Below are 57,671 nucleotides of genomic sequence, written 5' to 3' on the forward strand. Positions count from 1 at the left end.
TGAATCGCCCCGGCTTCTCTAGACACTTTTGAGCCGTTCGAAATATTGCTTTTCACACTCTACTGGCGATAGCCCATTGTTGAAACTGTGCCGACGCTTGGGGTTGTAAAACATTTCAATGTAATCGAACACATCCTGCCGGGCCTCCTCCCGATCTGCATAGGTTTTACGTCGGATCCGCTCGCGTTTGAGGAGTTGGAAGAAACTCTCCGCCACCGCGTTATCATGGCAATTGCCACGTCTGCTCATGCTGGCCTTGAGCCGGTGCTCCCGCAAAAAATCCTGCCAGTCATAGCTGCTAAACTGGCTCCCTTGGTCAGAATGAACCAGCACTTCCTGCTCGGGTCGCCGTCGCCACACTGCCATCAGTAACGCGCTGATGGCCAACTCTCGGTCGATCCGTGGCCCCATTGACCAACCAATGACTTGTCGTGAAAACAAATCCAATACCGCGGCCAGATAGAGCCAGCCTTCATGGGTTCGAATATAAGTGATGTCCGTTACCCAGACCTTATTTGGCTCAGTCACATCGAACTGGCGTTCAAGATGATTCGGTGCAACCACCGTTGGCCGGCCACCATAATGACCGGGACGGCGACGATAACCGGTTTGTGAACGCAAACCTTCATGACGCATTAATCGCGCCACCCGGTGTTTCCCACAGGTCTCGCCCATCTCTCGCAGGTCATCCCGGATCTTGCGATAGCCATAGACGCCCCCGCTTTCTAGCCAACATTGCTTGATCTGGCCCAGGAGGCGTTGGTCTTCAAGTGCGCGGGCAGATAAAGGCTGGTGCTGCCAGGCGTAATAACCGCTCGGGTGGACATTCATCATCCGACACAGTCGGCGGATGGGATGTGTGGACGCGTGCACCCGGATGAAGGCGTACCTTACCCTGACAGCTTGGCAAAGTACGCGGCGGCCTTTTTTAAGATATCTCGCTCATCGGTGACGCGGCGCAGTTCAGCCTTGAGGCGCCGAATTTCGGCTTGCTGGCTGGAGTCATGCTGTTGCTGCACGGCGGGCTGGCTGTAGCGCCTGATCCAGGCGTAAAGACTGTGGCTGGAAACACCAAGTCGCTCAGCGACCTCTGCCACTGGGTAATGGCGCTCAGTCACCTGCTTGACGGCGGCCAGTTTGAATTCTTCCGTGTAACGTTGCTGCTTGCTCATAACACCTCCTGATTGACCTCAGTTTGAGGCTCTTGAGGTGTCTAGGAAAGTAGGGGCGATTCATGGAGATCCGAAAGATGAGACTCATGCTGTTGTTGTCCGCCCTGCTCTTTTGCGGCAGCGCCCTCGCCTTCCACTGCCCCATGGACATGAAGAAGATAGACGACGCCCTGGCCGCAGGCCCCGCCCTCAGTGCCGAGCAACTGGCCGAGGTAAAACAGTTGAGAGCGGACGGAGAGACCCTGCACAACGCGGGCAAGCATCAGGAATCGGTCGATACACTGGCCAAGGCCATGGCCATTCTCGGCATCGATCAGGGCTGATACCGCCCCTTCGCCGCGCGACGGTCTCTTTCGCATCGCCCGGATACAGACCGCCAAAATGAAACAAGGCCCTCACCATCACTGGCGGGGGCCTTTTCACTGCGGATGTCAGCGCTGAACGGGGCTACACCCGGCCACTGTAGACCAGGGTGCAATAGTTGAAGGCTATCTTGCCGTCAACGGCATGGCGAGCAAACTCGCGGCGAACGAGCGCCGTCATCTGATCGTGGGCCGGCGTGCCCGCCACAGGCGCATAGGAGGAGGAGTTGAGCCGTCCAAGCACCCCGTCAAGATCGAACAGCTGGCTGTTCTCGAAGCGATCGAGCCGGTACTCCCCGGTGAAGAAGGCGCGAAAATCCGCCTCGCCGAGGTTGCGATGATTGACCTCCTCGTAATCCCCCGAGTAGGCGTGCAGCCCCTCTTCATAGGCCTTGAGAAACGGGGTGTTCGTCAGCCTGTCATTCCAGATGAGGGCGACCTGGCCACCGGGCTTGAGCAGCCGCTGGCACTCCTGCCGAAAAGCCGCGCGATCGAACCAGTGAAACGCCTGGGCGACCGTCACCAGATCCATCGCCCCCGTGGGCAGGCCCGTGGCTTCCGCACTGCCGTGCAGCCAGCCGATGTTCCCCACCTGAGCGAGCAGCCGTTTGGCGGCAGCCCGCATATCGTCATTGGGCTCCACCGCCCAGACCCGCGCGACCCGGGGGGCCAGCAGGGCGGTCAGGATGCCGGTGCCCGCGCCGATGTCCGCCACCTGGGCCTCTGGCCCCATGGCCAGCTCCCTTGCCAGAAAATCCAGCATGGCGGCGGGATAACCGGGTCGATATTTCACATAGGCCTCGACCCGGGTCGAGAATCGCTGGGTACTGTCCATGGCAGACTCCTCTCTTGCTGCGGCCTTCATGCCGGCTCCCGGCCTGGTGACCAGGATCCCCATGCCACTACACTTGACCCCATCATGCAAGCCCCAAGCGGGTGGCAAACGGCGTACAGGCTGGCTTGTCACCCAGCGAAGCCGCAGGCGCTGCGGGCGGCAGGATACCCATCGGGGCGCCCGCTCACGGGCGTCGAAGGACAAACACCAGGATGGAGCTGCGACACAATGAGACCAGTCAAGAACAGGATTTGCCTCTGGTATGACGGGGATGCCGAGGAGGCGGCACGGTTTTACGCCAGCCTCTTCCCCGACTCCGCCATCGGTGCCGTACACCGGGCCCCGGCCGACTATCCCGCCGGCAAGGAAGGAGACGTGCTGACGGTCGAGTTCAGGGTGATGGGGATCCCCTGCCTCGGCCTCAACGGCGGGCCCGGGGTCAGCCACAACTGGGCGTTCTCGTTTCAGGTGGCCACCCAGGACCAGGCCGAGACGGATCGCTACTGGCACGCCATCATCGACCATGGCGGTCAGGCGAGCGAGTGCGGCTGGTGTCAGGACAAGTGGGGCATCTCCTGGCAGATCACCCCTCAGGTCCTCACCGAGGCGATAAGCGATCCCGACCCCGAGGCAGCGAGACGCGCCTTTGAGGCCATGATGCAGATGGGCAAGATTGACATTGCCACCATCGAGGCGGCGCGCCGGGGCTGAGACGACTATAACCCCGACATCTCGCTAATTGATCAAAAGCTAGCACCGTGGGGGCTTGTACTGAAAAGACCCAACCAAAGGTACTGGCTGGAAGCTATTCCTCTCTGCAACCTGAAATAAGTCCTGTTCGAAACACTGGTAGCTTTACGCAGGATTTACCCTGTTCTTCATCGCCCTAGACCGAGACTGCTTTTCTGTCAGCAGCCTCGGCCTGAGATCCAGCACATGTATGGTCAATGAAACTGCACCTCCCATCTCCCGCTCTACACGTCTGGCTTCATTATCCAACAGCTCCTTGAGCTCTTCTAAGCCGATTCTTTTCCCGCTATCAGGATGATCCCAATCCCGTACCTTGGACAAGGTGATCAGTAATGCACCGGTTCGGCGAGTTTCAAGTGACAGATATTTTCTTACCAATTGAGATTCGATAGTGTCACGCAGGTCACGAGCCGGACGATTATCGCCAAGTTTCAACTCAATTACTGCTTCATATTCAGAAGCCGTCGAACGGAGGCGAATATCAGTCTCCTTTTCATCAGCGGTCACTGACTCTTGATCCACCTTATAGATGCCATTGGCTGCATGCTGTAACTCGCGCGCGATCACACGGCGCATGATTCGTTCTTGATCAATTTTCGCCCATGCCTCTTGTGGCGAAACATCACTTTTTAGCAGTTCATCAAGGTCAACCAAACGGTCACGTAGCAAAGCAAACATGGCTGAGTTTGTTGTGAGTGGTGCTTCACCTTTTTTGTCAAGCTCAACACATTCCTGCTCATTTAATAATACTGAGTCAGCTTCCTGAGCTAATGCCTCTTGAGCCACAGCCAAAATACGATCCTTGATATGGCTGAAGAGCGGGTCGCTTGCCATTGCCAACTTTGCTCTCCACCCCTCCTCGCCTTTTGCATCGAACAGAGCGCCCACGATAGCATTACGGGTATATTCAGCATCATCCCGTACATCTGGTGTAAAACTGCCTTCATGTTCGGCATCATCTTCTGGCCTGACATGCTGATAAGCCAAACGTAAAAGCCGGAGCAATTGTTGTGACGTGAAGGATTCATTTCTTAGACTCAATCCATCACGGCGCTCATTAAAAAGAGCACTAAACCATGTAACAGCCTTGCTTTTAGCTGATGGCTCAACGTCCTTTATTTTATTTTCAAATGCATCAAGGCCTAACTCAGGATTTAGTTGGATTAAGCTCGGTAACCAAACCAGCATCAGTGGTTCAACAACCTCTTTATTTAACATTTCCTGGGCTACTGCACGTAACTGTGTTCTCTGTTCATCATTTCCAAATTTCAAAATCAGTTCAATTACCTGAGATAGACGCCGTATTAATCCTAGTAGACCTGATTCATCTCCCGCCTTGACATCAGTCTCAATCAGCCAGGTGGAAAGACGCGGAATAAATAATATAGCCACAGATTCAGACGTATTGCGGATTCGCTGCAATATCATTGAATGAGCACTTTCATCTGGTGTTGTATCGAGTACCCAAGCAAGCTCTTTGCCTAATACTCCCTCAACAGCTAATGGGTGATACGCAGCCAACTCCTCTATCCATTTTGGCAATCCATTAAGCTCAACCAGAGAATATCGAGCAGCCAGCATGGCCTCTTCAGGTGTCAGCCTATTCACCCAGTTGGGATCTTCTGCCTCAGCATACACGCCAGCCAAACCTAGCCGCCATATATCCAGATATGTATTTCGCTGGTCGTCAGACCTTTCACAGGTCAGTGTGGGGTAATGTTTACGCCAACATGTCATCAATACACTACGCAAGCGATCTGCTGCCGCTTTACCAAAATTGGACTCAATGAATTGACGATTCCAACCAGAAAAGTCAGTATCCTCGTAGGTATTACACATCACTCTGTATAGATTCCATGCCGTATTTTCACAGCGTTCTGCTGAAAATACGATATCTGGATGATCTATAATCTCACGCCATAACTTTTTCCAACCAGCTCGATTCTCAGCCTCTTTCCTCTCTCTTTTTTGACGCTGCTCGGCCTCTTGGGCTGCCCACTTTTTACGCTCTTTTACAAAGTCAGAAGGTTTCATTTTATCTTTAATTAAAGCAAGCAGGCTCGGTTGATCTTTGATCAGTGGTTTCAGGCTCACTACTGGCACTTGCAAGTAATAAAGTGCGACTTGCAGTAGCATTTCGCGTTCAATTAAAGATTTATGTTTATCCTCTACACCACTAATAACCCAAGCGCGATCCCGCTCAACCGTGAGCTTAATGGGGGAATCATATGGGATAGTTTCGACCAATCGTTTCCATGAGTCTTCGAAAAAATGAAGGGATTGTACCAAGGCATCCATTGCCCAAAAAACGAGCTCATTACTCTGAGCATCAAGCCCACTTAATTTCTCAGTCAAGGCGTTATGATTCTTACCATCATCGTATTCCTGCTGATGCAAGCGTAAAGCAAGCACACTGGCATGAAGCCATTTATTATCGCAGTTGATATCGAGTCCACGAACACAGGCTGCTGCAAGAGCACTGCTCAGATGTGGGTGAGAAGAGACAATATGTGGCCATTGATCTTGTCGCCATTTCAATCCATTTGAGATGAGCACAACCAGTCCATCTCGCAATGCCTCCAACTGTGACAATTCAAGCGTCTCATTCTTGATAAGTGACGGTAATCGCCAGCTAAGGCTACTGACTGTCCGTTTTTTCCACTGCAACCAACCAAGTATCTGACAAAGTTGTGATGCGGATAGATGGCCTGGAAATAGATCTATGACAACTTCACGTACAACTTTGTCAGGCCACTGTGGATACTGGGAAATCATGGCACTCGCAATGTCTGGCAATCTGGGATCATTAATCGCAACCAGTGCTTGAACAGCAACAATTCGCTCAATATCCAGAGCTGTGGGTTTACAGGCAATATCATATACAATATCAGCACATCCACTGATAGAGCCTTGTTCAATTAAATTCAGTAGAGTACGGCGAACCTCTGGGTTTTCGACTCCTTGCTCCCAAATCTGACTGATTTCATCAGCCAATTCCGGGTCGGCGAAACGCTCAATTTGAATATAAGGGGTCTGCAAACCGCGCCAGCCACCTTTCCCATAACGCTCAACATAAGCCCTGAGCGCCTGTTTGCGCTGATTGAGGGTAAGTGATGCAGGATCGCCTTCAGTAAGCAGAAGTGCTGGCTCATTTTCACGAACTGCCTGAAAAATATCGTCATTAAACAGAGCGAGCCAACCAGAAATAGCCCTCTTCGAGGGAAAGACGATAGTGCTCCCCTTAGTTTCAGTAAATAGCAGTCGCTTGAGAGCCCGCAATGACATGCCACGATCTCTCATAGCTTGCAACCTCTTGGCAGCAAGAAACTCTGAAACCGATCGATGATGGAAACGCACACGACCATATGAGGCAAAACCAAATAGCGGTCGCTCCAGCAGTGTTTTCCGCTCATCTTGCGTCCAATCTGACAAGATTATTGCTGGATCCAGCGCTGCTTCATCCTGCTGAACATTATCCGCTTTGGCATTGTGGCGAATTGTCAAACGGCGGGTCAGCCACATCGACAATGCAAGCCTGCTCGCCCCCTCGATTGCCTTATCTATTGAGAGTTCGGTAAGCTCACTTCTATCTTCCCTATCCCGAGGTTTGAGCTTGATGCGGATATTGGCTGTAACTTGTTCGCAGTGGGTTCGAATATGCTGTTGTGCATGCCAGTCGGCACAAAGCTCGATGAGATCCTGAGGACGTCTAGCAAACTCATGAGCGTGGCGTCTTTTTATATCCCTCAACAACTCATCAGCATTTTTGACCCCTTGCATGCCTGCAAACTCGACAATCTGCAGATCAGATAGTGGCATCAGTGCAACGGTTCGCCAATCAGGAGCAATATCCTTTTCCGATTTACTGGCTGGCGTTGTGAGATGTTCACGCAATGCCACTCTGGCGAACTCTTCTTCCTGTTCTTCTTTCGATTGAGACTTGGTCTGTAGTGGAATGGACAGCTTGCTGTGAACGAGCTGTGCATCAAATGGGATGGGACGAGTAGTGACTACCACTCGCACTCTCCCCAACTGATTGTGAATACCTTTTACAAAACGATTTAGAGCTTGCTCGAAAGAACCTCGGGTAAGCTGAAGCTCATCATAAGAATCCAAAAAGAAAGTGGCGACTCCAGACTGCGATGCTAACCACATATCCAGGCGTATTTCATCCTCATAGCCCAGCAGATCCCGAAGATCATTTGATGCCAAACTGGCTAACTCAACAAAAAATGCGGCTTCACCAGCGGCAGCTAGGCGGTAAGCCTGATCACGGCATTCATAGGTCTTACCTGCCCCCGCTTCTGAAATAAGCAGAATACGTTTTGAGAGCAACAACTCTTCCCAAGTTACGCCGTTAGACCAACCCAGACGCATAAGGAAATGCTGCTTGTCGGCATCAACTAGGTGTTCTTCATCAATGTCTTGGAAAGTGCGTTTTATCATGGCGATGGAATAGATCTTGTTTGATTAAGGGATAAATGGCCGATAGAAGTATGCGACCAATACCTAGTTCTATCAGAAGGTATCTTACGAGACTCCTATGCGATAAATCGCCCTCTTTCTAACCTCTGCAGATACAAAGCTTCGATTACTTGTGCCAGCGCACTCCTCTACAAACAACAAGGCCACCCCTGGGGGTGGCCTTGTGCATATTGGCTGTCAGCCCTTCACGGCACGCCGCTTAGTTGGCATAGTCTTCGGTCGGTACGCAGGAGCAGAACAGGTTGCGATCGCCATACACGTCGTCGATGCGGTTGACCGACGGCCACAGCTTGCTGGCGCGCACGGCGTCGGACGGGAAGACCGCCTCGGCGCGGCTGTAGCCACGGTTCCACTCTGCATCCATCACGTCGTCCTGGGTGTGCGGCGCATGGACCAGGGGGTTGTCGGCGAGGCTCCAGTGACCGTCCTGCACCCGGGCAATCTCGGCGCGGATGGCGGTCATGGCTTCCACGAAGCGATCCAGCTCGCGCTTGGATTCGGATTCGGTCGGCTCGACCATCAGGGTACCCGCTACCGGGAAACTCATGGTCGGCGCGTGGAAGCCGTAGTCCATCAGGCGCTTGGCCACGTCCATCTCGCTGATGCCACTGGCTTCTTTGAGCGGGCGGATGTCCAGGATGCACTCGTGGGCCACCCGGCCGTTGCGACCTGTATAGAGCACGGGGAAGGACTCGCCGAGCTTCTTGGCCAGGTAGTTGGCGTTGAGGATGGCGACCTGGGTGGATTTCTTGAGCCCCTCGTCACCCAGCATGGCGATGTACATCCAGCTGATGGGCAGGATGCTGGCCGAGCCGAACGGGGCGGCAGACACGGCGCCGTTGTCACGGCTCTCCTTCTCGGTCTTGACCACGGCGTGACCGGCCACAAACGGTGCCAGGTGTTTCTTCACGCCGATGGGGCCCATGCCCGGACCGCCACCGCCATGAGGAATGGCGAAGGTCTTGTGCAGGTTGAGGTGAGAGACGTCCGCGCCGATAAAGCCTGGCGCCGTCAGTCCGACCTGCGCGTTCATGTTGGCGCCGTCGAGGTACACCTGACCACCATACTGGTGAACGATGTCGCACACCTCCTTGATGGTCTCCTCGTACACCCCGTGGGTGGAGGGGTAGGTCACCATCAGGCAGGAGAGCTGGTCTCCGACCTCGGCGGCCTTGGCGCGCAGGTCGTCCAGATCCACGTTGCCGGCCTTGTCACAGGCGGTGACGATGACCTTGAGGCCCGCCATCTGGGCGGAGGCCGGGTTGGTGCCGTGGGCAGAGGCCGGGATGAGACAGACATCGCGATGCCCCTCGCCGCGGGACTCGTGGTACTTCTTGATGGCCAAGAGGCCCGCGTATTCGCCCTGAGCGCCGGAGTTGGGCTGCATGCAAACCGCATCGTAGCCGGTCACCTTCACCAGCCAGTCTTCCAGATCTGCCAGCAGCAGCTGGTAACCTTGAGTCTGCTTGAGCGGCGCGAAGGGGTGCAGCTTGCCGAATTCGGGCCAGGTCACCGGGATCATCTCGGCGGTGGCGTTGAGTTTCATGGTGCAGGAGCCCAAGGAGATCATGGCGTAGTTCAGGGCCAGATCTTTCGCTTCGAGACGGTGGATGTAGCGCAGCATCTCGGTCTCGGAGTGGTACTTGTTGAATACCTCGTGGGTCAGCACGGCGTCGGTGCGCAGCAGATCCTGCGGAATGGAGTGATGAGTCTGGGCGGCCTGGTCGAGGGCCTCCACATCGAGGCCGTGACCCGCCCCAAGGAACAGGTCGAACAGCTCGGCCACATCGCCTCGGGTGGTGGTTTCAGAGAGGGACACACCGACCGCACCATCGAGATCCGCGCGCAGGTTGATGCCGAGCCCTTCGGCCTTGGCAATGAGTGCAGCCTTGTCCGACGTCAGTACTGTGAGGGTATCGAACCAGCTTCCGTGCTTGAGGGCCACGCCCTTGGCGGTGAGGCCGAGCGCCAGGATGGTGGTCAGACGGTGCACGCGGGAGGCGATGGTTTTCAGCCCCACCGGGCCGTGGTAAACGGCGTAGAAGCTCGCCATGTTGGCCAGCAGCACCTGGGCGGTACAGATGTTGGAGTTGGCCTTCTCGCGGCGGATATGCTGCTCGCGGGTCTGCATGGCCATGCGCAGGGCGCTCTTGCCACGGGCATCCTTGGAGACGCCGATGATGCGACCCGGCATGGAGCGCTTGTAGGCATCGCGGGTGGCGAAGAAGGCTGCGTGGGGGCCACCGTAACCCATGGGCACACCGAAGCGCTGGGCACTGCCGAACACCACGTCGGCACCCAGTTCACCCGGGGATTTGAGCAGCAGCAGGGAGAGCATGTCGGTCCCGACGCAGGCCAGCCCCTTCTGGGCCTGGACGGCGGCAATGAGGGAACGCAGATCGGTCACATTGCCAGTGGTGCCCGGGTACTGGAACATGGCACCGAACACCTCTTCGCTCACGGCCTCGCCCGCAGGGCCGACCACCACATCGAAACCGAAGTGGACCGCGCGCTCCTTGACCACGTCGATCACCTGGGGGTGAACGTCGTCGGCCACGAAGAAGAGGTTGGATTTGGATTTGGCCATGCGCTTGGCCAGCGCCATGGCTTCAGCGGCGGCGGTGGCTTCATCGAGCAGGGAGGCACTCGCCAGATCCATGCCGGTGAGATCCAGGGTGAGCTGCTGGAAGTTGAGCAGGGCTTCGAGACGGCCCTGGGCCAGCTCGGGCTGATAGGGGGTGTAGGCGGTGTACCAGCCCGGGTTTTCCAGCACGTTGCGCAGGATGACGTGGGGCACGTGGGTGTCGTGGTAGCCCATGCCGATGTAGCTCTTGGCGATCTGGTTTTTGGCCGCATAGCCCTTGAGCTTGGCCAGGGCCTCCACTTCGGTCATGGGGGCGCCGATACCAAGCGGCCCCGGACGACGGATGGCGGCGGGGACCGTCTGCTCAATCAGATCGTCCAGGCTCTCGGCACCCACGGTGGCGAGCAGGGCCCGCAGTTCTTCCTCACCCGGGCCGATGTGACGGCGGATGAAATCGGTTTTTTGCTCGAGTTCAAACAGTGACTGGGTCATTTCCCTATTTCCTGGTAATAGGTCCTGGCATGACATCCTGATAACCAAGACCTGATGTTCCTGTAGCCGGTCGATACCGGCTCCACTCATGTTCTGTGTCCGCCGCGGGCAGACGGGGAATGCGGCAAGGGCATCCCGAAGGCGCAAAGGCTGCGCCCATCCTGCAACCGCCATGGCCGCAGGATGGCAGTCATACAAGTGGGCCCTGCTGTGTTGGCAGGGCCCGGGGGCATTACTCTTCGTCCACCACGTTCTGGTAGCCTTCGGCATCCAGCAGGTTGGCGAGCTCGCCCGCGTCGTCCAGCTTGATGCGGAACAGCCAGCCGGCGCCGTAGGGGTCGGAGTTGACCAGCTCGGGGCTGCCTTCCAGCTCTTCGTTGACGGCCAGGATCTCGCCGCTCACCGGGCTGTAGATGTCGGAGGCGGCCTTGACGGACTCCGCCACGGCGCAATCTTCACCGGCGCTCACCTGCTTGCCCACTTCCGGCAGATCGACGAACACCATGTCCCCCAGCAGATCCTGGGCGTGCTCGGTGATGCCGACCACGGCTTCGCCGTTGGCTTCAACACGGACCCACTCGTGGGAGGTGGCATATTTCAGTTCGCTCGGGATATGGCTCATTTGTGCTTCCTTTATGCTCTTGGATCGCTTCAACAAAAATGGGGCGGCGAAGGTCAACCCTCGCCGCAATCAATGATTACACCAGCGGCTGGCCGTTGCGCACGAAGGCCGGCTTGGTGACTTTCACGGTGACCTGCTTCTTGCGGATCTCCACCTGGGCCTGTTCGCCGATATCGCGGGGCACCCGCGCCAGGGCGATGCTGTAACCCAGGGTGGGCGAGAAGGAGCCAGAGGTGATCACCCCTTCCCGTGTCTCGCCGCTCTCGCTGGTGAAGGTGACCGGCATGCCGGCACGCAGCACGCCCTTTTCTTCCATCACCAGACCCACCAGCTTGGGCTGGTTGCCGGCGGCCTTCTGGGCTTCCAGGACTGCGCGGCCGATGAATTGGCGGGAGGCAGGCTCCCAGGCCAGGGTCCAGGCCATGTTGGCGGCGAGCGGAGAGCTTGACTCGTCCATGTCCTGACCGTAGAGGTTCATGCCCGCTTCCAGGCGCAGGGTATCACGGGCACCCAGGCCACAAGGGGCCACGCCGTTGTCCAGCAGGGCCTGCCACAGATCGCACGCCTTCTCTTGGGGGACCACGATCTCGTAGCCATCTTCGCCGGTGTAGCCGGTGGTGGCGATGAAGAGATCCCCGGCCTGCACACCGAAGAAGGGCTTCATCCCTTCGACCGCCGCATTCTGCTCGGGGGTGAACACCTTGGCCACCTTGGCCTTGGCGTGGGGGCCCTGCACCGCGATCATGGCAAGCTCGGGGCGCTCGGTCACGCTCACGGCAAAGTCGATGGCGTGATGGCGGATCCAGGCCAGATCCTTCTCGCGGGTGGCGGAGTTCACCACCAAGCGGTAGAAGGTATCGGTCAGGAAGTAGGTGATGAGGTCATCGATGACGCCGCCTTCCGGATTGAGCATGCCGCTGTAAAGGGCCTTGCCGGGGACGGTGAGTTTGGCCACGTCGTTGGCCAGCAGGTGTTGCAGGAAGGCTTTGACCCGCTCGCCGGTCAAATCGACGATGGTCATGTGGGAGACATCGAACATGCCTGCATCGGTGCGCACCACATGGTGCTCTTCCAACTGGGAACCGTAGTTGATGGGCATCTCCCAACCGTGGAAGTCCACCATCTTGGCACCCGCTTCCAGGTGTTTCGGATGCAATACAGTAGTCTGGATCATCGCTGTGTTTCCTTAAGCGTTCGCGACAACACTCGCAATCCGCCCCGGCTCGTCGGGAACTACGGACCACAAGCTCTGTGCTCGTTCCCGCCCGGGCGGGCAGGAGTGATTCCTTGAACGGAGCGGATTATATGACAAGCGTGCCTGGGCACCGCTCAAAAAAAACTAATCCTCACCCAACTCACTGACACCAGACACTAAGGCAAATACAGTGATAAAAACAGCCAAAACCGCGCCACTGCGGGATTTAATGTTGATTTTTACCGTCCCGTCACAATTTACAGAAAAACGTTTCGCTTCTCGCCAACATTAAAGGCTGACACCCCGAAGGGGCATCTCGCCCTGTCAGATTAGTTTTTTTGTTAAAACCCCGGGGTAATATTAGATTTTTTCACCTTTGGCCAGGGTGGGCAGCTCCCCATCCAGCCCCATGGCGGCCCGGATCATGCCCTGCTTGAGGGGACCAAGACCGTCGACGGCGCGAAGCCCCACCCCGCGCACCAGCTTCTTGAAGGGGTTGCTGCCCGCAAACAGTCGCTTGAGCCCCTCCATGGCCGCCAGCATGCGCGCCGCCTCGCTCTTGCGCCAGCGCTCGTAGCCCCGCAGGTTGGCGAGCAGGCCGATGTCCGCGCCCTTGCCGTGATGAATGAGGATCTGCTCCGCCAGGGCGGCGGCATCCAGCAAGCCCAGATTCACGCCCTGCCCCGCCAGCGGGTGGATGGTGTGGGCCGCATCACCCACCAGCACCAGGCGCTCGCGGGCAAAGTCGCGGGCGTAGCGGGCGGTCAGCGGAATGGCGCTGCGAGCCCCCTCCACCTTGCACAGCCCGAGGCGCCCATCAAAGGCGGCGGTGAGCTGGCGGTTGAAGCCGTCATCATCCAGGGCGCAGAGCGCCTCGGCGCGGGCCGCGGGCACAGACCACACGATGGAGCAGAGGTCGGGCTGCCACAAGGGCAGGAAGGCGAGCGGCCCCTGGGGGGTGAAGATCTGGCGCGCCACCGCCTCATGGGGCTCGGCACAACGCACCGTCGCCACCAGGGCGTGATGACCGTAATCCCAGCTGGTGAGCGGGATATCGGCCTGACGACGCACCCAGGAGTGGGCGCCGTCGGCGGCCACCACCAGCTTGGCCGAGAGGGCCTGGCCATCTTCCAGCAGCAGCAGGGCGCCCGCTGGCCCGCACTGCAGGCTGGTGGCCCGGGCCGGGGTCAGCATCTGGATATTGCTGGCCCCCGCGATGGCGTCCAGCAGCGCAAGCTGGATCACCCGGTTCTCGACGATGTGGCCAAGGGCCCCCTGACGCAGGCTGGCAGCATCGAAATCGATGTGGCCGAAACTGTCCTGCTCCCACACCTGCATCTTCTCGTAGGGCTGCAGGCGGCGCGCCACTATGCCGTCCCAGGCGCCGACCCCTTGCAGGATGTGCTGACTCGCGAGGCTCAGGGCACTGACCCTGTTGTCCGGCGTCTCACCGAGCGTTCCATCGGGCAGCCGGCCTTCCACGATGGCCACCTTGATCGCCCGGTTCTTGAGGGCGGCAGCGAGCCCCAGGCCCACCATGCCCCCCCCCACGATCACCACATCCACATCTTGCATCTGCATTCTCTTGTGTCCTTTCCGGGCGAGTCGCCAGGATCTGCGAGGCGACGCCCACAGGCGTGCCTCTTGCTCGAAATCGTCTTTGCCGCCCAGGGCGACAGCGCTTATTGGCCGCACACCTCGCCCACGAATCCCAGGGTGCGGGAGGCGAGCGGTGCCTTGAGCGAGGGCACTCTGCCCATCAGGGAGAGCGCCAGATTGCGGCCCACCACCAGGGGAGCGTGATGGTTTGAGAAGAGCTGGGCCAGGGAGGACGTGAGCCAGACGGTCTGGGCCTGATCGTCACGCCGCTGCTGCCAGTAGCCGCTTAGCACCTCAAAGCCGCCGATGTCTTCCCCCGCCGCGAGCGCACGGGCCAGGGTCCGGGTCAGCACGTCCAGATCCCGCATGCCGAGGTTGAACCCCTGACCGGCGATGGGGTGCAGCAGGTGGGCGGCGTTGCCCACCAGCACGGTGCGCTGGGCCAGGGGGTAGTCGGCCACCGTCAGCACCAGCGGATAGAGGTGGCGCACGCCGGTACGCTCGATGCGCCCGAGGCGCCAGCCAAAGGCCTGCTGCAGACGAGCGAGAAAGGCGGCATCATCCAGTGCAAGCAGCCCCGGTGCCTCGTCCCGCGGGACGCTCCACACCAGGGAGGAGAGGCCGTCCTGCATGGGCAGCAGGGCCAGCGGCCCTCCGTCGGTGAAGCGCTCGAAGGCCCGTCCGGCGGGATCCTCGGCGGTCTTGACGGTGGCGATGATGGCGCTCTGGCCATAATCGTGGCGACTGACCGGCATCTTGAAATGCTGGCGCACGAAGGAGTGGCCCCCGTCGGCCGCCACCAGCAGCCGGGTGCGGTAGCGCGCGCCGCCCTCCAGGGCGAGCGTCACTCCCGCCTCGTCGGGGTCGATGGCCTCAAGCCTGGCCGGGCACAACATACGGATCTGCGGGCAGGCGGCGATCGCCTCTTGCAGCACGATGCCCGCCGCCGACAGCTCGATCACCTGACCGAGGGCGGGCAGGCCATACTCCGCCGCCGACAGCCGGGTCTGGCCGCAGTGGCCCCGATCCGACACATGGATATGGGTGATGGGGGAGCAGTGGGGCGCCAGGTGCGGCCAGAGGTCGTGACGGGCCAGCGCCTCGCAGGTACCGGCGGAAAGCGCGATGGCACGGGCATCGAAACCGGGATGAGCATTGAGCTCGGGCGCACTCGCCTCCAGCAGCAGGATCTGCAGGGGGGCACCATCCTGTCCTTTCAGGGCGGCAAGGGAGAGGGCCAGCACGGCACCGCTCATACCACCGCCGACGATAGCCACGTCGACGTGAACCAGATCAGATTGAGACATGAGAAGAGGGCATAGGCGAAAAAACGTGGGCCAATCCTACCACAAAGGTGGCGGACGGGATGCGAAGCCACGGGCAAAAAACCGCTTTGGCACCATGGGTTAGCAGAGTACCTCCCCTGCTCTCACCCCTTGTAAAACAGAAAGAGCGCCGTGATGCGCTCTTTCATTGACCCGCTGGGCGGGCAGATCAGTGCAGGGTCGGCGGCGTGCTCGGCGCGGCAGGGCGCTTGCCAAACTCCTCGAACGCCATCATGACTCCGAGGCGCACGTGTTCATAGAGCACCAGGAAGGAGGCTTCGTTCTCTTCATCTTCCTGATCGAACTCGGCAGAGACCTGGGTGATGCTGGCGATGTCCTGAATCATCTCCTGCAGCTCTTCGGATGCCTTGGAGAGCTCCTGTTGGACCACGCCAAAGCCGGCTAGGAAGGCCTGGGACCAGTCCACCAGCGAGTCGATGCGCTCATCGAGCGGCGCCTCGTCGCTTGGCAGCAGCAGCTCGACGCCCTTTTGTGCCATCAGACTCTCGATCACCTCGTGATAGAGGTCGGTCATCACCTGGCGCACCGGTGCCGGCAGACCGAAACCGTCGTTGATCAGATCATTGAAATGGGGCTGCCAGCTTTTGTCGTCCAGGGCCACGCCACCGCACACCAGGCCGCAGATCACGCCATGGGCCTCGACGGCCGTCGCCATGAGGTCGTGCTGTGCCATCAGGTCCGCCACGGCGGCGTATTTCAGGGGGTTTGTTTTGCTCATCTAGGATCCGCTCAAAGTTCAGGCAAATATGCAGAATTTATGGCCGAGATCCTAGCATTCTCCCCCTGCCAGAGCCAGCAAGGCCTTGAAACTTCTGCATCTGCGCTATATAGTCCCGCCCAGTTGTCCACGTGGATAAAGGCGGAAATCAGCCCCGCCGTATTGAGGAAGGCATGAGCATAGAGGCCGTAGAAATCGTCATTCTGGGACGTCCCTACAAGGTGTCCTGTCCCCTGGGACAACAAGATGCCCTGCGCCAGGCCGCCGACCAGCTGACCGACAAGCTCATCGAGCTTCGTCAACGTTCCAAGGTCTCCAGCAACGAACAGCTGGCCGTCATGGCAGCGCTCAATTTCTGTCATGAGCTCTGCCTTGAAAAAGAGAAAAACCACCAATACTCTGAGACCATGGACAAGCGGATCAAGATGCTGCAACGCACCATCGAAGCCGCATTGATCGAGCACGGACAATACGGTGAATCCAGCGAAGAGGCGCAACAGCCCTAATCGCACCGAGTTTTGAAATTCCCTGGAGTGTTTGTCAGCCGGTTCAAGTCCCCGAGCCGATATTCATACCAAACAGGGGGTCTGCCTTCTGGCTATTGAGCATGCTCGGCCCGACCGAGAAGCCTGCGGCCAGATTAGATCTCCGCCTTGAACCGACGGTTCAAGGGCCCAAACCGGCAACGGCATCTCCGGGGTACCTACCCAAAAAAGCCCGTCATCACGACGGGCTTTTTCTTTGCCTGCGCGGCAACCCCCTTCCACTCGCCTGCGGCATCTCGCCACCCGGCAGGAGGCAGTAAAAAGCCCGCCAACGGGGCGGGCTCTTGGCCGTGTCAGACGGCCATCTGCTCGTGGGGCGCGCCGTGGTGGCGCAGCCACACAAAGCTCAAGGCCACGATCAGCACCATCACCGTCATGATGGCCCCCAGGGTCACCTGCCCCGTCATCGGGAAGCTGGCGGCCAGCAGGGTTACCACGCCAGCCCCCAGATTCTGCATGCCCCCGAGCACGGCTCCCGCGGTGCCGGCCTGGCCCGGGAAGGGCTCGATGGCACAGGAGGTGGCGGTCGGATAGAGGATGCCGCTGCCAATGAAGTAGACCGCAGCCCCGCCCACGAGGGAGGCAGCGCTCACCATACCGAGCAGCCCGGGTACCAGGATGATGAGCGACCCCAGGGCCAGAAAGGCAATGCCAAGGCGCATCAGCTTGCCCTGGCTCAGGCGAAAACTCAGTCTGGCGGAGAGCCAGGCGCCGAACAGATAACCGGGCAGCGGCAGCACGAACAGCACGCTGACGGTGCGGGCACTCAGCTTGAGCACGTCCCCCAGCAACACCCCGGCCGCCGCCTCGAATACCGCGAGGCCGGCAAAGGTGGCCATCAGACAGAGCAGGTTGCCCTGAAAGCGCGGGTTGCCGAGCACATGACGATAGGCGGCGCCCACCCGCAGCGAATGCTGGCGGGCGGATGCTGGCAGCGTCTCCCCAAACCAGGCCAGCAGCGCCAGGGTGGTCAGGGCACCAAAACCGAACAGGAACCAGTAGCCGGCACGCCAGTTGAACAGCTCGGTGAGCCAGCCGCCCAGCACAGGTGCCAGCAGAGGGGAGAAGATGACCCCCATGCTTACCAGGCTGTTGGCACGGTTGAGCTCGGCGCCACTGTAACGGTCGCGCATCACGGTCCGGCTCATGGCGCCCCCTGCCCCGGTGCCCAGCCCCTGGATCAGGCTGCCCGCCAGCAAGGCGGTGAAGCTCGGGATCAGCTGGATGGTGAGGGTGCCGACCAGGAAGATCATCATGCCGATGATGAGCACAGGGCGACGACCGATGCGATCCGACAAGGGGCCATAAACGAACTGGGAGAGGCCGTAGGGAATGAGGTAGCAGGCCATCACCGCCTGCAGCTGGCCGGAGGCCACATGGAAGTCCCCCGCCATCATGGGAATGGAGGGCACATAGAGGGTCTGGGTCATCTGGCCCACGGCGACCATCAGAATGGTCAGGAAAAACAGGGGATAGAAGCTGTGCCGATACATATCTCGTCCGAAAAAGATCAAAAAGCCGCCACCCTCCGGGCAGGGGTCTGCAGGAGGTGTCTGACAAAGGTCGTTGAAGAGGAACAAGGCGGAGGACCCGCACCCGCCAGCAGCAGGACGCTCTCTGGCTTGCGACAATCTTAGTGATTCATATCACAAAAAACGAACGAAACTTTATAATCTGCTTACCCAAGTTTTTCTAATGCGACGGGGCCCAAGGCCCCGTCACTGTCATCTCATCATGGGAGAAGGATTCATTCTGCCCCCTCTTTACCCCACTCTTCTCACCTCGGCCGACGCGCCTTCGAACATGGGGGAACCTACCTCCCCCAGTCTCAGACAACGAGGGGCAACCTTGCCGGCCAGCCCCTCGTCATGGGTCACCAGCAGCAGGGCGCAGCCTATCTCTCCCAGTTCCTCCAGCAGACAGGCGATGGTCTGTTGCTGGCTCAGGGGATCGAGCCGGGACGTGGGCTCATCGGCGAACAGCAGCACGGGGCGCAGCAGCAGGGTCCGGATAAGCGACAGCCGCTGCAGCTCCCCTCCCGAGACCTGGTTTGGCAGGCGCGTCAGCAGCCGTTCATCCAGCCCCAACCGGGCCAGATAGTCGACAAGCCGATGGCGAGGCAGCCTGTGCAGACGCAGCACATCATCGAACTGGGTGGCGAGGCGCACCCGACTTGCAAAGGCCTGCACCGGATCCTGATAGAGCTTCTGCCAGCGGCAGGGGGCTATCCCTTCCCGGCGCAGCACCTCCCCTTGCAGGGGGCGTTGCAGCCCCAGCAGCACGTTGCCGAGGGTGCTCTTGCCCGCGCCGCTCGGCGCCATGATGGCCATTCGCTCCCCTTGCGCCAGGGCAAGGTCGAGCCCCGTGAACAGGGGTTGATCCCCATATCCCATGGCAAGCCCCTTCCCGCGGATGAGCCAGTCACCGGTGGGAGGGACGGTCGCCTCGGGCCAGGCGGAGGGCTCCGCCGCCAGCAGGGCCCGGGTATAGGCATGGGATGGCGTGTGCAGCACACGCTCGGCGGGCCCCTGCTCCACGATCTCTCCTCCCTTGACCACCAGCACCCAGCCCCCCAATGCGCGAGCCAGGGAGAGATCATGGGTGATGGTCAGCAGATGGCGTCCACGGGCCAGGTAGCCCAGCAACAAGGCACCCAGCCTGGCTGCGGCCCGGCTGTCGAGCCCCTTGGTGGGCTCGTCGGCCACCAGCAGACGGGCCTCCCCCAGGGTGGCGGCGGCAAAGGCCGCGCGCTGGGCCATGCCTCCCGAGAGCTGGTGTACAAAGGCGCCCTCCCGCCCGGCCAGTCCAAGCCGCTCGAGGGCGGCGCGGGCCCGCGATCGGGCCTCCTTGCCCCCTGGCAGCCACCCCTCCTCCACCTGGGCAAGCAACCCCATGGTGGGATCCAGCGCCAGCACCGGCTCCTGGGGCAGCATCGCCAGCTCCCGCCCCCAGAGAGTGCGCAGACGAGGCGTGTCGGCCAGGTTGTGATGGCGGCCACCCGACACCATCTCGCCCCGGCCTGTCAGGGGGGCTGGCAAGGTCCCCATCAGGGCATGAGCCAACAGGGATTTGCCCGAACCGCTCTCCCCGATCAGGGTCAGGGCGGTGCCGGGATGAATGGTGAAATCCAGCGCCTGCAACAGGGTTTTCTGGCCATCATCGACCTGCAACCCCTTGATATGAATGGCCGTCATGAGGTGGCTCCTTGTGAAGATGGCATGTCAAGGCCGCGCGTCTGATGAAGCAGCACCAGGGCCAGCAACATCAGCCCCATGACAAGAATGGGGGCCAGTAGCAGACGGGGAGCCTCCTGATAGTGGGGCAGCGCCTCCGTCATCATCAGCCCCAGCTCGGGCGTTGGCGGCTGAATGCCCACTCCGACAAAGCCCAGGGTAGAGAGGGTTAGAATGGCACCCGCTAGGCCGAAGGCCATCATGGTGAGCAACTGGGGGGCGAGCTCGGGCCAGAGATGGCGCCGCACCACATGGGCATGGCCGAATCCCAGCAGACGGGACGCCTCCACCTGGGGCGAGGCGAGCAGCCCCCGGCTGCGGGCACGCACCACCCGGTAATACTCCACCCACTGGGCCATGGCCAACCCGAGATAGAGGATGGCAAAGCCACCCTGGGCCATGGCGGAGAAGAGCAGCACCAGCAACAGGCCTGGCAGGGCCAGCACGCCGTCGGCCAGGCTGCGCAGCAGACCGTCGACCCAGCCGCCGCGCCAGGCCGAGAGCCAGCCCAGCAATGACCCCAACAGCGCCGCCGTGATGACGCACAGCAGTCCCAGCAGCAGGGAGAGCCGGGTCGCCGCCGCGAGGCGCGCCATCAGGCTGCGCCCCATCTGATCCCGCCCGAGGGGCTCCTGCCAGGAGGGATCAGCCAGAAACTGTGCCAGATCCTGAGCCGCCGGATCGGGCCAGAGCACGGGGCCCAGCAGGGCAAACAGCACCACCAGCAGGAGCAGGCCCAGCCCCGTTTTGACAGACAACGACATGATCAGGACTCCTTGGGACCACGGGGGTCAATGGCAAGACAAAGCAGGTCGGTGAGGGTATTGAGCAGCACGAAGAGCACCGCCAGCACCAGCACGGTCCCCTGAACCATGGGGATGTCGCGCCAGAAGATGGCGTGCACCAGCGCATGGCCGATCCCGGGCCAGGCAAACAGGCTCTCGACCACCACGACCCCCTCGATGAGCAGCACCAGCTGCACGCTGGTGTAGGCGATGATGCTGACCCCGGTGTTGCGCAGACCGTGGCGCCAGAAAACCCGGGCCGGCGAAAGCCCCTTGGTGAGGGCAAATCGGTAATAACCGGACTGCACCACGGTGAGCACGCTTTCACGCACCACCCGGGAGAGCACGCCGGAGAGCCCCAATCCCAGGGTCAGGGCGGGCAGCAGCAGGTTGCTCCCCTCCCCGTGCCCTGCCGCACTGACCCAGCCCAGCTCCACCGAGAGCATCACCATGAGCACCAGGCCGAGCAAGAAGGGGGGCAACGCACGCATCAGCACGCTCCAGCCCAGGGTCAGGCGATCACACCATCCCCCCGGACGCAGCGCACTCAAGCTGCCAAGCGGCAGCGCCACCACCAGCGCCAGCACCACGGAGGCGCTCGCGAGCGTCAGGGTGGCGCCCAGGTGATGACCCACGTCGGTGGCGACCGGTGCGCCCGTCACCAGGGAGCTGCCGAGATCCCCTTGCAGCAAGGCCCACAGCCAGTCGCCAAAACGGGCAAGGGCCGAGCCGGCCAGCCCCAGCTCGCTGCGCACCGCGTTGGCCGTCTCGGCGGTGACATAGTCATAGCCATAACGACCCGCCGCGATACGAAAGGCGATGTCTCCGGGCAGGGACTGCACCATCAGAAAACAGAGTCCGGCCACCAGCAGGGCAACCACCAGCGCCTGCACCAGACGCTGACCCAGTATCCCCATGACGCGAGACAAGGGTGTCGCTGTCATCGTGCGCTCCATGTCAACCTGTCCAGGCCATAGCTGCGCTCCTGGGGATCGAGTTCAAACCCCTCCAGCCCCCGACTGACCGCCGCGCTCTGGCGGTACCAGGCGATGGGCAGAAGCGGCAACTCCTGTTGCAGTGTCGTGGCTATCTCCCGGCGAGCCGCAGCGGCGTCTGTGGGCGACAAGGCTTGCGTGGCAAGGCGGGTCAGCGTTTGCGTCATGGCCGGGGAGTGCCAGTTCATCACCCCCCAGTCCGCACCGGCAGGGGCCAAATCCCCCAGCAAAGTGACCAAGGGATCCGGTACCAGGGCATAATTGCGGGCGTAGAGACCAAGCTGGAGGGAGCCGTCCTGATGGCCCGCCGGTATCTCGCTCGAGTTGCCCACCGCCACCTTGAGATCCACCCCCACCGCCTTCCACTGCGCCTGCAGTGCCGTGGCGAGGAGCGGCAGCTCCGGACGATCAGGGAAGGTACGCAGGGTCAGGGCGAAGCGCTCTTCCCCCTTGCGCAGCACACCGTCCTCCCCCGGCTGCCAGCCTGCCGCCGCGAAGGCCGCCCGGGCCGCCTTGACGTCATAGGCAAGCGGCGTCAACCCGAGCTGGTGCCACTCCCCCAGAGTGGGAGGAAAGAGCTGGGTTGCCGCCATCTCGGGATCCCGCAGCAGGGCGGCTGCCATACCACGACGATCGATGGCAAGACTCAGGGCACGGCGCACCACCGGATCGCTCAGACGGGGATCGGCGCCATTGAGCTTGAGCTGGATGGTCCGTGGCAGGGTAACCGAGGCGATGGAGACCCGTGACGCCTGCTGCAAGCGGCGGATGCTGACCGGATCCAGCCCCCAGGCGATGTCGGCCTGACCGCTCTCGGCCATCAGGGTGCGGCTCTCTGCACGCCCCACCGTCAGGTAGCTGACCTCCTCGATTGCAGGCCTGGCCCCCTGCCAGCCGTCGAAACGCACAGTCTCTATCCGCTGGGGTTGTTGCAGGCGGGTGATGCGGTAGGGGCCAGAGCCTATCACCTGGGTTACCTCCCCCTTGGTATCGTAGGCGGCCTTCGCCAGGATCTGGGTGCTGGGGTGGGCCAGCACGGCGGGCAGGGAGGCAAAGGGTTCGCTCAGGGTGACCTTCAAGACGCCATCGCCAGCCTCGATGGACGCAATGGGAGCGCTGGTCATCACGCCGGGCTTGCGCCAGGCCTGTTGCAGGGCAAAAGCGGCCTGCTCGGCGCTCACCTCGCTGCCATCGTGAAAACGGGCCCCGGGGCGCAACGTGAATCGCCACTGCAGACCGTCATCGCTACGCGACCACTCACTGGCAAGCCCGGGTTGCAGATTGCCTTTCCCATCGACATCCACCAGGGTCTCCGCCACCTGCATGCGAGTAAAGAAGACCCCGTTGCTGGCGGGGTCGACACTGTGGATCTCCCAAGGCCCCGCCATGGAAAGCGGTTTGCCGTCGGCTGCAGTCGTTCCTGCCATCAGAGCCAGGGCGAACCACCCGGCTGCGGTGCATTTTTTTGTCATCCTTTCCATCCAAGCTTCATGTTCATCAACCAAAGAGATGGCGTTATAACATAACAATTAATCAGGGAGAATGACTTTTGATTTTTGATAAATGGCTTATTTGAAAGACAAAAAGCGACTGCGATGCAGATCGTCAAACAACGGGGAGTCAAAGGGGAATAAAAAAGATGGCCCGTCAGGGCCATCATGATGGTGTCAGCGAGTCACCATCTGCTGCGCCCGCTTGACCTGATCCTCGGGGCTCTCATTGCGCGGTGGAATGGTGATGCCCTTCTGGCAGGCGGGCCTGGCTTCCATGCGTGCCATCCAGGCCTGCAAATGCACCAACCCCTCGATGGAGATACCACTCCAGTCGTGGATGCGCACCCAGGGCCAGGTAGCGATGTCGGCGATGCTGTACTCGTCCGCCAGATACTCATGGTGTGCCAGATGACCGTCGAGCACCTCGAACAGGCGTCGCCCCTCCTTCTGGTAACGCTCGATGGCGGCCGGGATCTTCTCGGGGAAATAGCGATAGAAGACGTTGGCCTGCCCCATCATGGGACCGACGCCCCCCATCTGGAACATCAGCCACTGGATGGCCTGGGAGCGGCGCTTGGGATCCTGCGGCAGCAACTTGCCGGTTTTTTCCGCCAGATAGATAAGGATGGCGCCGGACTCGAACACCGCAAAGTCACCATTGTCCCGATCGACGATGGCCGGGATGCGGCCATTGGGGTTGATGGCCAGGAACTCGGGCTTCTTCTGCTCCATGGTCGCGAAATCAAGGGGAATGACCTTGTAGGGCAGCCCCAGCTCTTCGAGGGCGATCGACACCTTGAACCCGTTGGGCGTGGCGGCAGTGTACAACTCTATCATCTTGGACTCCTTGAACGTTCAGGGGAAAGGATCAGGCCTGGGCGCTGGACCGGGCACTCACCCGTTCATGCCAGTCCTGCAAATGGGGCAGTTCGGGGGTGATACGCAGGCCGACCACCTTGCCAAAATCAATGGTACAGAGGGCAAGAATGTCGGCGATGGTGAAGCGTTCCCCCGCAATATAGGGCACCTCGGCAAGACGGGCATCCAGCTTGTCAAACCAGATCTGAGCCTGTTGCTTGCACTCCTCCCCCCATTCGGGGAAGACCCGTTCCCGGTCTTTGTAAAAACCGGTGATATGACGAAACGCCATACCGGTCGGCAGCCAGAGGTTGAACTCGATGAAGCGACTCCACATCTCTATGGTGGCGCGCTCCAGCGCGGTGCTGCCAAACAGGTTCGGCTCTGGGTGGAGCTCTTCAAAATAGCGGCAGATGGCCAGGGTTTCACTCAGACAGGTTCCGTCATCGAGTTCCAGCACAGGAATGCGCCCGGCCGGGTTCTTGGTCAAAAAAGCGGGCGCCAGGTTTTCCCCCGCCCCCAGATCAACCTGTTGATATTCCATCTCGACCCCCTTCTCCGCCAGAAACATTCTGACCCGACGGGCATTGGGGGCTCGTCTCAGCTCATAAACCTTCATGTCACCTCCGTCGACGAACACACGGTGAGCCGCTGCACAGGCCATAGCAAAGCGGCACAATGTCGGTCAGTTATGACAAATATTGTGCCGCTTGAACAGCCCGCATCGAGGGGGAGATGATTAGCTGCTCAGTACCCCTGGTTGGCGCTGGCGCAGCAAAATAAGACGGGAAAGCAGCGGGAAATAGGATTCAAACTTGCTTTGCAGCACCAGGCTGCAGGCAGGATCCGCCAGTTCGGCCTCATCCAGCAGAATACCGTTGGAGACGAAATAAAAATGCGGATCCCGAACATCCGGCCCCTGTGGAGCATGTTCATACTGTCGATGCACCAACAGGGGAAGCACCGGCAATCCCAGTGCACTGCCTCCTGCTGGCCAGAGCGGAACAGGCCAAGCAGCCCCCTCTTCTTCCAGCAGCAGTATCGCCGCTTCGTCCTTCGACGGTTGCCACTGCTGGGGCTGCGCCACCCGGACCTCGGTGACATAATCGCTCTCTTCGCTGGCGGCACGCAGTGCGGCCAACACACCCAGAGTCGTCCGCGACGACGGTTTCTGACTGACTAATGACAGATTCATGGCTCATATCCCTATGCTCACCACAGCCTGTTATCCGGCTGTCGCGATAAGACTAGTTGATTACAGGTCTTTATTGGAGCCGTCAGATCTGTCAGTCACCACCCTGACCGAATGAGGGCATAGCAGTTGCTATTCCCGAATATCTTGGTAAGATGTCGCGTCCTTTTATCCCCCGTTCTTTAACATCCAGTGGTGAACCTATGCATCCGATGCTGAATATCGCCGTGCGCGCTGCGCGCAACGCCGGTCAAGTAGTAGTAAAAGCCTTTTCTCAACCCGAGAACATCGAGGTTATCCAGAAAGGCAGCAATGACTTCGTGACCAACGTTGACCGTGACGCCGAAGCGGCCATCATTCACACCATCAAAAAATCTTACCCGGAACACAGCATCGTTGCTGAAGAGTCTGGTGAGATTGCCGGTACCAATCCGGACTACCAATGGATCATCGACCCACTGGATGGCACGACCAACCTGGTCAAGGGCATTCCGCACTTTGCCGTTTCCATCGCTCTGCGCGTCAAGGGCAAGACCGAACAAGCCGTTGTCTACGATCCCATCCGTGACGAGCTGTTCACTGCCACCCGTGGCAGCGGCGCCCAGCTGAACGGCTACCGTATTCGTGTCGGCAAGGCCAAAGAGCTCTCCGGCACTATCCTGGCCACCGGGTTCCCGTTCAAGCAGAAGCACCACATCGAACCCTACCTGAAGATGTTCCAGAGCATGTTCATCGAGTGTGCCGATATCCGTCGTGCTGGCTCCGCCGCGCTGGATCTCGCCTATGTGGCCGCTGGCCGCGTCGACGGTTTCTGGGAAATCGGCCTGAAACCCTGGGACACCGCCGCCGGTGAGCTGCTGGCCAAAGAAGCCGGCGCCATCGTCACCGACTTCGTCGGTGGTCACAACTACGAAAACTCCGGCAACATCGTGGTGGCCAACCCCCGCGTGCTGAAAGAGATGCTCGGCAAGATCCGCGAAAACCTGCCGGAATCCCTGGCCAAGTAATCCCGGATACCCGCGAAAAAAATGCCAGTCGGTTCGCCGACTGGCATTTTTTATTCCTGACTACAGCGAAAATCCCGCCCCTCTCGATGACTCAACGGGATCAGATAGTGCCGTTGCGTCCCATGTTGATCACCACCCGGCGGTTCTTGGCTCGGCCAGCTTCCGTTTCGTTGGAGGCCACGTGCTGTTTCTCACCGTGCCCTTCCACCGAGATCTTGCCCTCCTCGATGCCGAGATCCACAAACACCTGCTTGATGGCATCCGCCCGCTTCTCGGAGAGCTTCTGGTTTGGCCAGCGGCCGCCATAGCTGTCGCTGTAGGCGTCGATCACCACCACATCGATGCTCTTGTCTGCCTTCACATAGTCACCGATCATCGCCAGCCGCCGCTTGGAGGCCGGTGACAACTGATCGCTGTTCTTGTCATAGGAGAGTACGCTGAAGGCGATGTCGTTGAAGCTGTAGGGCAGCAAGCCACTCAGGCAGTCCATGAACGCCTGGTACTTGACCCTGAAATTGACCGACGAGAGCGATACCCGCACCGGCCTGTCCTGACGATACCAGTCGCGATACTGGAAAGTCGGCATACGCCCTCCCTCCAGCTCGTCCAGCATGGTCCAGGCGGTCTGCCCCGCCACCAGGCCGTCAAACTGCTGATAGAACTGCAACTGGCTGATCTGTCGCCCGGCCACCCCGGGACGCCAGCTGGGGGGCATGATCCCGAGGCTCACTGTCTGGGTACGCGCCTGGGGTCGCTGCCCCTTGAGCTCGAAATCCAGATTGATCTTGCGCCCGGCCCGGCTGACAAAGGCCCCGGTTCCCCAGCGGGGAATAGGATGCTCCAGCCTGCACTCCACCTGGGTATCAGAGGTCAGGCGCCAGACGGATTGATCCAGACCGGCGCCAAATTCGGTCACGCCCGCCTGCAGCTGCATACTCACTGATATGCTGATCAACCCCAACACCCAAGCATTCAACGGCTTGTCCTCCACACTATCTCGAATTATCTATCGGCAGCGGCAGGACAAGCTTTAGGTCAAAACGCTCAGTGGGGGGAAGAAGGGGCCATCAGCTTGAAGCTGGCGATGCGTCCCGCCAGATCCCGGGCCAGGGCATCCAGTTCGGCACTGTGTTGTTGCAGGGTATGGGAGTGCTGGCGATGGGCTTCATACACATCGCGGATGGTCATCACGTTTTGCTGGATGTCGTCGGTCACGTAACGCTGCTCCTCGGTGGCGGTGGCCACCTGGGCCGTCATGTCGCTCACCTTGCGCACCTCGTTGACGATGTCGGTCAGCTCGCTCCCCGCCCGTTTGGCCTCCGTCACGCTCAGACCTGCCTGTTCGGTGCCCGTGTGCATGGCAGCCACCGCCTCGTTGGCCCCCTGGCGCAAGCGGCCCAGCATCCGCTCTATGTCGTCCGCCGCCTGCTGGGTACGGGAGGCAAGCGCTCTCACCTCGTCGGCCACCACCGCAAAGCCGCGCCCGGATTCACCGGCACGGGCCGCCTCGATGGCGGCATTGAGGGCCAGCAGGTTGGTTCTGTCCGAGATCTGCTTGATGAGGTTGAGCGCTTCGCCCACCGACTCGGTATCCTGATGCAGGCTGTCCACCAGTTGCTGGGTATCACTCAGGGTACCCGCCACCTGCTGGATAGTGTGGATGGTCTGATCCACCTCCTTGTCACCCTGCTTCGCCCGGCCGATGGCCTGCTGGGTCGCCTGGGAGGTCTGGGTGGCGTTACGGGCAATCTCCGCGACAGTCGATGCCATCTCGGTGGCGGCAGTCGCCACCAGCTCCACCTGCCCGCATCCCCTGACTACGCCGGCATTCACCTCGGCAATGACCTCGGCCGAGCTGGCGGCGCTGCGTATCAGCACGTCACAGGAGTGGCGCACAGCCAGCAGCAAACTCTCCAGGTGCCCGAGGAAATGGTTCAGATCCCGCGCCAGGGCCCCCAGCTCATCCCCGGATCGCCAGTCGACCCGCACGGTCAGGTCGTTCTCCTGTACCAGGCGCTTGAAGGTCTGGTGCAGGGCCATGAAGCCCAGATGCAGATCCCGCACCACCCGCCAGCAGACGAAGGTGGTCAGGACGATGCACAGCAACACGCCAGCCGCCCCCCACCAGAAGTCACTGGCACTCCCGACCCGCATCTGTTCAACCCGCTCGAAGAGCTGTTGATAAAGGCTGTCTTCTATCTCCTTGAGCAGGCCTATCTTGTCGGTACTCAAGGCAAACCAGGCCTCTGCATCGACACCAAAACCGCCGCTTGCCGCCTTGTCCAGGGCCAGTTTCTCCATGGCGGCCACCTTGGCCACCACGGGTGAGGCGAGGCTGTCGTTCAGCAACTGACGCTGGGCGGGACTCGCCACCGCCTGGAAACGTTCGAGATAGGTGTTCTGGGCCGCCAGCAGGGAGATGAACTGCTGCAACAGCGCAGGCGTGAAGCTGTCACGGCCAAAGACGTTGCTGAGCGTCGCCCGCTCCAGTCCCGCACGCTCCTTGCTCTGCAGGAAGGCGGCGTAGGCATTCGTCTGCAAGGCGATGGTGGCATCCATGCTGTCGACGCTTATCTTGTCCACCACCGCCAGCAGGGCGGTCACGAGGCGGGTATAGAAGCCGACCTGTTCCGCCACCTCGACCCCCAGGGCGCTGACCCGCTCACGCATGGCGGTGAGTCCCGCCACTCCCTGCTGCACCTCGGTCAGCGCCAGCAAGGCAGGATCCTGATGAAAACGCTGCAACAGGCTGTCCACCACCTTGCGCTGGGCAGGCAGCGCATCGCGAAACTTGTTGCCGCCAGAGCCGAGGAAGCCGGCCGACATGCCGCGCTCCCGTTGCAGCTCATGGGCCAGCTGCGCCGCCTCCTTCACCACCGCCAGCGCGACCAGGGCGCCGCTCATCTCCTGTTCGACCCGATAACGTTCATAGACGTACCGGCCGGAGAAAAACAGCAGGGCCAACAGCGGCAGACAGACCACCAACATCATCTTGTGTGCCAATCCCAGCTTCTTCATCGTCCTCTCCCTCCATGGTTGACGTCGCCCATTATAAGCACAGGTGTTTCAAAATGGTCCTCTTGCCGTCCCATGGCGGCAGATAAGGGACAAGGGCCCGCTTTTTTGCCATAATGCCGCCTCCTTTCACGCCGACCGAGATACCATGACCGACGCCGTTCACACCCTCAAGGGCCGTTTTCGCGGCTTTTACCCCGTCGTCATCGATGTTGAAACCGCCGGATTCAATGCCAAGACCGATGCCCTGCTGGAAATAGCCGCCCACACCCTCAAGATGGATGAGCAGGGCTGGCTCGTCCCTGACCAGATCTTCCATTTTCATGTCCAGCCCTTTGAGGGCGCCAATCTGGAGAAAGCGGCGCTGGAGTTCACCGGCATCGACCCCTTCAACCCGCTGCGGGGCGCGGTGGACGAGAAGGAAGCACTCACCGAGATCTTCAAGGGGGTGCGCAAGGGCATGAAGGAGCAGGATTGTGGTCGCGCCATCATAGTGGCCCACAACGCCACCTTCGACCACGGCTTCGTGATGGCCGCCGCCGAGCGGGCCGGCCTCAAGCGCAATCCGTTCCACCCCTTCGCCACCTTCGACACCGCCGCCCTCTCGGGTCTTGCCCTGGGGCAGACGGTGCTGGCCAAGGCCTGTCAGAGCGCCAATATTCCCTTTGACAACAAAGAGGCCCACTCGGCCCTCTACGACACCGAGCGCACCACAGAGCTCTTCTGCCACATCGTCAATCGCTGGAAGAGCCTGGGAGGCTGGCCTCTGGCCAACCCGGATGAAACGACGGACACCGAAGACGAGGGCTGAACACTCCCAGCCCCTGCCCAGACAGGCTGCCCATGGCAGCCTGTCTGCATGAGGGGACCTGTCTGGGCAAGGAAGAAAGGCCATTTTCCCGGTTCCCGTTCACCGCCAGCAGAAGATGCGTCCCTTGGCCGGGATCTGCCGATTTTTTTCTCGACATTTAGCCTGTTTTTCGCAAACTAGCTGGCTTTCACACGACTGACAGCAACACAATCCATAAGGAAATCAAATGAATCCTGTTGTTATCGCGGTGGCGCTGATGCTGGTGCTCAGCCTGCTGCGGATCAATGTGGTGGTCTCCCTCGCCATCGGTGCCATCGTGGGTGGCCTGCTCGGCGGACTCTCCCTCGAGCAGACCCTCAGCACCTTCACCGGCGGCCTGGGCGGCGGTGCAGAAATCGCCCTCTCCTACGCTATGCTGGGGGCTTTCGCGGTAGCCATCTCCCGCTCCGGCATCACCGATCTGCTGGCCCGCAAGGTCATCAACCAGCTCGGCAAGGATGCCAGCAGCACCCGCATTCTCTGGGTCAAGAGCCTGCTGCTCACCTCGGTGCTCGCGGTCTCCATCTCCTCCCAGAACCTGATCCCGGTGCACATCGCCTTCATTCCCATCCTGATCCCGCCGCTGCTGCATGTCATGGCCCAGATGCAGATAGACCGCCGTCAGGTGGCCTGCGTCATCACCTTCGGCCTGACCGCTACCTACATGCTGCTGCCGGTGGGCTTTGGCGGCATCTTCCTGAACAACATCCTGGCCAAGAATCTCGTCGACAACGGCGTACCGGTGGAATTCAGCCAGTTGCCCCTGGCGATGGCCATCCCGGTATTCGGTATGTTCCTCGGCCTGCTCATCGCCGTCTTCTTCAGCTACCGCAAGCCGCGTCAGTATGATCTGGAGAAGATCCTGGCCGCCGAACCCGAGACGGTCGAGCTCAATCTCAACCACATCTGGGTCGCCCTGCTGGCCATCGCCGTGGCACTCGGCCTGCAACTGATGACCAACAGCATCGTGCTGGGGGCGCTCGCAGGCTTCATCATCTTCACCTGCGGCGGCGTCATCAAATTCCGCGAGAGCCAGGATGCCTTCACCCAGGGTGTGCGCATGATGTCCCTCATCGGCTTTATCATGATCTCGGCCGCAGGCTTCGCCGCCGTCATGAAGGAGACCCACGGGGTGGAGAGTCTGGTGCAGTCCGTCTCCAGCATGATGGCAGGTCACAAGGGACTGGCGGCCTTCCTGATGCTGCTGGTGGGCCTGCTCATCACCATGGGGATCGGCTCCTCCTTCTCCACCGTGCCCATCATCGCCACCATCTATGTGCCCCTGTGCATCCACCTCGGCTTCTCGCCCATGGCGACCATCGCCCTGGTGGGCACCGCGGGCGCGCTGGGGGACGCGGGTTCCCCCGCCTCCGACTCGACGCTCGGCCCCACATCGGGCCTCAATGCCGACGGTCAGCACGACCACATCTGGGACAGCGTGGTGCCAACCTTCATCCACTACAACATCTCCCTGGTGATCTTCGGCTGGATTGCCGCCATGGTGCTCTGAGACCATCCCGAGCAGACAGACAAAAGGCGACCCCGGGGTCGCCTTTCTTGTCTTGCACATGCCTCAGATGGTCGGTTGCAGACCCCGCCTGCCGACCAGGGCGCAGAGACAGGCAACAAGGGCCAACCCCATGCCGGCTGCTCCCACCCCGAGCCAGTGTCCCTGTTGCCAGACCAGCATCCCCAGGCTGGAGCCGAGGGTTCCCCCCAGGAACATGCCGGTCATGAAGAGGGTATTGATACGCCCCCTGGCCTCAGGTCTCAGACCATAGATGCGCTGCTGATGGGCGATGAGTGCGCTCTGCACGCCGAGATCCAGCAAGATGACCCCGCACGCCAGCCCGGCCAGAGAGAGCCACAGCTCGAAGCAGATCCAGGCAAGCACCACCAGCACGGCACCGGCCAATACCACTGGTCTGGCCCCCAACCGATCCGCCATCCGGCCTGCCAAAGGGGCCGCAACCACCCCAGCCACCCCGATAACCCCGAACAGACCCGCCATGTCGGCCCCCAACCCATAGGCAGGTTCGGCCAGGTAGAACGCCAGCACGGTCCAGAAGGCGCTGAAGGAGGCAAACAGCAAGGCCTGGGTCAGGGTCGCGCGGCGTAGGGCGGGCTCCTCGCGCCACAGACCGACCAGAGAGTGAAGCAGACGGCCATAACCGAGGGGAGAGCGCGGCAATCCGGACGGTATCATCCTGGCCATCAGCAGAGCCCCCGACAGGGCCAGGGGAATGGCCAGCCAGAACATGGCGCGCCAACTGCCATAGGCGGTGACCAGGCCAGCGACGGTGCGGCTGAGCAGTATTCCGGCCAGCAGGCCGCTCATCACGCTGCCGACCACGGCACCCCGGCGGGCGGGATCTGCCAGGGTCGCCGCCACCGGAACTATCTGCTGGGCCGCCGTGGCCCCGATGCCGAGCAGGACGGAGGCCAGCATCAAGGTGGTGGCACTCGCGGCCGTGGCCGCCAGCAGGGAAGCCAGCGCGATCAGTGCAAACTGCCCCGGAATAAGCCAGCGGCGCTCGACTACATCGCCAAGCGGCACCAGCAAAAGCAGACCCATGGCATAGCCGAGCTGGGTCAGCATAGCGATCAATGGCATGCCCGAGTGCCCGGGAAAGTCCTGCGCCATCACAGCCAGCATGGGCTGGTTGTAGTAGATGTTGGCAACTGCCAGGCCGCATGACAGGGCCATGGCGAAGAGCAGGGAGGTGCCGGGGGTTGCGGCCCCTCCGGCAGAAGGCGATGTACTCATGATCTTCTCCTCGTGGTAGAAGGGCTCCCGCCAGGACACGGGCCCCATGCGCACAGCCTACCCGGGGAGCGTCGCCACCAGTAGAGCGGTGGGGACCATAACAGTTATTCCGCTGGCGTATGCCCCACCCCGGGCAGGCCGGTCACGAATGCCAGAAAGGCGCTCGCCTTGGCACCGGGCTGGCGACCTGCCGGGAGCAGGGTCCAGAGCTCCTGCATGGGCAGTTGCCACTCGGGCAGCACCGCCACCACCTCGCCGCGGGCAAGCTCGGGGGCAAACATCCACTCCGAGGCGATACCGAGCCCCAGTCCTGCCAGCACGGCGGCGCGCATGCCTTCGGCCGCCGAGACCGTCAGCCTGCCTTCTCCGGAAACCACCCTCTCCTCGACGCCACGGCGAAATCGCCACTGCTGCCCCATTCCGGGCCGTGGACTGTAAAGCACCAGATCATGCTGTTGCAGGGCCTGAGGGGTCTCAGGCTCTCCTTTGGCGGCCAGATAGGCCGGCGTCGCCAGCACCCGCATGTCGCTTCGGGCGAGGCAGCGGGCGACCAGCGACGAGTCGGCCTGTTTGCCGATCCGCAGAGCCACCTCGATGCCCGCCGAAATGAGATCCACATTGCCGTCATCCAGCAGGATCTCCAGATCCAGTCCCGGGTGAGCCGCCAGAAAACCGGCAAGATGGGGAATGATATGCAGGCGGGCGAAGGTGACGGGAGCGCTCACCCGCAGGCGTCCGCTCAGCCCGGCCCGGCATTGCTGCACCATGGCATCGGCCTCGTTGACCTGGGCCAGGATCTCTCTCGCCCGCAGATAGTAGGCCTCTCCGGCCTCGGTGGGCGCCAGCCCCCGGGTCGAACGCAGCAACAGGCGGCTGCCAAGGTGCGCCTCAAGCTGGGCAATCAATCTGGAAACCGTGGGTTGCCCCATCCCCAGTCGGCGGGCCACCGCCGAAAACGAGCCGGTCTCCACCGCCAGCACGAACACCTCCATCACCCCCAAGCGATCCATCTTTGGCTCCTCTGCCCTGTGGCACTGTTCGTGGCACAAGGTAGCACCGGGCCTGTCCTCTCGCACCCTCGTTCTGGCAGGAGGCACAAGAAAACCGCGTAATGGGAGGTACTGCCATGGGAGAAAGGTGTCGGGATGAAATATCAACCAGGAACAATCGAACAGAGGGACTCGAAGACAAGGCTACAGGAGCTCGATTGCCCCAAGGCTAGCCCAGTGCCACTTCCTGAATGGCGGCGCTGTGGGCGAAATAGCGGTGACAGAACTGCATGAACTCCGGCAGCGGCAAGGGACGCGAGTAGAAATAACCCTGGATCTCATCCACCCCTATGGTGAGCACCGCCTTGAGCTCATCGCTGTTTTCCACCCCTTCCGCCACGACGCGCACCCCCAACTGATGAGAGAGGGTGGTGATGGTTTCGACGAAGAGCGCCTGCCGGGTGTCACTGTCGATCGCGGTGATAAAGGATCTGTCTATCTTGAGCTTGTCGAAATAGAGTTCACGCAGGTAAGAGAACGAGGACCAGCCGGTCCCGAAGTCATCGAGGGCCACCCGCACCCCAATCTGGCGCAGGGAGTGAATGATCTGCTTGCTGAGGGCGATGTCATCGAGGGCGATGGTTTCGGTCAGCTCCACTATCAACTGGTGCAATCCCAACGGACCATCACCCATCTTCTCTTCAATCTCCCTGGCCAACCCCATGTTGAACATGGAGTTGGAGAGGTTGATGGAGATCTCGAGCGGTGCTAGTACCTCTTTCGGGAAGCCGGACAGATCGAGCTGCATGCGCCGGATGATCCAGCCCCCGAGCGCCTCGCCCAACCCGTTCTCTTCTGCCAGCGAGATGATGTCGAGGGGGGCAATAAAGCCATATTCCGGATGATGCCAGCGGATCAGCGCCTCGGCCCCCAGCCTCACCACACTCTGGCCGCGCACGATGGGCTGATAGTAAAGGGCCAGTTGCGGGCATTGCGGGCAGTGGATAAGCTCCCGCAGCTCGGTCGACAGCCGGCGTTTGCGCTGATAGTGCTGATACATGCTGCTGGAGAAGAGCACATTGCGATTCAGCCGTTTGCGCTTGGCGCTGTCGAGTGCGATATCGGCAAACAGCAGCATCTCTTCCGGTGAATGATCCGGTTTCACGTACTGGCTGGTGCCCATGAAGACCCGCACCCGGTGCGCCGGATCGGCGGCAAACACCAGATCCGCCAGCTCGCTGCGCAGTTGCTCCAGAAACGGGAAGCGCAGATAGGTGGGCATGGTGCCGGTGATGATGAGGGTGAACTCGTCACTGCCGGTACGGGCAACGAAGATCCCCTGGCCAGAGGCGGCCTTGATCCGCGCCGCAAGCCGTTTGAGCAAGGCGTCCCCCACTTCGTAACCCAGACTGTCATTGACCTCCCTGAAATGCCCCAGATCCATGAGACAGACGGTGATGCTGCTGCGCCGACCGGGATGGCTGGTCCACTGCTGTAGGTGCTTGATGAGCGCCGCCCGGTTGGGGAGACGGGTGAGAGGGTCGTTCCACGCCAGAAAATGCTGGCGACGCACTTCGCGAAACAGCACCATCAACATCACCATGGTCGCCAACATCAGAAATCCCAGGATGAAGAAGTTCTGGGTTTTCGACTCGTTGAGCAGCTCGCGCTGGGCGATGGCAGAAGGCCCGGTGAAGTTTTTCACCATCACGTCCCGCACCCCGCGCATCTCGTCATCGAGCGCGGCCGTGAACATCTTGAGTGCGGGGGAATTCGGCTCCCCTTGCACCACATCCTGCTCATAGCGTTCGAAGAGAGCGAGGATCTTGCCGACCGCCTTGTCCGCACCGAATCGGGCCCTGACCGACTTTGCCTCCTCCCCGTGCAGGAAGACATCGAGCCGGTTCCAGGCAATGTCAAAGCGCTTGTTCATCTCCTCCCGGCTGGCGGCACCGGCACGATAGAGCTGCAAGCCCTCCTCGAAGGCGTGGATCTCCAGCTCGAGCTGAGCCAGTGCCCAGGCGGAGAGCTGGGTGTAGCGCGTCACCGCATTGAAAGCGCGGTCATAGTTCCAGACCGACCAGAGGGTCACCCCCAAAAAGGTGGTCACCATCAGGATCAGGCTCAAGAACTTGCCGCGCAGCATCTTATTTGCTCTCCAGCGCCGTCAGCTGCCACACCATCCGGCTGTGATAGAGCTCCTTGTTGAGTTCGGGATGGTCGGTGAGGGGATAAATGACCCAGAGCGGCCCCTTGTTGCGCAGAGTCAGCGCCTTGCCATCCTGCTTCTCGGCCACCAGCACCGGGTACTTCTCCCCGTCTTCCAGCGGCAGTGCGGCCCAGTATTCATTGACCGCGAGTGCCTTGACCTCCTGGCTCTTGAGACCGTAGATCCTGACCAGGTCCCGCAGCAACACCCCGCGATAGAGGTGCTCCCCCTCGGTCCAGGGCGTCCCCGTCTTAACCTCCGTCTGCGGCAAGGCCTCAAACTCGGCACGGGTCAGCACCACCTCCCCCTTGCCATTGCAGCACCCCGCCCCCGCAATTCTGAAGAAGGGCTCCTCCGCCAACACCATACCCGACACGAGCCATCCAGATATCAGCAACACCTTGCCAAGCCACTTGCCCATCACGCACCTCCCTGTCATACGGTTTATTTATTCATCTCACTCTGCTGACTCATATGCAAACAACAGAATGTACCTTCAGACCAAAGTCGCAGTCGTTTGCAACCAGCAACGATTCTGCGTCTTCCAAAAGTATCCAATCGCTTCCCAAAGAATGACACCAGGCGCCACCCCCAGGCAAATGGATTGCACCATTTTTCTTTCACTGGCTCCTCATCAAACCGGGTGCCCACCACGGCCGGAAAAAGGTGACAATCTTCGCTACGCATCTGAAAAACAGACACAAAAAAGGCCGCTCCATGGAGCGGCCTTCTCATCAGTGCAGTCAGGGTTTAGCTGTCGCGGCGCTTGTTGCCACCGAATTTGCGACCCTTGTCGAAACCGCCTTCACGGCGATCCTTGTTGAAGGGACGGTCACCCTGGGGACGGCGATCCTTGTTGAAAGGACGGTCGCCACGGAACGGACGATCACCGCGGGGCGGACGGGGAGCAGTGTTGCCGCCGGCCGGCACTTCGGTGTAACGGGTGATCTGCAGCGGACGCTGGCAGACACGGGCCTTCTTGATCACTTCCAGCACCTCGGCGCTCATGCCCTTGGGCAGATCGACGGTGGAGAAGTCATCGGCGATGTCGATGTTGCCGATGAAGCGGCTCTCGATGTTCGCTTCGTTGGCGATGGCACCCACGATCTGGCCCGGCTTGACGCCGTGATGGGCGCCCACGTCGACACGGTAACGCTCCATCTCCACGTCCGGGTTGTCTTTCAGCGGACGCGGCTCCAGGGACGGCATGCGACGGGCCGGACGATCGCCACGGTCACCGAAGTCACGACCGCCACGGTCGTTGAACTCACGACGCTCGAAGCCACCGCGATCGTTACCAGCGTTGAACACCGGATCCGGAATGGAGTCATCCAGCAGCAGCGGTTGATCGCCCTGTACCAGCTTGGCCAGTGCGGCAGCCAGCTCCAGCGGATCGGCAGAATCTTCTTCGATCAGCTCGTTCACCAGGTTGTGGTAGATCTCGAGCTCTTCACCCATCATGGTTTCGCGGATGCGCTCCTTGAACTTGGCCAGACGGTGCTGGTTGATGTCCTCGGTGCTCGGCATCTTCATCGGCTCGATGGCTTGACGAGTGGCGTGCTCGATGGCACGCAGCATGCGACGCTCGCGCGGTGCCACGAACAGGATGGCTTCACCCTTGCGACCGGCACGGCCGGTACGGCCGATACGGTGAACGTAGGATTCGGTGTCGTAGGGAATGTCGTAGTTCACTACGTGGGTGATGCGCTCAACGTCCAGACCGCGGGCGACCACGTCGGTGGCGATCAGAATGTCCAGCTGGCCCTGACGCAGCTTGTCAACGGTACGCTCACGCAGCTTCTGCGGGATGTCACCGTGCAGCGCTTCACAGGCGTGACCACGGGCAGCCAGCTTGCCTGCCAGCTCTTCGGCGGCGTTCTTGGTACGCACGAACACCAGCAGGGCTTCGTAGGATTCCACTTCCAGCAGACGGGTCATGGCGTCCAGCTTGTGCAGACCGGTCACCTGCCAGTAACGCTGACGAATGGTGGTGGCGGTCGCGGTCTTGGAGGCGATCTTGATCTCTTTGGGCTGCTTCAGGTGCTTCTGGGCAACACGACGGATCTGCTCCGGCATGGTGGCAGAGAACAGGGCAACCTGACGACCGGCCGGGCACTGATCCATGATCCAGTCCACGTCGTCGATGAAGCCCATGCGCAGCATTTCATCCGCTTCGTCCAGCACCAGGGCTTTCAGACCGGAGAGGTCCAGGTTCTTGCGACGGATCAGGTCCATCACGCGGCCCGGGGTACCCACGACAACCTGGGCACCGCGACGCAGGGCGCGGGTCTGGGTTTCGTAGGAAGCGCCGCCGTAGATGGGCAGCACGTGGAAATCGGGCATGTGGTGGGCATAGCGTTGGCACGCCTCTGCCACCTGCAGGGCCAGCTCGCGGGTCGGGGCCAGCACCAGGATCTGGGTGTTGCGGTTACCAGCTTCCAGACGAGACAACAGAGGCAAGGCAAAAGCAGCGGTCTTCCCTGTACCGGTTTGTGCCTGCCCCAGCAGATCGTGTCCCGCCATCAGGTGGGGAATTGCTGCGGCCTGGATGGGAGACGGGCGCTCATAGCCCACGTCCTGCAGCGCTTTCAATACGGGCGCGGCCAGTCCAAGCTCACTAAAAAGGGGCAGTTGTTCGGTATCAGACATAGATTCTTCCAGATTAAGGCAGGCGGCTAACACCGCGGAATAGCAAAAAGGCGGCGATTATAGCGCCACTTTGTTCTGCTGTCTTGAAAAATGTGATAGGTGTCTCAAGACGTTGGCAATTATAGAGGGATCTCGCGACTATGGCTTGCATATTTTTCACTCATGATGCGTTATTGCGGATCACGCTTCGCCAGAGTCCTTGTCCCGCTTGTGCTTGAGCACCGCCATGGTCAATCGGCTGGTGCACAATAAACGACCACGTTCATCGCGAATCTCGATCTGCCACACCTGAGTCGTCGCCCCCAGATGCAGCGGTGCGCAGCGCCCCGTCACCACCCCTTCTCGCTTGGCCCGTAGGTGATTGGCATTGACCTCCAGCCCCACGCAATAACTCTCCTCCCCCACCGCCATGTTGGCCGCAAGCGATCCCAGCGTTTCCGCCAGCACCACGGAGGCGCCGCCGTGCAGCATGCCGAGCGGTTGATGGGTGCGGTGATCCACCGGCATGGTGGCCTCCAGCCAGTCGGGGCCAAAGGCGGTGTAGACGATGTCGAGGTGGGCCATCAGGGTGTTGCGGGAGCTGGCATTGAGCCCCTCCAGGTTCATGGGTTTGCGCCAGATGGGGCTGCTTTCTTGACTCATGGTGAGCGGACTCCTTGCGTGATCAACGGGTTATCGCTGCGCTGTAGTGGCAAACCAGCAGTGTCGGCCAAAAGGGCACAAAAAAAAAGATGCCCACGCCGGGGCATCTTGCATCGAGATTGACCCTCACCAGGGATAGGTCACCCCTGGCCACTCGGCCCAAGGGCCGTCCCGCCCCGGCAGGCGCGGCTCGGACCAGCGCCATACCTTGCCGAGCCAGGCGCGCAGTTCGGCTTCGAGTTCGCTGTCCGTGAGCGGCACCTCGGCCACCTTCCAGAAGAAGAGCTCCACCTGCACCTCCGGCAGCACCGACGGATAGAGGTAAACCCCGCCCCAGAAGCGGGGCTCCCTGTCCGGGCTCCAGAGGCCATAGGCAAAGGAGCGCTTGGCCAGAAACTCGGAGTGCTGCCACTCCAAGTCGGCCTCGTGCTGACTCAGGCTGAAATGGGCGGAGGGCCACACATCGTCCGGGCGAAACAGCTGATGAAGCAGCTCCCGCTCGCGCAGGATGGCGACAAACTCCACCACGGCCTGGGACGGCGTGGTGGGGAGCAACAGAAAATGCGGGTGCCGATAGGCCTTCGGCACCCGGAATCCCTTGGGAAAGTGGAGCATCAGAGCAGTTCCAGCAGGGCCTGCAGCGGGTGCTTGAGCTTCTCCCCCTCCATCCGCTTGACCTGGCTGCGGCACGAATAACCGGTGGCCAGACAACGGGCTTGCGGCAGGCGAGCTAGGGGCTCGGCCCAGCTCAGACCGTAGATCCCCTTGGAGTTCTCCACCTGTTTGGCGTCGTGACCATAGGTGCCCGCCATGCCGCAGCAACCCACCGACACCGGCTGCAAACGCGCACCGAAGCGGCCGAACAGGGTGCTCCAGTCACCGTGGGTGGTGGGCTTGGCGGTCTTCTCGGTGCAGTGGGCAAACAGATACCAGGGGTCGGTGCCAGCCTCTTCCCGCAGCGGCAGCGCCTCGTCAGGCAGGGAGAGCAGCCACTCCTGGGGCAGCAGCACCTGGAAATCACCGCGGGCGGGGCCGAGCGCCTTCACGTACTCGTCCCGGTAGCAGAGCACCAGAGAGGGGTCCACCCCCACCATGGGGATGCCGAGGGCCGCCACCTTGTTGAGGAACTGGGCGCTGCTGGCAGCGGTACGGGCGAAGGCGCGCAGGAATCCCTTCACGTGCTGAGGCTTTCCGTTGGGTTTGAACGGCAGCAGGTAGGGCTGATAGCCCAGCTTGCTGGCCAGCTTCACCAGGTCACGCACCACGGGGGCGTCGTAGTAGCTGGTGAAGGGATCCTGCACGATGAGCACCACTTTTTGGCGCTGCTCGGGGCTCATGGCCTCGAGGCCCGGCAGATCGAAATAGCGGGCGCGGTGATCCCGCAGCTCCTCGGCCAGGGTCGGCACGGAGAGCAGCGGCACATCCACCATGCCGATGCTCTTCTCGGTCGCCTTCTGGGCCCACTCTTTTTCGAGGAAGAAGTTGACCAGCTTGGGGGCCTTGGCCAGCAGGGGCGCATAGCTTTCTACCGTGCCCACGAAATAATCCTTGGGGCCGCGCAGATAGCGGCTGTGATAGAGCTGCATGAAGCGGGCGCGGAAGGTGGGTACATCCACCTTGATGGGGCACTGGCTGGTGCAGGCTTTACACGCAAGGCACCCCTCCATCGCCTCCATCACCTCGTGGGAGAAGTCATACTCGCCGCGGGCGCGGGCCACTGTGTTGCGGAACTTGTCGACGATCTGCTTGAAGCGCAGACCGCCGCTTTGCAGCGCCACCTCTTCGGCAAGGGGATCGAAGCCCTGCTCCGACAATTGGCGCAGCCATTCACGCATCAGGCCAGCCCGCCCCTTGGGGGAGTGACGGCGGTCTCGGCTGATCTTGACCGAGGGGCACATGGGGGAGTCGGTCTCGAAGGTGAAGCAGAGACCATTGCCGTTGCAATCGAGGGCCCGGGTATAGCTCTCACGCACGGCAATCGGGATCTGGCGGTCGAACTTGCCGCGCTTGGGCCCGTCCACCGAGACAAGCGAAGCGCCGCTGCCATAAGGCATGCAGATCTTGCCCGGGTTGATGCGGTTGGCCGGGTCAAATGCCCCCTTGACCCGTTGCAGCTCTTCCCACAGCTCGCCGAAGAAGGCGGGGCTGTATTCGGAGCGAAAGCCCTTGCCGTGCTCCCCCCACATCAGGCCGCCGTATTTGGCGGTGAGCGCCACCACCTGATCCGAGATGCGCCGCAGCAGCACCTCCTGCTCCGGATCGCACAAGTCCAGCGCCGGGCGCACATGCAGCACCCCGGCATCGACATGGCCGAACATACCGTAGTCAAGGCCGTGAGCGTCCAGCAGGGCGCGAAACTCCATGATGAAGTCCGCCAGGGATTCCGGCGGCACGGCGGTGTCTTCGGTAAAGGCCACCGGCTTCTTGCGCCCCTCGGCGTTGCCGAGCAGCCCCACCGACTTCTTGCGCATGCCATAGATGGTCTCGATGCTCGGCAGGTGGTCGCACACCTGATAGCCAATGATCCCCGCCTCCCCCTTGGCCAGCAGGGCGTCGATGCGCCGGCACAGCTCGTCCACCTTGGCCTTGTGCGCATCCTCGTCGGTATCTGCAAACTCGACGATATTGAGCCCCTGCAGATCCTTGCCGGGCACATCCTGGATGAGATCCTTCACCGAGTGCCAGATGATGTCGGCGCGGGCCAGTCCCAGCACCCGGGAGTCCACCGTCTCCACCGACAGGGCGTGGGCCTGTACCATAAAGGGGGCGTTTCTGAGCGCGGAGGGGAAGCTGTCGTACTTGACGTTGACGAGCGTGCGGTAGCGCGGGATGGGGGTGATGTTGAGCCTGGCTTCGGTGATGAAGCCCAAAGAGCCTTCCGAGCCGCACAGCACCCGGCTCACATCCAGAGTGTCGGTATCGGGCTGATAGAGGTGCTTGAGATCGTAACCGGTCAGAAAGCGGTTGAGCTTGGGGAAGGTGGCCTCGATGTCGGCGCGCCGCTCGCGGCCGATGCGATAGAGGGTGCGATAGATCCCCCCCTCCCGGCCCTCGAGGGCCAGCTTGTCCGCCAGTCGCTGGCCGGTCACCGGCTCGGTCGCCATGATGTCACCGTTTTCCAGCACGGCCTTGAGGCCGAGCACATGATCCGAGGTCTTGCCGTACACCAGCGACCCCTGCCCCGAGGCGTCGGTGTTGACCATGCCCCCCAGGGTAGCGCGGTTGGAAGTGGAGAGATCCGGCGAGAAGAAGTAGCCGTGGGGCTTCAAATAGGCATTGAGCTGGTCTTTGACCACCCCGGCCTGGGCCCGCACCCAACCCTCTTCCAGATTAATTTCCATGATCTGGTTCATATGGCGCGAGAGATCGACGATAATGCCGCCGCCCAAGGATTGGCCATTGGTGCCGGTACCGCCGCCGCGAGGGAAGAAACTCAAGGTCGCGTACTCAGGCCCCTGGGCCAACTTGAGCATCACTGCAATATCGTCCGCACTGCGCGGATAGAGAACCGCCTGAGGTACGACCTGATAGACGCTGTTATCCGTCGCCATCGCCAACCGGCTTGCATAAGACTTTTCGATATCACCACGAAATGCTGATCGCGCCAGCAACTCAAGAAACTGCAGGGTTGTAGGTGACAAACTGTCCTGGTAATCGAGTCTCGGGATCATGAATCCTTGTTCCCATCCTTTGCTTGATGCCGGCATTCCGGCGACAACGACCGTTCGGACCTGCTTCTTTGCGGGTGTCCGAACCAGTCCGCTCACATGTGAGCGGGCAGTATATCAGCTAGAAAACCGCTTGCGCGCGCAATCTTCACCATTTGAAAGGAGGACTTTTATGGCTCACTACAGCCATGTTATCAGTACGCTTATTCGCACCGAAAAACAGGCCCTGACCCTGTCGCTGTTTGGTTGCATCACCTTTGCCATTTTCGGGATCGGCTATGGTCTGTTCGTCGGTTCCAACGCCATCATGCTGGACGGCATCTTCACCCTGTTCAGCATGGGCATGACGGGCCTTGGGCTCATCACCGCCTACCTGGTCACCCGCCCCTCCGACGCCCGTTTCCAATACGGCTACGCCCACTTCGAACCCATCGCCAACGTCATCAACGGCGCCATCATTCTGCTGCTCTGCCTCGGCGCCCTCTATGGCGGCATCACCTCCCTGCTGGCAGGAGGACGGGAGATCGATCTCGGCCACGCCCTCATCTATGCCGTCGTCTCCACCTTCTTCTGCGGCATCCTCTATCTCATCGAGGCCGACGTGGCCGAGCGGGTCAACTCCGAGCTGGTGCGGGTGGACTCCAAGGAGTGGCTGGTGGATACCCTGCTCAGCGCCACCCTGCTCATCGGCTTTCTGGTCGCCATCGGGCTCGATACCCTGGGTTACGGCCACTACAACCGCTACATAGACCCGGTGCTGGTCTCGCTGCTGGCCCTGTGTGCCACCCTTATTCCCATCAAGGTGCTCGGTCGCAACCTGCGGGAAGTGCTGAAGATTGCCCCCAAGGGGGATGTCTCCCGGCTGGTGGCCAGCGAAGTCGAGGCCCTGCGCCTGCGCCATGGGGTCGAGTGCTACAGCCACCTGGCAAAAAGCGGCCGCCGCTTCGATCTCGAGCTCAACATCCTGGTGGCCCCCGGCCAGGAGTGGCCCGTCGAACGCCAGGATGCCCTGCGCCAGGAGCTCTGGTCTCGCCTCGGCGACACCCTGGGAGACGCCTGGCTCTCGGTCTGCTTCACCCGCGAGAAACGCTGGTTGTAAGCCGCAAGGCGGGGCTTGCCTGGCAAGCTCCGCCCGCTCCTGTCGCCCCGCTGGGCGAGCGAACCTTCCCCCTGCGCTGCCCGCCCCCTCTTGCCAAATACGGGATTCCCGTTATCATCAGGGCTCACTTTTGACCCGAGGTTTTATTGCCCATCATGGACAATCCCCGAAGTAGCCCTTCGTCTTTTCCCATCAAAGCCTATCTGTACCTGCTCAACCAACGCCTCTGAAGCGATCGTCTCCATCACCACGGCCACGCCGTGACCACGATTCACTGCATCTGTCTTCATTGAGGTCAATCACATGGAATTCTTGCTGGACCCGTCAATCTGGGTCGGTCTGCTTACCCTGATCATCCTGGAAATCGTTCTCGGGATAGACAACCTGGTCTTCATCGCCATCCTGGTGAAAAAACTGCCCCCCGCCCAGCGGGACAAGGCGCGCATCATCGGTCTCTCCCTGGCCCTGCTGATGCGCCTGGGACTGCTCACCATCATGTCATGGCTGGTCACCCTCACGGCTCCTCTGCTGCACATCTGGGATCACCCCTTCTCCGGTCGGGATCTCATCCTGATGGGAGGCGGACTCTTCCTGCTGTTCAAGGCCACCTCCGAGCTGCATGAGCGACTCGAGGCCAAGCCCGAGGAGCAAGGCGGCACCGGCGTCTATGCCGGGTTCGGGGTGGTGATCGCCCAGATCCTGGTGCTGGATGCGGTCTTCTCCCTGGACTCCATCATCACCGCCGTCGGCATGGTGGATCACCTCGGCGTCATGATGGCGGCCGTAACCATCGCCATGGTAGTGATGGTGCTCGCCTCCAAGCCCCTGACCCGCTTCGTCAACGCCCACCCCACTGTGGTGGTGCTCTGCCTGAGCTTCCTCTTGATGATCGGCTTCAGCCTGGTAGCGGAGGGCTTCGGCTTCCACATTCCGAAGGGCTACCTCTACGCGGCCATCGGCTTCTCGGTGCTCATCGAGTTCTTCAACCAGCTCGCCCAGCGCAGTGCCCTGCGCCATGAGGCGCGCCAGCCCCTGCGCGAGCGCACCACCGCCGCCATCTTCAAGCTGATGGGGGGGAACAAACGCTCAGCCCACCCGCAGGAGGACGAAGAAGAGGTGCAGGCTCAGCCCCTGCCCCCTGGTTTCGGTGAAGAGGAGCGTTACATGGTGAGCGGCGTGCTGTCGCTGGCCGAGCGTTCCATTCGCACCATCATGACCCCGCGCTCCGAGATGGAGTGGATCGACGTGAGCGACAGCGAGGACGAGATCCGCGCCCTGCTGCAACGGGCCCCCCACAGCCTGTTCCCGGTCTGTGACGGGGAGCTGGACGAGATCATCGGGGTGGTCAAGGCTCGGGATCTGCTGTTTGCCCTCAACGAGGGGCAATCCCTGGCAGCACTAGCCAGACAGAACGAGCCCGTCATCGTGCCCCAGACCATCAACGTGATCCGGCTGCTGGCGGAGCTGCGCCAGGCCAGGGGCAGCCTCATTCTGGTGGCGGACGAGTTCGGCGTCATCCAGGGGCTGGTCACCAACCACGATCTGCTGGAGGCCATCGTCGGCGAGCTGCCGGACGAGGACGAGACCCCCGATGTGGTGCGCGAGGGCGAGCATTGGCTCATCCACGGCACCACCAACATCCATCAGGTGGAGCAGGCCCTGAACTGCGACGGTCTGGTGAGCGAGAGCGACGAGTACGTGACCCTGGCGGGCATGCTGCTCTCCCACTTCGGCAGCCTGCCCGACGTCGGTCAGCAGTTGCACCTCGGCCAGTTCTGCTTCGAGGTCATGGCCGTGAGCGAGCGGCGCATCGAGCGAGTACGGGTCACCCCACTCTCCCCCTGATCATCGGTGGCAATGCAGCAAAAGAGGGCCTTTGGCCCTCTTTTTTCTGGCCCGAGCCCGGCCCCTCCCGCGCCATTGCTGCGATAACGGCAATTCTCTTCTGCAATACCCCCTCTTTTTCACAATAACAATCCCCTTTAGAGTCACCTCACTCCCAAAGATTGAGGAATCCATCATGCACCACGATCCCCTGTTCTGCCCCCTTCGCCTCGGCCAGCTGCACCTTGCCAACCGCATCGTCATGCCCCCCATGACCCGCTCCCGCGCCAGCCAGCCCGGGGACGTGGCCAACGCCATGATGGCGACCTACTACGCCCAGCGTGCCGGGGCCGGCCTCATCATCAGCGAAGGCACCCAGATAGATCCCCTTGGCAAGGGCTACGCCTGGACGCCGGGCATCCACAGCGCCGAGCAGGTGGCAGGCTGGAAGCAGGTAACAGACGCGGTCCACGCCGAGGGGGGCATCATGTTCGCCCAGCTCTGGCATGTGGGCCGGGTCACCCATCCTGACAACATCGGCGGCGCCCAGCCCCTCTCCTCCTCCGCCATCCAGGCCAAGGGAGTGAAGGTATTCGTCGACAACGGCAGCGATGCCCCGGGGTTTGTGGAGACCGTCACCCCGCGCGCCATGACCCAGGCCGACATCGACGCCGTGGTGGGGCAGTTTCGCCAGGCCGCCCGCAACGCCATGGAAGCGGGGTTTGACGGCATCGAGTTGCACGCCGCCAACGGCTACCTCATCAACCAGTTCCTCGACTCCGAGTCCAATACCCGCACCGACAGCTATGGCGGTTCGCTCGAAAACCGGCTGCGTTTCCTCAAAGAGGTGACCGAGGCGGTCTGTGACGAGATCGGTCCCGACCGGGTCGGGGTGCGTCTTGCGCCGCTCACCACCCTCAACGGCACCGTGGATGCCAACCCCCAGGAGACCTATCTGGCCGCCGCGCGCCTGCTGGGCCAGCTCGGCGTGGTCTATCTGCACGTCGCCGAAGCGGACTGGGACGACGCCCCCCTGATGGCGGAGAGCTTCAAGCAGGGGCTGCGCGACGCCTTCCCCAACACCCTCATCTACGCCGGCAAGTACGATGGGGAACGCGCCCGCGCCGCCATCGAGGCGGGCTGGGCCGACATGATTGGCTTCGGTCGCCCCTTCGTGGCCAACCCCGACTTGCCGAACCGCCTGCGCCACGGCCATCCGTTCGCCCCCCATGATCCCGCCACCCTGTTTGGCGGCGGCGAGAAAGGGCTGACCGATTACCCCGTCTATGGGGCAGAGCGGGCATAAGGCGGCTGGCGCCGAACCTCTTCCCGGGCGGACCCCACCAGCGTGGGGTCCGCCTTGTTGTCTTGCCAGTGCAACAACAACCCAAGACATTGTTACGCCATGTGATTCAATCTGCGCCCCTCTCTTTCAAGGAGTCACCATGAACCATACCCAGGCCTGGTGCTGGCACGCCCCCGGCGAACCGGACCAGCTCACTCTCACCCGGCAAGCGCTCCCCACCCCCGGGCCCGACGAGGTCCTCGTCGCCAACCGGATCATCGCCTTCAATCCGGTGGACTGGAAACTCATCGAACAGGGTCATCCCCACTGGCAGCCAGGCCATGTGCCCGGCGTCGATGGCATGGGCACCCTGGTGGCGCTGGGGGCCAACGTCACCCACCTGCGCCCCGGCACCCGGGTCGCCTATCACACCGACCTGCGCCACGGCGGCAGCTTTGCCCGCCACACCCTAGTGCCGGCTCGCGCCCTGATGCCGGTGCCCGATGCCCTGAGCGACGAGGCGGCCGCCGCGCTCCCCTGCCCCGGCCTCACCGCCTGGCAGGCGCTGGCCAAGCTGCCTCACCTGCACGGGGAGGCCCTGCTCATCACGGGGGCTGGCAGCAGTGTCGGCCGCTTCGCGGTGCAACTTGCCCTTAAGCAGGGGGCCCGCGTCTTTGCCAGCGCCAGCCCGCGCCACCACCAGTGGCTCAAACAGCTAGGCGTGCAGGGGGTGGCGGACTATCGGGATCCCGACTGGCTGGCCCAGTTGCAGGCCGCCAACGGCGGTGAACCCTTCGAGGGGATCATCGATCTGGTCTCCAGCCAGCAGGCAGAAGCCTTGCTGCCTGCCCTTGGCTATTACGGCCACATGGTGACGGTGCTCGGGCGCATCGCGCGCAACCCGCTGCCCGCCTTTAGCCATTGCCACTCATTGCACGAGATTGCCCTCGGCGCCCAGCACGCCTTTGGCTCGGACAAACAGTGGAGCCGTCTGGTAGCGGCCGGTGTCGCCATGATGGCGCAGATGGCGAGCGGCGAGCTGACCCTGCCGCCGCTGGTGGTGGGCGACTTCGACGCCCTGCCCGCCCTGCTCACCCACGTCAAGCAGGAGGGACAAGGGGAAAAGTATCTGGTGAGGGTGGGTTGATACCCGCCCAACGATGGCACAAAGAGGCCCGCCAGCCATGGCGGGCCTCCTCCATTCAAGGTGTGCAAGGCGGCCTGCTCAGTGCAGGCTCACCCCGTGCAGGGCGGCATGGAGGCGAATGTCCCGGGTCAGGCGCACCTTGTCCGCAAGGCTCAGCCAGCTCGCCTCCACGGCATTGAGACTAAGGCGGCACAGCTGCTCCTGGCTGGCGCCAAGCCCGTCGGCCAGGGCCTGAAAGTTGGCCCCCAGGTATCCCCCGAAATAGGCGGGATCGTCGGAGTTGACGGTGACGCAGAGCCCCTGCTCCAGCAGCCTCAGCACATTGTGGTGGGCCATCTGGTCAAACACCCTGAGCCGCACGTTGGAGAGGGGGCAGACGGTGAGGGGCAGCCGTGTGTCGGCAAGATAGCTCAGCAGCGAGGGATCCTCGACGCAGCGCACCCCGTGATCGATGCGTTGCACCCCGAGCTCCCGGATCGCCTGCCAGATGTAGTCCGCAGGTCCCTCCTCGCCGGCATGGGCCACCAGCGGCAGCCCCAGCTCGCGGCAGCGAGCGAAGACCCGGGCAAACTTGCTGGGCGGGTTGCCCCGCTCCCCCGAATCGAGGCCGACCCCGTGCAGGCGCGCCAGGTGCGGCGTGGCCTCTGCCAGGGTGGCGAATGCCGCCTCTTCACTCAGGTGGCGCAGGAAGCTCATGATGAGACGCCAGCTGATGCCAAAGGCTGCTTCGCCAGCCTGCAGCGCCCGCTCGATGCCCCCCAGCACGGTGGCAAAGGACACGCCGCGGGCGGTGTGGGTCTGGGGGTCGAAAAAGATCTCCACGTGCACCACGTGATCGGCAACGCAGCGCTCGAGATAGGCCCAGGTGAGGTCGAAGAAATCCTGTTCGTGGATGAGCACGCTGGCGCCGAGGTAGTAGAGATCGAGGAAGGATTGCAGGCCGTCGAACTCATAGGCGGCGCGCAGGCTGTAGACATCGGGCCAGGGCAGCGCCACCCCGTTGCGCTGGCCGATGGCGAACATCAGCTCGGGTTCGAGGGTCCCCTCGATATGTAGGTGCAGTTCCAGCTTGGGCAAGTCGGCAATAAAGTGCTCCATGATGACGGCTCCATCGTCAGACTCCGTGCGGGCACCACCGGGGCGGCGCCCTCCCTTCGCCTTCATTGTGCACCCATCTGGCCCGCCGGAGGAGACTTGTCATCAAAGGGCCTTATAATGGCGGCACAAAAACCATAACCGATTGAAGAGACGAACAGAGGGAGGCCCTGTCCCCGCTCTTGCGCCCTACAAGGAGAATTCATGAAGAAAAACGTCATCTGTGACATTGACGGCGTCATCCTGCACAACAACGATCTCATTCCCGGCGCCGACCGCTTCGTCCACCGCCTGCTGGAGCAGGGCAGCAAGCTCCTGTTCCTCACCAACTACCCGGCCCAGACCCAGAAAGATCTGCAAAACCGCTTCCGCTCCGCCGGAATAGAGGTGCCCGAGGAGTGCTTCTACACCTCCGCCATGGGCACCGCCGACTTTCTCAAGCGCCAGGATGGCAAGAAGGCCTATGTGATTGGCGAAGGGGCCCTGACCCACGAGCTCTATAAAGCCGGCTTCACCATCACCGATATCGACCCGGACTTCGTGGTGGTGGGGGAGACCCGCAACTACAACTGGACCATGATGCAGCAGGGCGCCAAGTTCGTGGATCAGGGGGCCCGCTTCATCGCCACCAACCCCGACACCCACGGCCCCCTGATGTACCCGGCCTGCGGCGCCCTGTGTGCCCCCATCGAGCGGATGACCGGCAAGAAGCCCTTCTACGTCGGCAAGCCGAGCGCCTGGATCATTCGCGCGGCCCTCAACCGGATGGAGGCTCACTCCGACGACACCATCATCATCGGCGACAACCTGCGCACCGACATCCTGGCAGGCTTCCAGGCCGGTCTCGAGACGGTGCTGGTGCTCTCCGGGGTGAGCAAGGTGGCGGACATCGACCGCATGCCGTTTCGACCGAACCACATCTTCGACTCCGTGGTGGACATCGACATCGTCTGATCCCGGGTGCCGCCCTTCCGGTAGCCTTCAGCCTGCACGGGCCCCCTTGGCAAAGGGGGCCCGTTTCGTTTAACGTAAGCGCAACATCGTTAAACAAACTAAACGGGAGCAGGATGCTCCATCGCCACTCAAGGACGCACTATGAAGAGCCTGAACGACTGGATCCTGCTGGACAAGCACACTGTCTCCCCCACCCCGATGATGCCCGCCTCCGAGCGCATCAGGGCCGGAACGCCGAGCCAGACGGCATGGAACCACTACTCCGACCCGAGCCAGCAGTTTCACGTGGGCTTCTGGGCTTGCGAGCCGGGCTGCTGGGCCGTTCACTATACCGAACACGAATACTGCCAGATGCTGGAAGGGGAGGCGGTGATCCACGACGAGCAGGGCGGCCGGCTGCACCTCAAACCGGGGGATCAGTTCGTCATTCCCGCCGGTTTTGTCGGGCAGTGGGAGACCCTCACCCCTTGCCGCAAGCTCTATGTGATCTTCGAACCCGCCGCGACTTGACGCGCACGTCAACCCTGACTCTCTCTCTTCAGGCGGCCGGACGGCCGCCATCCTCTGGCGCAACTTGACGCTTACGGCATGATTTTCTGCGGTTTTCCCGCTTGCAAAAGGGTTTTCCGCTAGGCATTGTGATTGGCGAGGAATGTAAATGGAATTTCGAGCCCAAACGTGGGGGGCTCATATAAAAATCAAGAGGATTACCGCCAATGTGTTCTATTTTCGGCATTCTGGACATCAAGACCGACGCCACTGCCCTGCGCAAATCGGCCCTGGAGATGTCCAAGCGACTGCGTCACCGCGGGCCTGACTGGTCCGGCGTCTACAGCTCCGACAAGGCCATCCTGGTGCACGAGCGCCTGGCCATCGTCGATCCGGGCAACGGCGCACAGCCTCTCTACAACCCCGAGCGCACACACGTATTGGCCGTCAACGGCGAGATCTACAACCACAAGGAGCTGGAGAAGAACCTCAAGGTCGACTTCCAGTTCCAGACCCACTCCGACTGTGAAGTGCTGCTGGCCCTCTACAAGGAAAAGGGCCCGGCGTTCCTGGACGATCTGAACGGCATCTTCGCCTTCATCCTCTATGACGCTGAGCAGGATGCCTACCTGATTGGTCGCGACCACATGGGGATCATCCCCCTCTATACCGGCCGCGACGAACACGGCAACTTCTACGTCGCCTCCGAGATGAAGGCGTTGGTGCCCGTGTGCAAGAGCGTCGAAACCTTCCCGCCGGGACACTACCTGTGGAGCAAGGATGGCGAGCTTAAAACTTGGTACAAACGCGACTGGATGGAATACGCGCCGGTCGAGCACAACGTCAGCGACAAGGCCGAGCTCAAAGCGGCCCTGGAAGCGGCGGTCAAGCGCCAGCTGATGTGCGACGTGCCCTATGGCGTGCTGCTCTCCGGTGGTCTGGATTCGTCCGTCATCTCCGCCATCACCAAGCTCTATGCCGCCCGCCGGGTGGAAGACGATGGCAAGAGCGAAGCCTGGTGGCCCCAGCTGCACTCCTTCGCCGTCGGCCTGGAAGGGTCGCCGGATCTCGCCGCCGCCCGCAAGGTGGCCGATCACTTGGGCACCATCCACCACCAGATCCACTTCACCGTGCAGGAAGGGCTGGATGCCCTGCGGGACGTCATCTATCACCTCGAGACCTATGACGTCACCACCATCCGCGCCTCCACGCCCATGTATCTGATGGCCCGCTACATCAAGGCGATGGGGATCAAGATGGTGCTGTCGGGAGAGGGCTCCGACGAGCTGTTCGGCGGCTACCTCTACTTCCACAAGGCCCCCAACGCCCGTGAGTTCCACGAGGAGAACGTGCGCAAGCTCGCCTCCCTGCACCTCTATGACTGCCTGCGGGCCAACAAGTCCATGGCCGCCTGGGGCGTGGAAGGCCGCGTGCCCTTCCTCGACAAGGAGTTCATGGACGTGGCGATGCGCCTCAATCCCGCCGACAAGATGTGCGGCAAGGGCAAGATCGAGAAGCACATCCTGCGGGAAGCCTTCGAGGATCTGCTGCCCCACGAAGTGGCGTGGCGTCAGAAGGAGCAGTTCTCCGACGGTGTGGGCTACTCCTGGATTGACAGCCTGAAAGCCATGGTCGAGGAAGAGGTGACGGATCAGATGTTCGAGGCCGCGGCCTTCCGCTTCCCCGTCAATACCCCGCTCACCAAGGAGGCGTACTACTACCGCGCCATCTTTGACGAGCACTTCCCGCTGGAGTCCGCCGCCCGCACCGTGCCCTACGGCAAGTCGGTCGCCTGCTCCACCCCAACCGCGCTCGAATGGGACGCCAAGTTCAAGGAGATGGCCGACCCCTCCGGTCGCGCCGTGATGGACGTCCACCAGCAGGGTTATTGATCGCCCCTGACCTGAATACAAAGCCCCTCTCGAGGGGCTTTGTTGTTTTCTGCCATTCCATTGCAGCTTTTTGCCTTTCCCTTCCCTGTTTGCGGCTTGGCGCAGGAAACGCCTCGTGTCACATTGTCTGCGCCTGGAAGCAAAGATAACGACACAAGGAAGAGACCATGAAACGACTGTTACTGCCCCTGATACTGGGCACCCTCCTTTTCAATGGCGCCGCCTGCGCGGGCGACCACCTCTGGAGTCAGAGCCTGCCCGATTACAGCCAGGGTTATGACGAGACGCGGGATCCGGCCCGCGATCTCGCCGCCGCTACCGCCAAGGCCAGTGCCGAGGGCAAGAAAATCCTGCTGCTGGTGGGGGGCGAATGGTGCAGCTGGTGCCAGGAGATGAACCGCTTTCTAGACCGGGAACCCGATCTCGCCGGCCAGCTCAACCGCACCTTCGTGGTGGTCAAGGTGAACGTCAGCGAGCAGAACAAGAATGAATCCTTCCTGAAAGCCTACCCCGAGTATCTGGGGGTGCCCCACTTCTACGTGCTGGATGCCAAGGGCAGGCTGCTCGAGTCCTTCAACACCGGGCTGCTGGAGAAGGGGAAGAGTTACGACGGGGAGAAACTCGGCAAATTTATCGCCTATTTCCAGCCCAGGACCACCCACGGCTGACTCGCCAGTCAATAAAACAGGGCCCCGCACGGTCAGTGACAGTGCAGGGCCCTGATGGCTACGCAAACAGGGAAGTGGCATGTCTGCGACAAACAGGCCATCCATCACCCCGGACAAGGACGAAAAAGATGTTGCGAATACTGGGCAAGGCGTCGTCAATCAATGTGCGCAAGGTACTGTGGACCTGTGCCGAGCTGACCCTCCCGTTCGAGCTGGAGGAGTGGGGATCTGGCTTCAAACCCACGGATACCCCGGCGTTTCTGGCACTCAACCCCAATGCCATGGTGCCCGTCATTCAGGATGAGGATTTTACGCTGTGGGAGTCGAACACCATCATCCGCTACCTGGCGACGCGCCATGGTGCCAATGCACTCTATCCCGCCGAGGCGAGAGCCAGGGCCAGGGTCGATCAATGGATTGACTGGCAGGCATCGGACTTGAACACCGCCTGGCGCTACGCCTTCCTGTCGCTGGTGAGGCGCTCCCCCCAGCATCAAGACCATCAGGCCCTTCACGCAGCTTGCCTGCAGTGGTCTCACTGCATGGAGATCCTGGAGAGACAGCTTCAAACAACCGGAGGATATGTGGCCGGTCCGCACTTCTCGCTGGCAGACATTCCCATCGGGCTGTCAGTCAACCGCTGGCTGGAGACGCCCTATGATCGCCCGTCGCTACCCGCCGTGAATGACTACTACCAGCGACTGAAAGAGCGGCCGGGGTTTCGACGCTATGGGGCCAATGGCACGCCCTGAGGCGAGCAAGATAACCCGGGCAAGGAAAGAGACGGCAGACCGGGCCAACGCGCTGACCCGGTCTGCACAGCTTCAAGGCTGGGCATCCGGCTGATTGGCGGGGGCGGCCTTGATAAAGGCCTGCAACTGCTCGCAGTTGGCGACGATGCGCGCAATGGTGGGGTAGTCATCCAGGGTCATGTCGAAGCGGCGGGCGTTGTAGACCTGGGGCACCAGCATGCAGTCCGCCAGGGTGACCTCGTTGCCCACGCAATAGATGCCGGCGGTGGTCATGAGAAGCTGTTCCAGCGCGGTGAAGGTCTCGTCAATCCAGTGGCGATACCAGGCATCCCGCGCCATCTTGCTCTGCCCCAGCTCCTGCTCCAGGTAGTGCAGCACGCGCAGGTTGTTGAGGGGGTGGGTGTCACAGGCGATCATGTTGACGATCTGGCGCACCCGGGCACGTTCGATGGGGGCGGAGGGCATCAGGGGGTAGGCGGGATAGGTCTCGTCGAGGTACTCCATGATGGCCACCGACTGACCCAGATGCACGTCATCGTCCACGAGAAACGGCACCAGCCCCTGGGGATTGACCCGGCGGTAGGCCTTCTCCTTCTGCTCACCCTGCCGCAAGTTGACCGGGTGCTGCTCATAATCGAGCCCCTTGAGTTGCAGTACCAAACGCACGCGAAAGCTGGCCGATGAGCGCCAATATCCAAACAACTGCAGCATAGTGTGTCCCTGTGGTGGCAGGTGTCTGCCACCTGCCGTGTCGCCCGCCCCTCCAGGGGTCGGGCTCTCCTAGCTCGCCCGCTCGGCCGTTGCTTGCGTGACCCGCTGCAAAATGGTGCCAAACAGACTCATCCCGTTGCGATCCTGCATCGCGATGGACACTGTATCACCAAAGCGCAGAAAGGGTGTAGTGGCTTGACCTGACTCGATAATTTCCAGCATCCGCCGCTCGGCAAGGCAGGAGGATCCCCGGCTTCTGTCGTAGTTGGATACGGTGCCCGAGCCGATGATGCAGCCCGCCCCGAGCGGCCTTGTCTTGGCGGCATGGGCAATCAGCTCATCAAAGTTGAAGGTCATGTCCACCCCGGCGTCGGGCTGCCCGAACAGGGCGCCGTTGAGGTGGGTCACCAGGGGCAGGTGGACCTTGCCATCGCGCCAGTCATCCCCCAGCTCGTCCGGGGTGATGGCCACCGGCGAGAAGCTGCTGGAGGGCTTGGACTGGAAGAAGCCGAAGCCCTTGGCAAGCTCCCCGGGGATGAGGTTGCGCAGGCTCACGTCGTTGACCAGCATCAAGAGCTTGATGTGGCTCGCCGCCCCCTGCGAACAGGTGCCCATGGGCACGTCGTCGGTGATGACGGCGACTTCCGACTCAAAATCGATACCCCACTCCTCGGAGCCCATCACGATGGGGCCACGGGGCGGCAGGAAGCTGTCAGAGCCGCCCTGATACATCAGGGGATCGTGCCAGAAGCTTTCTGGCATGTCGGCGCCGCGGGCCTTGCGCACCAGCTCCACGTGATTGACGTAGGCACTGCCGTCAATCCACTGGTAGGCGCGGGGCAGCGGGGAGAGGCACGCCTCCTCATCGAAGGGGAAGGCGTCGGGGCAGGCGCCCTCGTTGAGTCGCTGATAAACCTTCGCCAATTGCGGCGCCACTTCGCCCCACTGGTCGAGGGCCGACTGCAGGGTCGGGGCAATGGTCGTCACGTGGACGGCGCGCGCCAGATCGCGGCTCACCACCACCAGGGCGCCGTCGCGCTTGCCATTGTTCAGGGTTGCCAGTTTCATATCGAATTCCTTATTTGCCGAGCGTCTCTGGACGCTGCCAGCTGGTGACATAACCGGGGTGTTCGACCCCTTCGCAGATCGGGCCGACGGCCAGGGCATCACGGGTGTCGAGCATCACCGCCACCTCGTCGGTGAAGGTCTTGGCATGAGCCAGTCCCGCCGCAAAGGCCTTGGGATGGGGACCATGGGTGAAGCCGGCAGGGTGGAAGGTGACCATGCCCCGCTTGATGTTGTCCCGGCTGAAGAAGTCCCCGGCGTGGTAGAAGAGCACTTCGTCGAAGTCGTCGTTGCTGTGGTAGAAGGGCACCCGCAGGGCGCCTGGGTCACTCTCGATGGGACGCGGCACGAAGGTGCAGACCACGAACCTGCTCGCCACGAAGGTGGAGTGAGCCGAGGGAGGCAGGTGGTAGCGGTGGCTCATCAGCGGGCGGATATCCCGCCAGTTGAGGCGCACCACGCACAAGTCCCCGTGCCACCCTTGTGCATCCAGCGGGTTGAACGGCCAGGTGACGACCGAGACCTGATCGTGGCGCTTGATCTGCAGCGACCAGGGGTTTTCATCCTGCTGGGCCAGGAAGCGCTCGTTGATGGCGGGCACGTCCAGGGCCGCCGGATCGAAGATGGCGTGATTGCCCACCAGTCCCTTGTCCGGCAGCTGATAACTGTCTTCCGTCGCCTCTATCATCAGGATGAAGAGGGGCGCGGTGGGCTCGATGCGCCACATGGTGCCACGGGGGATCACCACATAGTCGCCATCTCTCAAGATGAGGTGCCCGTAGTCGCAATAGAACTCTCCGCTCCCCTCGTGAATGAACAGGAGCTCGTCGCCATCGGCGTTTCGCACCAGAAACGGCATGGGCTCATGCAGGCGCCAGATGCGGTAGCGGCAGTGGGGGTTGCTGAGAATATCCGGCATCACCCAGGGGGAGAGGGAGCTCACCTCCTCCTGCAGATCGTTCAAGTCAAACGCCCGTGGCCGAAGCGGCCCTTCCCAGTTGACCCAGTCGGTGGGAGCATGCTTGTGGTGCATGTGGGTGGCCGGACCGAAGAAGCCCGAGCGCCCCAGCTCGCGCTCATAGATGGCCTGCTCCGGCAGGTCGGCATGGGCCTGGCGGGAGTGGGTTCCCTCCCGATGGGGGAAGCTTATCCAGTTACGCATCGCTCGGTTCTCCGTTTTTCTGGCCCTGCGCGGCACTGTTCACCTCCCCTTGCGTGGATCCGTCCAGCACGCCACGGCGGATCTGATCCAGCTCGATGGATTCGAACAGTGCCTGGAAGTTGCCCTCACCAAAGCCCTCGTTGCCCTTGCGCTGGATGATCTCGAAGAACACGGGCCCGATCACGGTGTCGGTGAAGATCTGCAGCAGGATGCCGTCCTTCGTCGGCGAGCCGTCGATGAGGATGCGCAGCTCTTTCAGCGCCGCCAGATCCTCCTGATGACCCGCGACCCGGCTGTCCACCTTCTCGTAGTAGGTGTCCGGCGTCGGCATGAAGCCGGTTCCCCGCCCTCTGAGCGTGCGGATGGTGTGATAGATGTCGGCAGAGGCGAGCGCGATGTGCTGGATCCCCTCCCCCTTGTACTGGCGCAGGTACTCCTCTATCTGGGACTTGTCGTCCGCCGACTCGTTGA

At 61.5% G+C, this 57,671-nt stretch carries 47 protein-coding genes and 1 other RNA gene (1 of these 48 running past the window's edge); 16 read left to right on the plus strand and 32 right to left on the minus strand.

Annotation, left to right across the window (positions count from 1 at the left end; genetic code table 11):
* Positions 1 to 18: 18 nt before the first annotated feature.
* Positions 19 to 1,172 (minus strand): IS3-like element ISAeca4 family transposase gene (locus tag AB5Y80_RS11820; RefSeq protein WP_139739419.1). Its coding sequence is split into 2 segments (ribosomal slippage): positions 19 to 935 and positions 935 to 1,172, totalling 1,155 coding nucleotides; the frame shifts between segments, so codons are not numbered across the junction.
* A gap of 77 nt (positions 1,173 to 1,249) precedes the next feature.
* On the opposite strand from AB5Y80_RS11820, the gene AB5Y80_RS11825 reads away from it, so the two are divergent.
* Positions 1,250 to 1,495, plus strand: coding sequence for a hypothetical protein (locus tag AB5Y80_RS11825; protein ID WP_039038816.1), 246 nt, complete (start codon positions 1,250 to 1,252; stop codon positions 1,493 to 1,495).
* Between the two features lie 124 nt (positions 1,496 to 1,619).
* On the opposite strand, the gene AB5Y80_RS11830 is transcribed toward AB5Y80_RS11825, so the two are convergent.
* Positions 1,620 to 2,369 carry a class I SAM-dependent methyltransferase gene (locus tag AB5Y80_RS11830; RefSeq protein ID WP_010675078.1) on the minus strand — a complete coding sequence of 250 codons (750 nt, stop codon included), beginning with the start codon at positions 2,367 to 2,369 and terminating at the stop codon, positions 1,620 to 1,622.
* A 228-nt stretch (positions 2,370 to 2,597) separates the two neighbouring features.
* Here AB5Y80_RS11830 and AB5Y80_RS11835 point away from each other — a divergent pair, with 228 nt between their 5' ends.
* Positions 2,598 to 3,080 (plus strand): VOC family protein, encoded by a 483-nt coding sequence (locus AB5Y80_RS11835; protein WP_368172960.1) that lies wholly within the window; start codon positions 2,598 to 2,600, stop codon positions 3,078 to 3,080.
* 144 nt (positions 3,081 to 3,224) lie between these two features.
* Here the strand turns inward: AB5Y80_RS11835 and AB5Y80_RS11840 are convergent, their stop codons facing one another.
* The 7 genes from AB5Y80_RS11840 to AB5Y80_RS11870 form a co-directional block, all read right to left on the minus strand.
* Positions 3,225 to 7,565: an ATP-binding protein gene (locus AB5Y80_RS11840; RefSeq protein WP_368172961.1), complete on the minus strand. Its 4,341-nt coding sequence runs from the start codon at positions 7,563 to 7,565 to the stop codon at positions 3,225 to 3,227.
* Between the two features lie 238 nt (positions 7,566 to 7,803).
* Complete coding sequence (gcvP, locus tag AB5Y80_RS11845) at positions 7,804 to 10,680, minus strand: aminomethyl-transferring glycine dehydrogenase (RefSeq protein ID WP_368172962.1); 2,877 nt, start codon at positions 10,678 to 10,680, stop codon at positions 7,804 to 7,806.
* A 232-nt stretch (positions 10,681 to 10,912) separates the two neighbouring features.
* The gene (gcvH, locus tag AB5Y80_RS11850) at positions 10,913 to 11,302 is read right to left on the minus strand and encodes a glycine cleavage system protein GcvH (protein ID WP_010675081.1); all 390 of its coding nucleotides are present in this window, start codon (positions 11,300 to 11,302) and stop codon (positions 10,913 to 10,915) included.
* 76 nt (positions 11,303 to 11,378) lie between these two features.
* Positions 11,379 to 12,476, minus strand: a complete 1,098-nt coding sequence (gene gcvT, locus AB5Y80_RS11855; RefSeq protein ID WP_368172963.1) for a glycine cleavage system aminomethyltransferase GcvT — start codon at positions 12,474 to 12,476, stop codon at positions 11,379 to 11,381.
* Between the two features lie 381 nt (positions 12,477 to 12,857).
* Positions 12,858 to 14,078 (minus strand): FAD-dependent 2-octaprenylphenol hydroxylase, encoded by a 1,221-nt coding sequence (locus AB5Y80_RS11860; RefSeq protein ID WP_368172964.1) that lies wholly within the window; start codon positions 14,076 to 14,078, stop codon positions 12,858 to 12,860.
* A 101-nt stretch (positions 14,079 to 14,179) separates the two neighbouring features.
* The gene (gene ubiH, locus AB5Y80_RS11865) at positions 14,180 to 15,403 is read right to left on the minus strand and encodes a 2-octaprenyl-6-methoxyphenyl hydroxylase (protein ID WP_368172965.1); all 1,224 of its coding nucleotides are present in this window, start codon (positions 15,401 to 15,403) and stop codon (positions 14,180 to 14,182) included.
* Positions 15,404 to 15,590: 187 nt separating this feature from the next.
* Complete coding sequence (locus AB5Y80_RS11870) at positions 15,591 to 16,160, minus strand: UPF0149 family protein (protein WP_042864005.1); 570 nt, start codon at positions 16,158 to 16,160, stop codon at positions 15,591 to 15,593.
* A gap of 173 nt (positions 16,161 to 16,333) precedes the next feature.
* Between AB5Y80_RS11870 and zapA the strand changes: the two genes are divergently transcribed.
* Positions 16,334 to 16,666 carry a cell division protein ZapA gene (gene zapA, locus AB5Y80_RS11875; protein WP_010675086.1) on the plus strand — a complete coding sequence of 111 codons (333 nt, stop codon included), beginning with the start codon at positions 16,334 to 16,336 and terminating at the stop codon, positions 16,664 to 16,666.
* A 16-nt stretch (positions 16,667 to 16,682) separates the two neighbouring features.
* Positions 16,683 to 16,865: non-coding RNA, 6S RNA (ssrS, locus tag AB5Y80_RS11880), on the plus strand.
* 133 nt (positions 16,866 to 16,998) lie between these two features.
* On the opposite strand, the gene emrD is transcribed toward ssrS, so the two are convergent.
* From emrD to AB5Y80_RS11920, 8 genes are all read right to left on the minus strand, one after another.
* Positions 16,999 to 18,198: a multidrug efflux MFS transporter EmrD gene (gene emrD, locus AB5Y80_RS11885; RefSeq protein WP_039038746.1), complete on the minus strand. Its 1,200-nt coding sequence runs from the start codon at positions 18,196 to 18,198 to the stop codon at positions 16,999 to 17,001.
* A 270-nt stretch (positions 18,199 to 18,468) separates the two neighbouring features.
* The gene (locus AB5Y80_RS11890; protein WP_368172966.1) at positions 18,469 to 19,899 is read right to left on the minus strand and encodes an ABC transporter ATP-binding protein; all 1,431 of its coding nucleotides are present in this window, start codon (positions 19,897 to 19,899) and stop codon (positions 18,469 to 18,471) included.
* The gene (locus AB5Y80_RS11895; protein ID WP_010675089.1) at positions 19,896 to 20,702 is read right to left on the minus strand and encodes an ABC transporter permease; all 807 of its coding nucleotides are present in this window, start codon (positions 20,700 to 20,702) and stop codon (positions 19,896 to 19,898) included. Before AB5Y80_RS11895 ends, AB5Y80_RS11890 begins: the two co-directional genes overlap by 4 nt.
* A gap of 2 nt (positions 20,703 to 20,704) precedes the next feature.
* A complete protein-coding gene (locus AB5Y80_RS11900; protein WP_201893734.1) occupies positions 20,705 to 21,667 on the minus strand; it encodes an ABC transporter permease in 963 nt (320 codons plus the stop codon).
* On the minus strand, positions 21,664 to 23,190 hold the full coding sequence (locus tag AB5Y80_RS11905) for an ABC transporter substrate-binding protein (protein WP_368172967.1): 1,527 nt from the start codon (positions 23,188 to 23,190) through the stop codon (positions 21,664 to 21,666). The genes AB5Y80_RS11900 and AB5Y80_RS11905 overlap by 4 nt, the downstream gene beginning before the upstream one ends.
* A gap of 195 nt (positions 23,191 to 23,385) precedes the next feature.
* Positions 23,386 to 24,048, minus strand: coding sequence for a glutathione S-transferase family protein (locus tag AB5Y80_RS11910; RefSeq protein WP_039038751.1), 663 nt, complete (start codon positions 24,046 to 24,048; stop codon positions 23,386 to 23,388).
* A gap of 31 nt (positions 24,049 to 24,079) precedes the next feature.
* On the minus strand, positions 24,080 to 24,688 hold the full coding sequence (locus AB5Y80_RS11915) for a glutathione S-transferase family protein (RefSeq protein ID WP_223956550.1): 609 nt from the start codon (positions 24,686 to 24,688) through the stop codon (positions 24,080 to 24,082).
* A gap of 120 nt (positions 24,689 to 24,808) precedes the next feature.
* Entirely contained in the window at positions 24,809 to 25,264 is a 456-nt protein-coding gene (locus AB5Y80_RS11920; RefSeq protein ID WP_286701145.1) for a hypothetical protein, read from the minus strand.
* Between the two features lie 200 nt (positions 25,265 to 25,464).
* Between AB5Y80_RS11920 and suhB the strand changes: the two genes are divergently transcribed.
* Entirely contained in the window at positions 25,465 to 26,268 is an 804-nt protein-coding gene (suhB, locus tag AB5Y80_RS11925) for an inositol-1-monophosphatase (RefSeq protein WP_039038754.1), read from the plus strand.
* Positions 26,269 to 26,368: 100 nt separating this feature from the next.
* On the opposite strand, the gene AB5Y80_RS11930 is transcribed toward suhB, so the two are convergent.
* Together AB5Y80_RS11930 and AB5Y80_RS11935 are read right to left on the minus strand one after the other, a co-directional pair.
* Positions 26,369 to 27,244: an OmpA family protein gene (locus AB5Y80_RS11930; RefSeq protein WP_039038755.1), complete on the minus strand. Its 876-nt coding sequence runs from the start codon at positions 27,242 to 27,244 to the stop codon at positions 26,369 to 26,371.
* Positions 27,245 to 27,312: 68 nt separating this feature from the next.
* A complete protein-coding gene (locus AB5Y80_RS11935) occupies positions 27,313 to 29,286 on the minus strand; it encodes a methyl-accepting chemotaxis protein (protein ID WP_368172968.1) in 1,974 nt (657 codons plus the stop codon).
* 145 nt (positions 29,287 to 29,431) lie between these two features.
* Between AB5Y80_RS11935 and rnt the strand changes: the two genes are divergently transcribed.
* Together rnt and AB5Y80_RS11945 are read left to right on the plus strand one after the other, a co-directional pair.
* A complete protein-coding gene (gene rnt / locus AB5Y80_RS11940; RefSeq protein WP_010675098.1) occupies positions 29,432 to 30,094 on the plus strand; it encodes a ribonuclease T in 663 nt (220 codons plus the stop codon).
* Positions 30,095 to 30,320: 226 nt separating this feature from the next.
* Positions 30,321 to 31,643, plus strand: coding sequence for a Na+/H+ antiporter family protein (locus AB5Y80_RS11945; RefSeq protein ID WP_368172969.1), 1,323 nt, complete (start codon positions 30,321 to 30,323; stop codon positions 31,641 to 31,643).
* 63 nt (positions 31,644 to 31,706) lie between these two features.
* Here the strand turns inward: AB5Y80_RS11945 and AB5Y80_RS11950 are convergent, their stop codons facing one another.
* From AB5Y80_RS11950 to AB5Y80_RS11985, 8 genes are all read right to left on the minus strand, one after another.
* Complete coding sequence (locus AB5Y80_RS11950) at positions 31,707 to 32,900, minus strand: MFS transporter (RefSeq protein WP_368172970.1); 1,194 nt, start codon at positions 32,898 to 32,900, stop codon at positions 31,707 to 31,709.
* 104 nt (positions 32,901 to 33,004) lie between these two features.
* Positions 33,005 to 33,910, minus strand: a complete 906-nt coding sequence (locus AB5Y80_RS11955) for a LysR family transcriptional regulator (protein ID WP_052816366.1) — start codon at positions 33,908 to 33,910, stop codon at positions 33,005 to 33,007.
* Positions 33,911 to 34,118: 208 nt separating this feature from the next.
* Positions 34,119 to 36,035, minus strand: coding sequence for a putative bifunctional diguanylate cyclase/phosphodiesterase (locus AB5Y80_RS11960; protein ID WP_368172971.1), 1,917 nt, complete (start codon positions 36,033 to 36,035; stop codon positions 34,119 to 34,121).
* 1 nt (position 36,036) lies between these two features.
* On the minus strand, positions 36,037 to 36,519 hold the full coding sequence (locus AB5Y80_RS11965; protein WP_039038761.1) for a molybdopterin-binding oxidoreductase: 483 nt from the start codon (positions 36,517 to 36,519) through the stop codon (positions 36,037 to 36,039).
* 329 nt (positions 36,520 to 36,848) lie between these two features.
* Positions 36,849 to 38,747, minus strand: a complete 1,899-nt coding sequence (locus tag AB5Y80_RS11970; protein WP_029314717.1) for a DEAD/DEAH box helicase — start codon at positions 38,745 to 38,747, stop codon at positions 36,849 to 36,851.
* A gap of 180 nt (positions 38,748 to 38,927) precedes the next feature.
* A complete protein-coding gene (locus tag AB5Y80_RS11975; protein WP_368172972.1) occupies positions 38,928 to 39,389 on the minus strand; it encodes a hotdog fold thioesterase in 462 nt (153 codons plus the stop codon).
* Positions 39,390 to 39,515: 126 nt separating this feature from the next.
* Complete coding sequence (locus AB5Y80_RS11980) at positions 39,516 to 40,004, minus strand: hypothetical protein (RefSeq protein ID WP_368172973.1); 489 nt, start codon at positions 40,002 to 40,004, stop codon at positions 39,516 to 39,518.
* Positions 40,004 to 43,060 carry an FAD-binding and (Fe-S)-binding domain-containing protein gene (locus AB5Y80_RS11985; RefSeq protein ID WP_368172974.1) on the minus strand — a complete coding sequence of 1,019 codons (3,057 nt, stop codon included), beginning with the start codon at positions 43,058 to 43,060 and terminating at the stop codon, positions 40,004 to 40,006. The genes AB5Y80_RS11980 and AB5Y80_RS11985 overlap by 1 nt, the downstream gene beginning before the upstream one ends.
* Before the next feature lie 169 nt (positions 43,061 to 43,229).
* Here AB5Y80_RS11985 and AB5Y80_RS11990 point away from each other — a divergent pair, with 169 nt between their 5' ends.
* The 4 genes from AB5Y80_RS11990 (at position 43,230) to AB5Y80_RS12005 (ending at position 48,412) form a co-directional block, all read left to right on the plus strand.
* A complete protein-coding gene (locus AB5Y80_RS11990; RefSeq protein WP_041214996.1) occupies positions 43,230 to 44,156 on the plus strand; it encodes a cation diffusion facilitator family transporter in 927 nt (308 codons plus the stop codon).
* A gap of 303 nt (positions 44,157 to 44,459) precedes the next feature.
* On the plus strand, positions 44,460 to 46,001 hold the full coding sequence (locus AB5Y80_RS11995) for a TerC family protein (protein ID WP_039038766.1): 1,542 nt from the start codon (positions 44,460 to 44,462) through the stop codon (positions 45,999 to 46,001).
* A gap of 175 nt (positions 46,002 to 46,176) precedes the next feature.
* Entirely contained in the window at positions 46,177 to 47,286 is a 1,110-nt protein-coding gene (locus AB5Y80_RS12000) for an alkene reductase (protein ID WP_104454319.1), read from the plus strand.
* A 139-nt stretch (positions 47,287 to 47,425) separates the two neighbouring features.
* Positions 47,426 to 48,412: a zinc-binding dehydrogenase gene (locus AB5Y80_RS12005; RefSeq protein ID WP_223956545.1), complete on the plus strand. Its 987-nt coding sequence runs from the start codon at positions 47,426 to 47,428 to the stop codon at positions 48,410 to 48,412.
* Positions 48,413 to 48,490: 78 nt separating this feature from the next.
* Here AB5Y80_RS12005 and AB5Y80_RS12010 read toward each other — a convergent pair whose 3' ends face one another.
* On the minus strand, positions 48,491 to 49,510 hold the full coding sequence (locus AB5Y80_RS12010; protein ID WP_368172975.1) for an adenosine deaminase: 1,020 nt from the start codon (positions 49,508 to 49,510) through the stop codon (positions 48,491 to 48,493).
* Positions 49,511 to 49,711: 201 nt separating this feature from the next.
* On the opposite strand from AB5Y80_RS12010, the gene AB5Y80_RS12015 reads away from it, so the two are divergent.
* From AB5Y80_RS12015 to AB5Y80_RS12035, 5 genes are all read left to right on the plus strand, one after another.
* Positions 49,712 to 50,461: an HAD-IIA family hydrolase gene (locus tag AB5Y80_RS12015; RefSeq protein ID WP_010675115.1), complete on the plus strand. Its 750-nt coding sequence runs from the start codon at positions 49,712 to 49,714 to the stop codon at positions 50,459 to 50,461.
* Positions 50,462 to 50,602: 141 nt separating this feature from the next.
* Complete coding sequence (locus AB5Y80_RS12020; protein WP_182936152.1) at positions 50,603 to 50,971, plus strand: cupin domain-containing protein; 369 nt, start codon at positions 50,603 to 50,605, stop codon at positions 50,969 to 50,971.
* A 206-nt stretch (positions 50,972 to 51,177) separates the two neighbouring features.
* Positions 51,178 to 52,842: an asparagine synthase B gene (gene asnB / locus AB5Y80_RS12025; protein ID WP_041213050.1), complete on the plus strand. Its 1,665-nt coding sequence runs from the start codon at positions 51,178 to 51,180 to the stop codon at positions 52,840 to 52,842.
* Positions 52,843 to 53,009: 167 nt separating this feature from the next.
* The gene (locus tag AB5Y80_RS12030; protein ID WP_183149826.1) at positions 53,010 to 53,510 is read left to right on the plus strand and encodes a thioredoxin family protein; all 501 of its coding nucleotides are present in this window, start codon (positions 53,010 to 53,012) and stop codon (positions 53,508 to 53,510) included.
* Positions 53,511 to 53,638: 128 nt separating this feature from the next.
* Positions 53,639 to 54,262: a glutathione S-transferase family protein gene (locus AB5Y80_RS12035; RefSeq protein WP_368172976.1), complete on the plus strand. Its 624-nt coding sequence runs from the start codon at positions 53,639 to 53,641 to the stop codon at positions 54,260 to 54,262.
* A gap of 72 nt (positions 54,263 to 54,334) precedes the next feature.
* Here AB5Y80_RS12035 and maiA read toward each other — a convergent pair whose 3' ends face one another.
* The 4 genes from maiA to hppD all read right to left on the minus strand — a co-directional run.
* Positions 54,335 to 54,973, minus strand: a complete 639-nt coding sequence (gene maiA, locus AB5Y80_RS12040; RefSeq protein WP_010675120.1) for a maleylacetoacetate isomerase — start codon at positions 54,971 to 54,973, stop codon at positions 54,335 to 54,337.
* 69 nt (positions 54,974 to 55,042) lie between these two features.
* The gene (locus tag AB5Y80_RS12045; protein WP_041214991.1) at positions 55,043 to 56,041 is read right to left on the minus strand and encodes a fumarylacetoacetate hydrolase family protein; all 999 of its coding nucleotides are present in this window, start codon (positions 56,039 to 56,041) and stop codon (positions 55,043 to 55,045) included.
* Positions 56,042 to 56,051: 10 nt separating this feature from the next.
* On the minus strand, positions 56,052 to 57,200 hold the full coding sequence (locus AB5Y80_RS12050) for a homogentisate 1,2-dioxygenase (RefSeq protein ID WP_104454326.1): 1,149 nt from the start codon (positions 57,198 to 57,200) through the stop codon (positions 56,052 to 56,054).
* Positions 57,193 to 57,671, minus strand: partial view of a 4-hydroxyphenylpyruvate dioxygenase gene (hppD, locus tag AB5Y80_RS12055; RefSeq protein ID WP_041214989.1) — the 3' portion only. Its footprint extends 676 nt past the window's final position; only the last 479 of its 1,155 coding nucleotides appear in the window; its start codon lies off the right edge, out of view; it ends in the stop codon at positions 57,193 to 57,195. The genes AB5Y80_RS12050 and hppD overlap by 8 nt, the downstream gene beginning before the upstream one ends.

This window comes from Aeromonas sp. R2-1, assembly GCF_040908425.1.
GTDB lineage: Bacteria > Pseudomonadota > Gammaproteobacteria > Enterobacterales > Aeromonadaceae > Aeromonas > Aeromonas caviae.

Bases quoted from the DNA above. Each gene is read 5' to 3' on its own strand.
- AB5Y80_RS11895 (WP_010675089.1), bottom strand. From the start codon at position 20,702: ATGTCGTTGTCTGTCAAAACGGGGCTGGGCCTGCTCCTGCTGGTGGTG.
- AB5Y80_RS12010 (WP_368172975.1), bottom strand. From the start codon at position 49,510: ATGGAGCACTTTATTGCCGACTTGCCCAAGCTGGAACTGCACCTACAT.
- AB5Y80_RS12000 (WP_104454319.1), top strand. From the start codon at position 46,177: ATGCACCACGATCCCCTGTTCTGCCCCCTTCGCCTCGGCCAGCTGCAC.
- AB5Y80_RS11890 (WP_368172966.1), bottom strand. From the start codon at position 19,899: ATGACGGCCATTCATATCAAGGGGTTGCAGGTCGATGATGGCCAGAAA.
- AB5Y80_RS11860 (WP_368172964.1), bottom strand. From the start codon at position 14,078: ATGCAGATGCAAGATGTGGATGTGGTGATCGTGGGGGGGGGCATGGTG.
- AB5Y80_RS12035 (WP_368172976.1), top strand. From the start codon at position 53,639: ATGTTGCGAATACTGGGCAAGGCGTCGTCAATCAATGTGCGCAAGGTA.
- AB5Y80_RS11975 (WP_368172972.1), bottom strand. From the start codon at position 39,389: ATGAGTCAAGAAAGCAGCCCCATCTGGCGCAAACCCATGAACCTGGAG.
- gcvH (WP_010675081.1), bottom strand. From the start codon at position 11,302: ATGAGCCATATCCCGAGCGAACTGAAATATGCCACCTCCCACGAGTGG.
- asnB (WP_041213050.1), top strand. From the start codon at position 51,178: ATGTGTTCTATTTTCGGCATTCTGGACATCAAGACCGACGCCACTGCC.
- suhB (WP_039038754.1), top strand. From the start codon at position 25,465: ATGCATCCGATGCTGAATATCGCCGTGCGCGCTGCGCGCAACGCCGGT.
- AB5Y80_RS12015 (WP_010675115.1), top strand. From the start codon at position 49,712: ATGAAGAAAAACGTCATCTGTGACATTGACGGCGTCATCCTGCACAAC.
- rnt (WP_010675098.1), top strand. From the start codon at position 29,432: ATGACCGACGCCGTTCACACCCTCAAGGGCCGTTTTCGCGGCTTTTAC.
- AB5Y80_RS11985 (WP_368172974.1), bottom strand. From the start codon at position 43,060: ATGATCCCGAGACTCGATTACCAGGACAGTTTGTCACCTACAACCCTG.
- AB5Y80_RS11840 (WP_368172961.1), bottom strand. From the start codon at position 7,565: ATGATAAAACGCACTTTCCAAGACATTGATGAAGAACACCTAGTTGAT.
- AB5Y80_RS11900 (WP_201893734.1), bottom strand. From the start codon at position 21,667: ATGACAGCGACACCCTTGTCTCGCGTCATGGGGATACTGGGTCAGCGT.
- AB5Y80_RS11990 (WP_041214996.1), top strand. From the start codon at position 43,230: ATGGCTCACTACAGCCATGTTATCAGTACGCTTATTCGCACCGAAAAA.
- AB5Y80_RS11965 (WP_039038761.1), bottom strand. From the start codon at position 36,519: ATGGGCAAGTGGCTTGGCAAGGTGTTGCTGATATCTGGATGGCTCGTG.
- AB5Y80_RS11830 (WP_010675078.1), bottom strand. From the start codon at position 2,369: ATGGACAGTACCCAGCGATTCTCGACCCGGGTCGAGGCCTATGTGAAA.
- AB5Y80_RS11825 (WP_039038816.1), top strand. From the start codon at position 1,250: ATGAGACTCATGCTGTTGTTGTCCGCCCTGCTCTTTTGCGGCAGCGCC.
- AB5Y80_RS11960 (WP_368172971.1), bottom strand. From the start codon at position 36,035: ATGCTGCGCGGCAAGTTCTTGAGCCTGATCCTGATGGTGACCACCTTT.
- AB5Y80_RS11955 (WP_052816366.1), bottom strand. From the start codon at position 33,910: ATGGATCGCTTGGGGGTGATGGAGGTGTTCGTGCTGGCGGTGGAGACC.
- AB5Y80_RS12020 (WP_182936152.1), top strand. From the start codon at position 50,603: ATGAAGAGCCTGAACGACTGGATCCTGCTGGACAAGCACACTGTCTCC.
- AB5Y80_RS12030 (WP_183149826.1), top strand. From the start codon at position 53,010: ATGAAACGACTGTTACTGCCCCTGATACTGGGCACCCTCCTTTTCAAT.
- gcvT (WP_368172963.1), bottom strand. From the start codon at position 12,476: ATGATCCAGACTACTGTATTGCATCCGAAACACCTGGAAGCGGGTGCC.
- AB5Y80_RS11995 (WP_039038766.1), top strand. From the start codon at position 44,460: ATGGAATTCTTGCTGGACCCGTCAATCTGGGTCGGTCTGCTTACCCTG.
- AB5Y80_RS12005 (WP_223956545.1), top strand. From the start codon at position 47,426: ATGAACCATACCCAGGCCTGGTGCTGGCACGCCCCCGGCGAACCGGAC.
- AB5Y80_RS11945 (WP_368172969.1), top strand. From the start codon at position 30,321: ATGAATCCTGTTGTTATCGCGGTGGCGCTGATGCTGGTGCTCAGCCTG.
- gcvP (WP_368172962.1), bottom strand. From the start codon at position 10,680: ATGACCCAGTCACTGTTTGAACTCGAGCAAAAAACCGATTTCATCCGC.
- emrD (WP_039038746.1), bottom strand. From the start codon at position 18,198: ATGTATCGGCACAGCTTCTATCCCCTGTTTTTCCTGACCATTCTGATG.
- AB5Y80_RS11910 (WP_039038751.1), bottom strand. From the start codon at position 24,048: ATGATAGAGTTGTACACTGCCGCCACGCCCAACGGGTTCAAGGTGTCG.
- ubiH (WP_368172965.1), bottom strand. From the start codon at position 15,403: ATGTCTCAATCTGATCTGGTTCACGTCGACGTGGCTATCGTCGGCGGT.
- AB5Y80_RS11870 (WP_042864005.1), bottom strand. From the start codon at position 16,160: ATGAGCAAAACAAACCCCCTGAAATACGCCGCCGTGGCGGACCTGATG.
- maiA (WP_010675120.1), bottom strand. From the start codon at position 54,973: ATGCTGCAGTTGTTTGGATATTGGCGCTCATCGGCCAGCTTTCGCGTG.
- zapA (WP_010675086.1), top strand. From the start codon at position 16,334: ATGAGCATAGAGGCCGTAGAAATCGTCATTCTGGGACGTCCCTACAAG.
- AB5Y80_RS11835 (WP_368172960.1), top strand. From the start codon at position 2,598: ATGAGACCAGTCAAGAACAGGATTTGCCTCTGGTATGACGGGGATGCC.
- AB5Y80_RS11915 (WP_223956550.1), bottom strand. From the start codon at position 24,688: ATGAAGGTTTATGAGCTGAGACGAGCCCCCAATGCCCGTCGGGTCAGA.
- AB5Y80_RS11935 (WP_368172968.1), bottom strand. From the start codon at position 29,286: ATGAAGAAGCTGGGATTGGCACACAAGATGATGTTGGTGGTCTGTCTG.
- AB5Y80_RS11980 (WP_368172973.1), bottom strand. From the start codon at position 40,004: ATGCTCCACTTTCCCAAGGGATTCCGGGTGCCGAAGGCCTATCGGCAC.
- AB5Y80_RS11950 (WP_368172970.1), bottom strand. From the start codon at position 32,900: ATGAGTACATCGCCTTCTGCCGGAGGGGCCGCAACCCCCGGCACCTCC.
- AB5Y80_RS12045 (WP_041214991.1), bottom strand. From the start codon at position 56,041: ATGAAACTGGCAACCCTGAACAATGGCAAGCGCGACGGCGCCCTGGTG.
- AB5Y80_RS12050 (WP_104454326.1), bottom strand. From the start codon at position 57,200: ATGCGTAACTGGATAAGCTTCCCCCATCGGGAGGGAACCCACTCCCGC.
- AB5Y80_RS11905 (WP_368172967.1), bottom strand. From the start codon at position 23,190: ATGACAAAAAAATGCACCGCAGCCGGGTGGTTCGCCCTGGCTCTGATG.
- AB5Y80_RS11920 (WP_286701145.1), bottom strand. From the start codon at position 25,264: ATGAATCTGTCATTAGTCAGTCAGAAACCGTCGTCGCGGACGACTCTG.
- AB5Y80_RS11970 (WP_029314717.1), bottom strand. From the start codon at position 38,747: ATGTCTGATACCGAACAACTGCCCCTTTTTAGTGAGCTTGGACTGGCC.